The sequence below is a fragment of the Salinicola sp. CR57 genome, from assembly GCF_003206585.1.
Lineage (GTDB): Bacteria > Pseudomonadota > Gammaproteobacteria > Pseudomonadales > Halomonadaceae > Salinicola > Salinicola lusitanus.
Genome location: NZ_PZJL01000003.1, coordinates 1 through 56,102, shown reverse-complemented (window position 1 = coordinate 56,102; position 56,102 = coordinate 1). Strand labels below are relative to the sequence as shown.

Sequence of the window (56,102 nt, the reverse complement as noted above, 5' to 3'; positions counted from 1 at the left end):
TCGTCATCAACGCCTGGCTGATCTCGATGATGCAGGGGATCGCCGAGACCGCTCACCTCGCCGACGCGCTCGGTTTCGCGGCCGACGACCTGTGGCAGGTGCTCGAAGGGGGGCCGCTGGCCACGCCCTACATGAAGCTCAAGCTGGACACGATCGCCAGTGGCGACTTCGATCCACAGATGGCGCTGCAGTGGGGGCTGAAGGATGCAGGGCTCGCGCTGGAAGCGGGAGACGACGAGGCGCTGCCGTCACTGGCCCAGATCCGCAATCTCTGGTTCGACGCGGTCAATGCCGGCCATGGCGAGCAGGATATCGCGGCGATCCACGCGTATCTGGATCGCTATCGTCGCCGATAGCGGTTGTCGAACCTGTCGGGGCCGGGCTGGCCGATGGCCCCGGCGGGAGAGATGTCAGACGCCGAGGCCCGTGGTCTCGTCCACCCCCAGATGCACGTTCATGTTCTGCACGGCGGAGCCCGCGGCGCCCTTGCCGAGGTTGTCGAGCCGCGATACCAGGCAGGCGCGCTCGTCGTTGCCGAACACGAACAGGTCGACACGGTTGGTCTCGTTGGCGCCCTGGACGTCGAAGAAGCCGTTGTCCAGATTGTCGAGAGCCTCGAACGGCCGTACCCGGACGAACGGCTCGTCGGCGTAGTGCGCGCGATAGGCGTCGAGCAGCTCCTCCGCGCCCACGCCCGCGGGCAGCTGCGAGAGCTGTAGCGGTACGCTGACCATCAATCCCTTCAGGTACGGGCCGACGATCGGCGAGAACACCGGCGGCTGCGCCAGCCGGCCATGCTGCTGCATCTCCGGCAGGTGCTTGTGGCCGAGCGCCATGGCATAGGGGCGTGGCGCGTTCAGGCGGCCGTCACCGTCGTTCTGGTAGTCGGCGATCATCGCCTTGCCGCCACCGCTGTAGCCGGTCAGCGAGAAGGCGGAGAGCGGATAGTCCGCCGGCAGCAGCCCGGCGTCCACCAGCGGCCGTACCAGCAGGATGAAGGCGCTGGCGTGACAGCCGACGTTGGCGATGCGCTTGCTGGCGCGAATCCGATCGCGCTGGCCCTCGTCAAGCTCCGGCAGCCCGTAGACCCAGCTCGGGTCGGTACGAAACGCCGTGCTGGCATCGATCAGGCAGGTGTTCGGATTCTCGACCATCGCCGCGGCTTCGCGGGAGGCCGCATCCGGCAGGCATAGAAAGGCGACGTCGGCGGCGTTGAGCAGGCGTGCTCGCTCGGCCGGATCCTTGCGCTTGTCACTGTCGATGCGCAGCAGCTCGATATCGTCGCGGGCCTGGAGATAGTCGAACAGGCGCAGGCCGGTGGTGCCTTCCTGGCCGTCGACGTAGACCTTGAAGGTGCGCTGGGATGAGTCCGGAGATGCCATGGGCGTTGTCCTGCCAGTGATCTTTGACGATTTCGTGATCGCGTTATTGTGGGGGTTCGGGGTCAGCTTGTCATGCCGTTGAGCGGTCGGGCCGCCAGTCGGGACTCGCCCTGGCACTCCTGGGCGCAGCGCTCGATTCGCCGACACGCCTCGCGCAGGCGGTCGGCATCCACGGTCAGGCTCAGCCGCACGAAGCCCGCGGCGGAAGCGCCGAACGCCTCGCCCGCGAGCACCGATACGCCATGCTCGTCGAGCAGGCGGTCGGCGAAGGCGTGGGTGCTGAGCCCGGTCGCGCGAATGTCGATCATCATGAACATCCCGGCGGCGGGTGGCAGCGTGGCGACGGTCTCGCTGTCGCGCAGGGTCTCGACCACCGCATCGCGGCGCTGGCGGTAGGTCTCGCGCATCGCCTCCAGCGCTGCCGGCGGTGCGTCGAAAGCGGCGATGGCCGCGTCCTGGATGAACGGCTGGCAGCCGTAGAGCATGCACAGGGCGAGGTTGACCAGGTGGGTCATCAGGGGCCGCGGGCCGACGACCCAGCCGAGCCGCCAGCCGGTCATGGCGTGGGATTTCGACAGGCTGCTGATCACCACGGTGCGCTCCGCCATGCCTGGCAGGCTGTCGGGGCTGAGGTGCTCGCCGTCGAAGACCAGGTCGGCGTAGACGGCATCGACGATCAGCCACAGGTCGTGATCGCGGCAGAGCGTGGCGATCGATTGCCACAGCGCCGGCGTCAGGCACTGGCCGGTTGGGTTGTGCGGGCTGTTGATCAGGATCGCCTTGGTGCGCGGTGTGATCGCCGCCTCGATGTCGGCCGATCGGGGCTGGAAGCCTTCGTCGGCCGGCAGCGGGACCCACACCGGCACCGCGCCGGTGGACTGTACCACCGCCTCGTAGGTGACGTAGGCCGGTTCGGGGATGATCACCTCGTCGCCCGGATCGAGCAGGCACTGGGCCGTGGCGTAGAGACCGCACTGCGCGCCGGCGAGCACGGCGACGTGGTCCGCGCTCGTCCCGGGCTGGCCGCCATGGCCGCGATGAAAGGCCGCGATGCGCTCGCGCAGGACCGGCTTGCCCTGAACGTCGGCGTAGTGGGTCACGCCGCGCCGCAGACTGTCGACAGCCGCGTCGACGATCGAGGGCGGGGTGTCGAAATCGGGATCGCCCACCGAGAGGACGATCACGTCTTCTCCTCGGGCCTGGCGCGCCTTGGCACGGAAGTGGATGTTCCAGGCGCTGGCGCCCTCGCCGGCGATGCGTCGGGTCAACTGGGCAAAGCGGGGAGACGGGGTGTGTGGGTCGGCTGAACGCATGGTGGTCCCGTGGTGGCGAGTCGCGGAGTGGAAGCAGGCTGATGGTGACAGACTAACGATTCCGCGTTGCCACGAACAGCCACCGAGCGGGGCGTGCCTGCTCGGTGGCCGTGCGTCGCCTTGCCGGCGCCGGTCGGGCCGAGACGTTACTGCAGGCTGGCGTTTACCGCCTCGAGTGCCGGTCGGCCGTCGCGGGTGGTGATACCATCGAGGAACTCGGCAACGCGGTCGGGATGATCCTGCAACCACTCCCGGGCGACCGCCTCGGCCGAGCGCTCCTGGCGGCCATAGCCGTCGATGAATTCGCTCTGCTCGTCGGCAGTCAGGGTGAACTGCCCGAGCAGTGCCATCAGGTTGGGGTTGGCCTCGGCGAACGCCTTGTTGACGATGGTGCGCACCTCGCTCTTGCCGTTGTCGGGGCCATAGACCGACTCCGGGTCGTCGAGAATGTGCATGTCGTAGGCCAGCGCCATCCAGTGCGGGGTCCAGCCGTACCAGAGGATCCAGCGCTTGTCGTTGAAGGCGGTGTCGACCTCCGACAGCATGCCCGGTGTCGAGGATTCGAGAATCTGCCAGTCGCCCAGCCCGTAGAGGTCCCGGTCCTGGGCGTCGTGGATGAACGTGCTGACCGTCGAGCCGGATTCGATCGAGTAGAAACGGCCGCCGAACCGATCGCGATGGGCGTCGAGGTCCTCGGCGCTGTGAACGCCGGCGTCGTAGACGAAACCGGGCACCGCGAAGCCCATCCGCGCGCCGGTGACGTTGGTGCCGAGATCCTCGATCTTGCCGCTGGCCATCGCCTGATCGTGGCTCTCCTGCTGGGCTGGCATCCAGCCGGCCAGGAACACGTCGCTGTCACCGGTCTGCAGCGTCTGATAGCCGACCGTGCTGCTGACCTCCTGGGTCTCTCTGTCGTAGCCGAGCGGTTCGATCAGTTGGCTGAAGACCTCGGTCTTGACTGTGACCCCCGGCCAGGGGGGGACGACGAAATTGACGCTGTCGGCCTCGTCAGGTTGCGGGTTTTGAGCGAAGGCCGCGACCGATGCGGTCATCAGCGAGAGTGGCAGCAGCGTGGCGGCCACGAGTGCGGGGCGTAATGTCATGATGACTCCTCGTTGTTATGTCGATTCCGGGTATCGATTCCGGTGCCGGGCTCCGCTGATTCGTTTCGGACCTCTGGCAGCCCGGCGCCCTCGAACGGCGGACGCCCCAGAACCCGTTCGAGGGCCGGGCGGAAATGCGCGAGCGTCAGCGTGTCGTAGTCTGGGTCGAACGAGGTCTGGTCCCACTCGTCACAGAAGCGGACCGTGCGCGGGTAGGCAGGGTGATCGCGATAGTCGTCACGGGCGTGACGGTCCAGACCGTAGAAGTGGCGGTAATGATAGCCCTGGAACAGCTCGTGATGACGGATCATCCACAGGTTCAGCGGGTCGACGAACGGCTCCAGGATCGCGGCGGCGATCTCGGCGTGGTTGTCCGGGGCCAGGTCGTCGCCGATATCGTGAAGCAAGGCACAGACGATGGTCTCTTCGTCGGCACCGGCACGCTCGGCGCGCGTCGCCGTCTGCAGGCAGTGGGTATAGCGGTCGACGGGGTAGCCGTGAGTGTCGCCCTCGAGACGCAAGAGATGCGCGACCACGCGATCGACCACGCCTTCGCGGTAGTCGCGAAAGTGGACGTCGATCTCGCGCCAGTCATCCGCCTGGCTATGATCGAACCGGGTAAACGTGGCGTTCATGCGGACTCCTGCAGCGAGTGAAGGGAGATACCGGCCTGGCGACGCAACGTCAGTCGTCGGCTGGCGGTGGTGTCGCGATCGACGTAGCCCTGGCGCAGATGGCGAACGCCCTGGCTCAGCCGAAAGGCAGTGCGTCCGTGCAGTAGCCGGTAGTTGTCCATGATCAGCATCTCGCCGGGTGCCAACTTGGGCGTCAGGGTCAGTTCCGGCGCCGTGATCAGCGCGAAGAAGGCGCGCCGGGCGGCGTAGTAGCGCTCCAACTGCTCGGGCGGCAACGGCGGGATGCGCTCGGTGCGATTGTTGTAGCGTACCCGGATCACCTCGCCGCGGGGGTCGAGCTCGATCAGCGGGCCCTCGCTCTCCAGGTGGGCGTCATCGTCGACGTAGCGGAATCGTGTCGAGGTGCGGGTCAGGCAGTCGAAGGCGTCGGGGTCGTCCCGGCGCAGGCGCTTCGCGGCCATGAATCCATCGGTCAGCGTGCTGTCACCGCCGCTATCGGCGTTGCTCAGGCAGTGCAGCCAGATATAGCCGGGTATCGGATCGCGATAGGGGTTGTCGGTATGCGGTTCGAGCCCGCGCTGCGTCATGGTCAGATCAAAGGCATCGGCGATCGACTTGACGTCGGCGATGCCGCCCCAGTTGGTCCGGCGCAGCGGCCCCAGGCGCTCCACCAGCGGCATCATGCCATCGAGCGTCAGCGGTACGCCGCTGACCTTGACGAAACCGTAGCGCTCGAGCCCCTCGAGCATCTCCGACAGGGCGTCGTCGCGCTCCAGCGCCTGGCTGAAATCGGCACTCGGCATGATCGCCAGTGACGCATCCCAGTGCTCATGGATGGCGCCGGCCGGCGGCGCCGGATGCAGGTCTCGCAAGGGGAAACGGGCACGATGTCCGTCGCTGAACGTCAAGTCGACCGCCCCGCCGTCGTACGCTGCGCCGGTCAGCGCCAGGTCCTGCGGCAAGGCAGCCGCCTCGATCAGCCGCTGGCCGGTGCGGGGGTCGAGCGTTTCCGCATCGGGGGAGCGCTCGCGTAGCCACAGCGCGTGGAAGCGCGTTTCCCGATTGCCCTCGACCACCCTCAGCTGGCGAGCGTGGGTGCCGGGAATGATCTCGACGAAAACATCCATGGCGACATCTCTCGGTGGGTCAGTGTCCTGATACCCTAGGAGGTGTCGCACCGAGGCAATTGATATTTTTGGCCGTATCGGCGACGCTTTTCGCCATGTCCGATCATTCGACGCCGGAATGGCTCTATCCCCGCCCCGATCTTCCGCCCGTGCTGTCGCCCGAGGAGGCGGACGTCACGGTCAATCTCTGGTTGCTGCCGAAGTTCTCGATGCTGACGCTCTACTGTCTGCTCGAGCCGCTGCGGGTCGCCAATCGCTTCGGGCGCTCGCTGTTCGCGTGGCGGCTGTTTTCCAACGACGGTAGGCCGGTGACCGCCAGCAACGGCGTGACCGTCGATGTCGATGCGGCACTGGGGCGAACGCCGATCTTCGACAATCTGTTCGTGGTGGCCTCCTACGAGGCCGAAGCGACGGTGGCCTCGTCGCACTGGGCGGCGTTGCGTCAGGTCGCGGCCCATGGCGGTCTGCTCGCGGCGCTGGAGACAGGGGCATTCATTCTGGCTCGGGCCGGGTTGCTCGACGGCTTCGAAGTGGCCCTTCACTGGGAGAGCGCACCAGCCTTCGCGGAAGAGTTCCCCGGTCTCGCCCTGAGCGACGCTCGCTACCGGTTCGATCGCCAGCGTCTGACGGGCGGCGGCGGTGCAGCGAGTCTCGATCTGATGATGGCTTTCATCGAGCGGGAGCACGGGGCCAACCTGGTCGCGGCACTGAGCCGACAGCTGGTGCACTCGCGCCTGGACCCCCGCGTCCAGGAGGATGGCGAGGGGCGGGCCGGCTCGGCGTATCGACCCCGGAGCGTGCGTCGGGCGGAGGCGATCATGGAGGCCAATCTGGCGCAGCCGCTGACGATCCCGGAGATCTGCCAACGGGTTGGTCAGTCCCAGCGCCAGCTCAACCGGCTCTTTCAGCGTTATCGCGGCGAAACGGCGAAGGGCCGCTATCTATCGCTGCGGCTCGATCGGGCCCGGCAGATCCTCGCCGATAGCCGAACCAGCGTGACTCAGGCCGGGTTGGCGGCAGGATTCACCCAGCCCGCGCATTTCTCCCGGGTCTATCGGGCACGGTTCGGCGAGTCGCCGCGAACCACGGCGCAGCGGGGGAGAGGAGTGTCGTGAAGCGTCAAGCCCATGGCGTCTGATGACAACTTGCGGGGCCCGCCGACAACCACAATGGATGACATCGACAGGCACCCACCGGGTGCACTCATGCACCGCCGCGAACGGCCAACGAGTCGCGGCCGGACCAAGAGAGGATTCCATGAATCGCGACGTCATCCTGACCTGTGCCGTGACCGGCGCCGGCGATACCGCCGGCAAGCACCCTGACCTGCCGATCACCCCGCGCCAGATCGCCGACAGCGCGCTGGATGCCGCCCGCGCCGGCGCCAGTATCGTTCACCTTCACGTGCGCGATCCGGAAACCGGCGGAGTCAGCCACTCGACGGATCACTTCCGTGAAGTCGTCGAGCGCATCCGCGAATCCGACGTCGATGCGGTGATCAACATCACAGCCGGCGGCGGTGGTGACCTGTTTCCCGAGATTCGCGACGGCGTGATTCACGGCCTCGAGGGTACCGACCTGCAGACCGCGGCCGAACGTCACCATCCGGTCGGCGAGCTGCTGCCGGAGCTGTGCACGCTGGACTGCGGCAGCCTCAACTTCGGCGATATGGTCTATTTGAACAGCGCCGACTGGCTGCGCGAGCATGCGCGGCTGATCCAGCAGGCCGGGGTCAAGCCGGAGCTCGAGTGCTTCGATCTCGGCCACGTCTGGTTCGCACGTCAGCTGGTCGAAGAGGGGCTGATCGACGGCGACCCGCTGTTCCAGCTCTGCCTGGGGATTCCCTGGGGCGCCGAGGCCGACACCGAGACCATGCTGGCGATGCGCAACAAGCTGCCGGAAAACGCGATCTGGTCGGCGTTCGGCATCGGTCGCCAGCAGTTCCCGATGGCGGCGCAGTCGATGATCATGGGCGGGCACATGCGAGTTGGCCTGGAAGACAATCTCTACCTGAGCAAAGGCGTCTTCGCCACCAACGCCCAACTGGTCGAGCGTGCCGCCACCATCGCCGAGAACCTCGGCGGCAAGGTGCAGACGCCGGCGCAGACTCGCGAGTCGCTGGGACTGCGCAAGCCCTGATTCCGCCTGAACTCTCCCGTTTTGCGTGAACGCGCCCCGGCCATCTCCCGAGTGCGCGTTCGCCGTCAATCCTGTTTCGCATCGTCATGGAGTGCCCTGATGACCGCTTCCGAACTTCCCCGCAACGTTGCCGTGATCGGCACCGGCGTGATCGGCAACGGCTGGATCGCCCGCGCCCTGGCTGCCGGCTGCCGGGTCACCGCTTTCGACCCAGATGCCACGGCCCCCGAGCGCACCCGCGCCTTCGTCGCGCGTGCCTGGCCGGCGCTGGAGCGGCTAGGGCTCGCCGAGAACGCCGATCCCGCGGCGCTGACCTTCGTCGATTCCCTCGAAGCCGCCGTCGAGGGCGCCGAGCTGATCCAGGAGAACGTGCCCGAGCGGCTAGCGCTCAAGCACGACGTGTTGCGCCAGCTCGACGCCCTGGCCGCGCCGGGCGTGGTGATCGGCTCGTCGACCTCCGGGATCAAGCCGAGCGATCTGCAGTCGGCCTGCACCCGCGAGCCCGGCCGCGTGATCGTGGCGCACCCGTTCAATCCGGTCTATCTGCTGCCGCTGGTGGAACTGGTCGGTGGCGAGCACACCGCGCCCAAGGTGATCGAACGTGCCCAGGCGCAGTACGCCGCACTGGGCATGCGTCCGCTGGTGGTGCGTCGCGAGATCGAAGGCCACGTCGCCGACCGGCTGATGGAGGCGCTGTGGCGCGAGGCGCTGCACCTGGTCAACGACGGGGTCGCCACCACCGAGGAGGTCGACGCGGCGGTGGTCTACGGCTGCGGTCTGCGCTGGTCGCTGATGGGGACGTTCTTGACGTTCCATCTGGCCGGCGGTGACGGCGGCATGCGCCACATGCTGCACCAGTTCGGCCCGGCACTGAAACTGCCGTGGACCAAACTGGAAGCGCCGGAGCTGACCGAGGAGCTGATCGACAAGGTCGCCGACGGTTGCGAGCATCAGGCCGCCGGGCGCAGCGTCGCCGAGCTCGAGACACGCCGCGATGCGTTTCTCACCGAGCTGCTCGAGCTGACCCAGAAATACTGGCCGGAGGCCGAAGGGCTCCAGGGTCGGATTTAATGAATGAGACGGATCTGATGAGCGCGAGTCCGGAAGAGCCGCTGTTTCATACCCGTGTCGAGGATGCCTGGGTCGACTATAACGGCCACATGAACGATGCCGAGTACGCCCGGGTGTTCTCGCTGGCGGTGGAGGCGCTGATGGATCGCATCGGTCTCGACGAAGCGGGTCGCGCCGAGCATGGCTATACGATCTACACCCTCGAAACCCACCTCTGCTATCGCCAGCAGGCCCATCGCGGCGAGGGGCTGAGCGTGACACTGACGCTGCTCGACAGCGATGCCAAGCGTCTGCACGTGCTGTTCACGCTCAACAACATGGATGGCGACGTGCTCGCCACCAGCGAGCAGATGCTGATGGGGATCGATGTGGCCAGCGGACGCCCGGCACCGTTCCCCGCGCCGGTAGCCGCCGGGCTGACGACGCTGCCCGCCGCGGGAGAGGCGTGGCCGAGCGCTGCCGGGCGGCGCATCGGCATCAGGCGGGGCTAGCCGGCGTCAGGCTCCTGACGCCACCGAAGAGGCGACTCGCTCCCGGCGCCGGGCACGCTGCAGCATGCGCAGGCGGGAGCGGGCCTCGTCGCGCTCCAGATAGCACCCCTGTAGCCAGCGACGGCCGCCCTGGCTGACGTCGAAGGCGTCGCGAGCATGCAGCAGGCGCCGGTTGTCGAAGATCACCAGGTCACCGGGCGCGTAGCTGAAGCGCAGCGCGAACTCAGGCTCGCGCAGCAACCGCTGCAGTGCCATCAGCGCCGCATAGGCGGGCTCGACGTCGTCGAATGGCGCCATCAGCGGGCCGCGCAGGAAATCCGCGATGCGGACTTCATCGAACTCGCCCCGGGCATCGAGCTTGATCATCGGATCGAACCAGACGTAGTCGCTGGTCCTGGCGGTATTGGCGTAGCACCAGCGCACGCGGGTGAGCGTCGCGAAGTGCTCGGGATGGCGCTCGCGCAGGGCCTCGGCCACGGCGAAGCCGTCCATCATCACCGCCTCGCCGCCGACGGTATCGTTCTCCAGGCAGTGCAACAGCTGCAGGCCCGGCTGGTACTCCCGCGTCGGCAGGTCGACGTGGGGCGGCAGGGCGATCGAGGTGTAGGCGTTGGAGTCCGGGTCCGGCTTGGCGCGAACGTCGAACAGGTGGCCGAAGTTGGTCGGTCGTGGCGGGCCGATGCGGCGTGCGATGAGATCGAGACTGCCCGGTTCGACGGGCAGGTTGCGCAGTCTGACCAACCCTTCGCCGATGACCGCCTCCAGCGCCTGTTCCAGCAGCGGGTCGGTGCTGGAGGCGTCGAGTTCGACGTCCATCCAGCCGCTGGCGTCGAGCGTGGTCGGTTCGCTGCGTTCGGCGCCACGCCAGTGTGTCGTCGCCACCAGCGGGGCTTCGGTGGCGGTCTCGTTATCGTAGTCGTGGGCGCGCAGCCAGCCGGGGTGGAACGACAGGCGGCGTCGCTCGGGCAGAAACTCGAGCGTGACCGCGCCGCTGGTTTCCAGGCGGGCTTCGCCGAGGGTCGGCCACGCCCCCAATCGGGAGAGATCGAGGATACGTTCCCGGGTCGCCGGGTTGACCGTGCTGTCATCGGCGGCGTTCTCGCGCAGCCAGATGCTGTGGTAGCGGCTCCTGCGGCCATCCTGCCAGGTGATCGTCAGTTGCCGGTCGTCGTGGGAGAGACCGGTGATGGCGTGATCGACCGGCCAGGCGTCGAAGTCGGGCGTGGCGGGAAGGGCGTGTGAGCGTGGATCCGAGGCGGCTGACATGAGGGACTCCGAAGGCATCGCTGCTGGGGATCGACTCAGCGTGGCGGATGACCCGGCGCCGGGATTGCGCTTAACCGCCATTTTATTGAGGTTATTGGCCGTGATTGGCAGGGGGCCCTGGAAGCCCGTGGGGGCGCCGCGATGCGCTGGGAGGCGCCCCGTACTGCTGGCGATAGGCGCGGGAGAAGCTCGAGGCCGAGCCGAAGCCGCATGCCAGACCAATACTGAGAATATCGCGATCGGTCTCCTCGAGCAGATGACGCGCGCGATCCAGACGCAGTTCGAGGTAGTAGTCCCGCGGTCGCCGTCCCAGTTCGTCGAGAAACAGGCGTTGGAGCTGGCGCATGGAGAGCCCGATCCGTTCGCTCACCGTGGTCATCGACAGCGGCTGTTCCAGGTGACGTTCCATCAACGCGACGGCGTCGACCAGCGGTCGGCGGTGCGTGCCGAGGCGTTTCGCCAGCGGCAGGCGCTGGTGCTCCTGGCGCGGGCGCAGGCGGGCGTGAATCAACTGCTCGGAAATGTCGTCGGCCAGCGCCTGGCCGTGGCGTCCGGCGATCATGCTCAGGGTCATGTCCATGGCCGCGGCACCGCCGGCGCAGGTGAAGCGGCGGGCGTCGATCTCGAACAGCGACTCGACCGCTTCCAGCGTCGGGAACCGCTCGCGAAACGCCGGCAGGCTCTCCCAGTGCAGCGTCAGGCGGTGACCGTCGAGCAACCCCATTTCCGCCAGCAGCAGCGGGCCGGTATCGATGCCGCCCAGCAGGCAGCCTTCACTGGCCCGGCGGTGCAGCCATTGGGTGAGTCGGCGCGGCAGATCACGTTCGGGTTCGAAACCCGCGCACACCGCCAGCGTCGGCAGGGAGGGGGCATCGGCCAGGCCGCAGTCGACGAGCAGGGTCATGTCGTTGCTGGCGGTCACCGGGCGGCCGTCCTCGCTGATCAGCGACCACCGGTAGAGCTCGCGACCGGCAAGCCGGTTGGCGATGCGCAGCGGCTCTACCGCAGAGAAGAACGCCATCATCGAGAAACGCGGGATGAGCAGAAAACCCACGGGTTCGGGAAACGGTCCCATGTAGTCCAGGCGCATGAAATGTCACTCGGTGATTACAAAATAGAACAATGATTTTGTTCGGGTTTTTTCGATTCCATGAGCTCATGGTGACAAAAAAAACGACATGAAGCACTTTGACCAAGGATCCAATACATGCAGACACCGGTACTGGCTTTCGATGTCTACGGGACGCTGGTGGACACTCAGGGCGTGGTTTCCACGCTTCGCGCCCGGCTCGGCGATGAGGCGCCCCGCTTCGCCGATCGCTGGCGCGACAAACAGCTCGAATTCGCTTTCCGTCGGGGGCTGATGGGCGCCTACGCCGATTTCTCTCAGTGTAAACGGGAAGCGCTGGACCTGGTCGATCAGGAGTGGGGTACCCGCTTCGGCGAGGAGTTCAAGCAGAGCCTGATGGCCGCTTATCGCCGCCTACCCGCTTTCAGCGAAGTTCCCGCCGCGCTCGAGCGCATCCGCAAGCTGGGCGTGCGCTGCGTGGCGTTCTCCAACGGCAGCCGCCAGAGCGTCGAACTGCTGTTCGACAACGCCGGCCTGCTGGCGATGTTCGACGACGTCATCAGCGTCGAGGAGGTGCGACGGTTCAAGCCCGATGCCGTCGTCTACGCGCACTTGCGCCGGCGTACCCATAGCCGCCCCGAAAATACCTGGCTGGTCTCCGCCAATCCTTTCGACATCATCGGCGCGCGCTATGCCGGGCTGCGCGCCGCGTGGGTCCAGCGCAATCCCAAGCTGCCGTTCGAGCCCTGGGGAGATCCTCCCGACATGATGGCTCCCGACATGGAGGCGTTGGCGGACCAGTTCGAGGTGATGCTCAGGCGCGAGGGAAAGCTGCAGCCCTGAGTCTCGCGACTACTGGTTAACGGCATCGACACGAGAAACTGACTACGCTGCGGGTATGTTCCATTCGACGGGTGGTACTCGCGGATTCCCGACGCGTCGTCAGCGCCGCGCTGGTTGGCTCGTCTGCCTGCTGGTGGGCGGGCTGATGGCCATGGCGGCGCTGGTGCAGGCTTCCTCCGCCTCGCGGGCGCTGGTACTCACCCTCGATGACAGCATCAATCCGGCAACCCGGGACTACGTCGAGCGCGGTATTCGCCAGGCCGAGTCGATGGGGGCCGCGCTCCTGGTCGTGGAACTCGATACGCCCGGCGGCCAGGTCGAGTCGATGCGCAGGCTGGCCCAGTCCATACTCGTCTCCGAGGTGCCAGTCGCGATCTACGTCACGCCGAGCGGGGCTCGAGCGGCCAGTGCGGGTACCTATCTGCTATATGCGAGCCCGATAGCAGCGATGGCACCGGGGACTCATCTCGGCTCCGCCACGCCGGTGATGCTGGGAGATACGGCTAGCGAAAATGCCAACGACGAGGCGATGCGCCGCAAAATGGTCGAGGATGCCGTGGCCACCATCCGCGGCTACGCGCAACGCCACGGACGCAACGCGGACTGGGCCGAACAGGCGGTGCGCGAGGCGGCCAACCTCGGTGCGCGGGAGGCGCTGGATCGCAACGTCATCGATCTGGTGGCCACGGATCTCGACGACCTGCTGGCGCAGTTGGACGGCCGGCGGGTGACGCTGGAAAACGGCACGCGCACGCTCTCCACCGAGGGTATCGAGGTCGTTCGGGAACTGCCGGACTGGCGCACCTCGCTGCTGTCGTTCATTGCCAATCCCACCATCGCCTACGGGCTGCTGCTGATTGGCTTCTACGGGCTGGTGTTCGAACTCGCCAGTCCCGGCACGATCGTTCCGGGTGTGGTTGGTGCCATCAGCCTGCTGCTGGGGCTGTTCGCCTTTCAGGTGTTGTCGATCGATCTGGCGGGGCTGGGGCTGGTCCTGCTCGGCCTGGTGATGATCGTCGGCGAAGCCTTCCTGCCCAGCTTCGGGGCGCTCGGCGTGGGCGGTATCGCCGCCTTCGTGATCGGTTCCATCCTGTTGATGGAGGGGGCCAACAGTGCCGTGGCGTGGCCGTTGATCGGCGGCACGGCGCTGGTGGCGGCCGGTTTCCTGCTGTGGGGCGTGATACGCCTGATGGGGGTGCGCCGGCGGATCCCGTTGACCGGTCGCGAGGAGCTGATCGGGGCCGAGGCGGTGGCGCTGGGGGACTTTGCCGCCGGGCGCGGAAAGGTGCTGCTGCATGGCGAGCGCTGGCGGGCCCGCGGGGAGGCCCGAATTCACAAGGGTGACAAGCTGCGGGTGACGGCACTGGACGGATTGACCGTCAGCGTCGAACCGACCGGCGTCGCGTGCCCGCCGACATCGAACTGAAACCGAGGCCCCACGCCCGTCGCCAGGATGGGGCGGAAGGCTATCCTGCAGGAAGGAGACGAGATGATGTTCGCCTATCTGGTACCCGTGGTACTGCTGATTCTGCTGCTGCTGGCGTCGGTCCGGATCCTGCCGGAGTATCGCCGTGGGGTGGTGTTCTTCCTGGGGCGCTTCCAGGACGTCAAGGGGCCGGGGCTGTTCTTCCTGATTCCGGTGGTCCAGAAGATGCAGGTGGTCGACCTGCGCGTGATCACCATGGACGTGCCGGAGCAGGACGTCATCTCGCAGGACAACGTCACCGTGCGCGTCAATGCGGTGCTCTATTTCCGCGTCGTCGATCCGCAGAAGGCGATCATCCAGGTCGAGAACTACGTCAACGCCACCAGCCAGCTGGCGCAGACCACGCTGCGCTCGGTGCTGGGCAAGCACGATCTCGACGAGATGCTCTCCGAACGCGACAAGCTCAACGACGATATCCAGGAGATCATCGATACCCAGACCGAGGCCTGGGGGATCAAGGTCGCCAACGTCGAGATCAAGCATGTCGATCTCGACGAAAGCATGATTCGGGCGATCGCCCGTCAGGCCGAGGCCGAGCGCGAGCGCCGCGCCAAGGTGATCCACGCCGAGGGCGAGCAGCAGGCGGCCGAGAAGCTGGTCGAGGCGGCCGACATCATGTCGCGCAATCCGGCGGCGCTGCAGCTGCGTTACCTCCAGACCATGAGCGACATGAGCAACAAGAACGCCTCCACCATCGTCTTTCCGCTGCCGATGGACATCATGGAAGCGTTCAAGACGATGAGGGGATTCTCCGGCGCGGCCGCCCCGAAGAAGGACGATTGATCGACGCTGGCGGACGCTGTCCGTCGCGGCGCCAGCGTGTATCCTGACGTCATCCTCAGCCGATTGAACCGGAGTCACGCTTGGCTACGTCACGACCTCTTCCGTCACGCCCGCCGTCCGCCCTGGCCATCTTCGATCTCGACGACACCCTGCTCGACGGCGATTGCACCCACCTCTGGCTGGAGTGGATCATCGCGTGTGGCTGGGTCGCCGATGGCGACAGCCTGCTGGCCCAGATGCGTGCCCACGACGAGCAGTACCATGCCGGCACGCTGAACATGACCGATCATCTGCGTTTCACGCTGGCGCCGCTCGTTGGCCGCTCGCGCCAGAGCGTTCGCGAGCAGGTCGAGGCGTTCGTCGAGTCTTCGGTCCGCCCGCGGCTGATGCAGCCCGGGGTGGAACGGCTGCAGCAGCATAGCCGGGATGGCCATGCCATCCTGGTGATCTCCGCCTCGATGCATCACCTGGTCGGACCCATCGCCGACGCCGTCAGGGCCGACGGGGCGCTGGCCACGCTGCCCGAGCTGGATGCCAGCGAGCGTTTCACCGGCGAGCCCACCGGCATCCAGACCTACCAGCGCGGCAAGCTCGACGCCTTCGCCCAGTGGCTCGACGCCCACGACACCGGCTTTGCCGAAGGCTGGGAGACCTGGGGCTACAGCGACTCCTACAACGACCTGCCGCTGCTGGAATTCGTCGATCACCCCCACGCCACCCAGCCGGATACCCGTCTGCGGGAGACCGCCAACGCCCGCGGCTGGCCGATCCTGCAGTGGCGCTAGCCGTGCTTGGGCATCGAGATTCGGTCCCCTCAATCGGCGCGATTGAAAACTCATGGCTACTTACCATTGCGACAGCGGTAACCCGGGTATATCTTGTCAACCAAGGTTTAAATTGATAACCGGGGCGTAATCGCGCCGGTTCGTTGACGAATTCCAGGGTTCCATCGTGTCCGACAGCGTTATCGAGTCCCGCAACGGGAGCGAGGCAGTGCAAGTCGGCGGCCGCCGTCGATCGGCGCTGTCTCGCTTTCTGCCGTTCTTCGGCCCCGCCATGATCGCGGCGGTGGCCTACATCGATCCGGGCAACTTCGCCACCAACATCGAAGCGGGTTCACGCTACGGCTACGTCCTGCTGTGGGTCGTGCTGTGGGCCAACCTGATGGCGATGCTGATCCAGACGCTGTCGGTTCGCCTCGGCCTGGCGACGGGCAAGAATCTGGCGGAGATGATCCGAGAGCGCTATCCGCGGCCGCTGGTGTGGTTCTACTGGGTCCAGGCCGAGCTGGTGGCGATCGCCACCGACCTGGCGGAATTCCTTGGTGCCGCACTGGCCTTCAACCTGCTGTTCGGTATGTCGATGCTCGAGGGGGCACTGCTCACCGGGGCGATCACCTATGCGGCGCTCTACATGCAGCGATTCGGTTTCCGCCTGCTCGAGATCATCATCGGCAGCATGCTGATGGCGGTGGCGGCAGGGTTCGTGATCCAGATCGTCATGGGGCGGCCCGACGCCGCGCCGGCGCTGCAGGGCTTGCTGTTGCCTCAGTTCCCGGATGGCTACGCGGTGTTCCTGGCCGCAGGCATCCTCGGCGCGACCGTGATGCCGCATGTCATCTATCTTCACTCGTCGCTCTCCCAGCGCCGGGTGGCGACCCACAGCGACGAACAGCGCCGCCGCGCGATGCGCTACTACCGCTGGGACGTGATCATCGGCATGGGGGTCGCCGGGATCATCAACCTGTCGATGCTGGCACTGGCGGCGGCGGTCTTCTTCGATAACGGCCGGACCGGCATCGCGTCGATCGAGCAGAGCTATCAATTGCTGGCGCCACTGATGAACCGGGACCTGGCCAGCACCCTGTTCGGTTTCACCTTGCTGATGGCGGGGCTCTCCTCGTCGATCGTCGGCACGATGGCGGGGCAGGTGGTGATGCAGGGGTTCGTCGGCTTCACCATTCCGATGTGGCTGCGGCGCCTGTTGACCATGCTGCCGGCGATCGCGGTGATCATGCTGGGATTCCCGGAGCAGCAGGTGCTCGTCGCCAGCCAGGTCGTGTTGAGCTTCGGGATACCCTTCGCGCTGGTTCCCCTGATCCACTTCACCGCACAGCACCGGGTGATGGGGAATCTGACCAGCCGTGGCTGGGTGACAGCACTGGGATGCGTCATCGCCGCGATCATCATCTTGCTGAATGGTTATGTGTTGGCCTTCGAGTTGCTGTAGGCTCTCAGGGGACGCGCGCGCAAGCGCCCGACAGACTCTCGCCGCCCATCACTTCAGCCCGTCGATGAGAACATCATGCCAGTAACGCCACGTCCACGTTATGCCCGTTTCGAGCGCACGCGCCTCGACCATCAGCAGGAGCTGGTGGAAGACTACGTGGAGGAGATCGCTCAGCTTCATCGCGATCACGGCGAGGCCCGGGCCAGTGACCTGGCCGAGCGTTTCGGTGTCAGTGCCGCTGCCGTTTCCAAGGTGATCGCCAGGCTCAAGCGTGACGGCCTCGCCGAGGCGCGCCCCTATCGCGGCGTCTTCCTCACCGTGAAGGGGAGCGAACTGGCCGAGAAGGTCGAGGCCCGCCACCAACTGGTCCTGTCGACCCTGTTGGCGCTCGGGGTGCCGCCCCACGTGGCCGAGGCCGATTCCGAGGGGATCGAGCACCACTGCAGCGATGCCACTGTCGAAGCGATGCAGCGGTTTCTGGAAGCGCACAACCGCTGAGGCCTCGAAGCCGACAGTGGCGATTCTACTCCGTGGATCGCGGCTGGGAACTGTTCGACGCAAGTGGTAGACTCCTGCGCCTCGAGACGATCGATCATTCAACGACGCGCCTGCCGCGCTCGACAGGGTCCGACTCCATGCAAGCCCTTTTTGCCAACACCATCGCCGGTATGACGCCGCCCTAGCGTTACGCCCCCGTCCCGGCGTGCCCTCGGCACCCCTTTGGCTGTCCCGACCCTCATGGTCGGTTGATGGCATCGTTTCGTTGCTCCTATCCCACTCAAAGATTCGCCGCGAATGCGTGGCGGTCGGCCGACAGCGCCCTGTGTCCGATGTCCCCGATGATGGATGTCGACCACTGAAGGTTCGTCTTTTCGAGACGTGCAGGCGAGGTCCCTGGCCGCCCAACGTGGCTCATGACAGAGAACTACCCATGCTTGAGCTGATCAGAAAACACTGGCTATCCAACGTCCGCGCCGACGTGCTCGCCGGCACCGTGGTTGCCATGGCGCTGATACCGGAGGCGATCGCGTTCTCGATCATCGCCGGCGTCGATCCCAAGATCGGCCTCTACGCCTCGTTCTCGATCGCCGTGGTGATCGCCTTCACCGGGGGCCGGCCGGGGATGATCTCCGCCGCCACCGGCGCCACCGCGCTGCTGATGGTGACCCTGGTTCGCGATCACGGCCTCGAATACCTGCTGGCGGCGACGCTGCTGACCGGGGTGATCCAGATCGTGTTCGGCTACCTGCGCCTGGGCGAGTTGATGCGCTTCGTGTCGCGTTCGGTGGTGACGGGGTTCGTCAACGCGCTGGCCATCCTGATCTTCATGGCCCAGCTGCCGGAGCTGACCAACGTCACCTGGCACGTCTATGCCATGACCGCCGCCGGGCTCGGTATCATCTACCTGTTTCCCTACCTGCCGGTCATCGGCAGAATGCTGCCGTCGCCGCTGGTCTGCATCGTGGTGCTGACGATCGTCTATATGGTCAGCGGCATGGACATCCGTACCGTGGGCGACATGGGCGAGCTGCCCGACTCCCTGCCCGTCTTCCTGTGGCCCGATGTGCCGCTCAATCTCGACACCCTGATGATCATCCTGCCGTATTCACTGGGCATCGCCGTGGTCGGACTGCTGGAGTCGATGATGACCGCGACGATCGTCGACGAGCTGACCGATACCTCCAGTGACAAGAATCGGGAGTGCAAGGGCCAGGGCGTCGCCAACATCTTCTCCGGCCTGCTCGGCGGCATGGCCGGCTGCGCCATGATTGGCCAGTCGGTGATCAACGTGAAGTCCGGCGGGCGCACGCGGTTGTCGACGCTGATCGCCGGCGCTTTCCTGTTGATCCTGGTGGTCTTCCTCGGCGACTGGGTCTCGCAGATCCCCATGGCTGCGCTGGTGGCAGTAATGATCATGGTCTCGATCGGCACGTTCAGCTGGGAGTCGGTGGTCAATCTGCGCCGTCATCCGATGTCGACCAACATCGTCATGCTGGCCACCGTGGCCGTGGTGGTCACGACTCACAACCTGGCGATCGGCGTCCTGGTCGGCGTGCTGCTGGCGTCGCTGTTCTTCGCCAACAAGGTGGGGCAGATCCTCTACATCGGGAGTCGCATGGACGACGACGGCAAGACACGCAACTATGATGTGGTCGGCCAGGTGTTCTTCGCTTCTTCGACCCGCTTCAATGCCGGATTCGATTTCAAGGAGGCGGTCGAGCGCGTGACGATCGATGTCTCCCGTGCCCACTTCTGGGATATCACGGCGGTCGAGGCACTGGACAACGTGGTGATCAAGTTCCGTCGCGAGGGTGCCGAGGTCGAAGTGGTGGGCATGAACCAGGCCAGCGCCACCCTGGTAGATCGTTTCGGAGTACATGACAAGCCGGATGCGGTGGAAAAGCTGATGGGGCATTGACCCCTTGAGCCGAACCGGCCCGCTTTCCCTCATCGACCGAGAAGAGAATGGCTGAAAGGAGCATCCCATGAGTGAACGTCAGGTTCTGGCCTGCATCGACGACTCCCGCCACGCTTTTGCGGTCTGCGCCGCGGCTGCCTGGGCCGCCGAGCGCATCGGCGCGCCGCTCGAGTTGATGCATGTGCTGAGCAGAGCGCCAAGTCCTGGCGTCACCGATGCCAGTGGGCAGATCGGGCTCGGCAGTCGTGAGCATCTGCGCGAGCAGCTCACCGAACTCGACGAGCGGCGCGCCAAGATTGCCCAGCAGCATGGCCGCGAGTTGCTCGAGTCGGCACGGGCCCAGGCCGAGCGCCTGGCGCCGGGGACCACGGTTTCGATCGCGCTGCGACACGGCGAACTGCTCGAGTCGCTGATGGAACGCGAGTCCCAGACACGCCTGGTCGTACTGGGCAAGCGCGGCGAATCCGCCGACGAAGCCCTCGAGCACCTGGGCAGCAATCTCGAACGGGTCGTGCGCACTCTGCACACCCCGATTCTGGTGACCCCGCCGGAGTTCCAGCCGCCCTCGAGGCTATTGCTGGCGTTCGACGGCGGCCGGACGACCCGCAAGGGGGTCGAGATGATCGCCGCCAGCCCGCTGCTCAATGGCCTGGTCTGCCACGTGGTCATGATCGGCGCCGGTACCGACGACCAGCGGGCCCAGCTCGAGTGGGCGCTGGAGCGGCTGCGGCAGGGGCAGGTCGAGGCCCAGGGCGCTATCCTGGCGGGGGACGTGGACGAAGTGCTCGCCGACTACGCGGACCGCCAAGGGGTCGACCTGACGATCATGGGGGCCTACGGCCACTCGCGGATTCGTCATCTACTGGTCGGCAGCACCACCACCGCCATGCTGCGACACGCGCGGACCGCAACGCTTATACTCCGCTGACCGACCACCACGACGCATCACCGCCGCCGTGGTGCATTCATTGCCACTGGCGGCGCTACCCGCCGCCTCGACAGGAGTGATTCCATGACCATCCAGCGCCACGATCCGCAGACCCGCATGAGCCGGGCGGTGATCCACAACGGCGTCGCCTATCTCTGCGGCCAGGTGGCGGGCCCCGAAGCCCGTGAGGGAGATATCACCGCCCAGACGTTGAGCATGCTCTCCCGCGTCGAGGCGCTGCTGGAAGAGATCGGTTCGGATCGGGAGCATCTCCTTTCCGCCACCATCTACCTGGCTGACGGAGACGATTTCGCGGCGATGAATTCAGTCTGGGATGCCTGGGTTCCCGAGGGGCATGCACCAGCGCGTACCTGCATCACGGCACCGATGCCGGCCCAGGCGTTGCGGGTGGAGATCACCCTGACAGCCGCGATCAAGTAGCGCGGCGGTCAGGCGTCGTCGCGGGAGGGCGGCGCCGGCTGGTGTTGCAGAAAGCGCGACAGCCGGTCCGCCTGGCTCTCGCCGACCTGGCACAGCTGCCAGGCGATCTCGGCGTACTGCATCAGCGTGGGCAGCATCAGCTGTAACCGGTGAGTGTCGTTCTGGTGTCGTTCGGCCTCGGCATCGAGCCACTCGAAGAGCCTGGCCAGGCGGGTGTAATTGACGTCGCCGCGGCCACGGTTGCCGCGCAGCGCATCGATCGCCAGGCAGCGCATCACGCTACGCTTGTTGGGGTCGAGGCTCTCCTTGTCGAGCAGCGCCTCGGCGTGCTGCACGAACTGCCCCATCAGCTGCGACAGCTCCGCCGCTTCCAGTTGGCGCCGAACCGCGTCCTGGCTTTCGATCAGCGCCTGCTGCTGGCGAGTCAGCCCTCTGACCAGGACCACCAACTGCACGCAGAGCCAGCCGGCCAGCACCAGGGTCAGCAGATAGATGCCCAGCGGCGCCAACGCCTCGGCCGGCAGTGGCCAGCGGAGTTCGCTGGCCAGCACGCCGCCTGCGGCCAGCGCCAGTAGCACGATGATGATCAGGGCGATGGAAATGCCGGATTTCATGCCGATGTCCAATCAGGGAGAGTCATTGCCGCCATGGCGCTTTATCGGCACGGGATCGCTGTTCCTTGAGCGCACGCTAAAGTAGCGCCCTGGCCGCGCTTAGATCATGCCGCCATTTACCGCGATCACCTGGCGGGTGATGTAGCCGGCGTCCCGCGAGCACAGGAAGCTGACGGTGCCGGCGACCTCTTCGGCCGATCCGGTGCGCTGCATGGGGATCAGCTTGCGAACCTCCTCCTTCGGCAGCGCTTCGGTCATCTCGGTCTCGATCCAGCCCGGTGCAACGCAATTGACCGTGATCCGACGCTTGGCCAGCTCGACGGCGAGCGCCTTGCTGGCGCCGATGATCCCCGCCTTGGCGGCGCTGTAGTTGACCTGGCCGCGGTTGCCCGTCAATCCGGACATCGACGAGAGCGCCACGATACGACCGGGCTGGCGACGCTGGATCATCGGCATGACCAGCGGATGCAGGACATTGTAGAAACCGTCGAGGTTGGTCCGCAGCACGCTATCCCACTCCTCGCCCGCGAGGGCCGGGAAAGGCCGGTCCGCGGTGATGCCAGCGTTGCAGATCACGCCGTAATAGCAGCCGTGTTCGGTGATGTCCGCCTCCAGCACTGCCTGGACCGTCTCCCGCGCCGTCACGTCGAAATGGATCACGCGGGCGCGGCGGCCCTCGGCTTCGATTCCGGCCCGGACCGCCTCGATATCGTCGCCCGGGCGGCGGCAGTGCAGTACCAGGTCGAAGCCGTCGAGGGCCAGGCGTGTGGCGATCGCCTTGCCGATGCCGCGATTGGCGCCGGTGACCAGAATCGTCTCGGGATGTTGATGTTCCATGAAGCCTCGGTAGCAGAACGGCGAATGGGTGAGTCGGGAGTTCAGGCGTCGCCCGGTGTCGGCATCGAATCGGGGCGATAGAGCGTCAGGCTGCCGTGAGCCAGCGGCGGTTCGTCGCTCCCGGCCCGGCGCAACTCGCCGCTGACCTGGGTAACGCCGTTGTCGGCGACGAAGTCGACGGTGATCGTTACCTGAATTCGCTGATCGAAGGCGAAGACGGGGACCCGGGCCCGGTAACGTTTGGCCCCGAGCAGCAGTCCGGGCGCCGGTGTGGCGGTCGAGCCGGAGGCTCGAAAGCCGGCCCAGGCGGCAACGGTCTGGGCCAGCCATTCGACCCCGACCCAGGCGGGGATGCCGTCGGTCTCGGCGAACAGGTCGTCGTGCCGCGTCCACGTCTCGGCGGTGGCGCCATCGTCGCTGGCGGCGATCAGCCGGGTCAGCAGGCACATGCGCCTGGCGTGCGGTATCAAGGGCTCGACGGCGCAGGGCAGGCTAGCCGCAATGGATGGATTCAAGATGGCAATCGCTCTCCGTCTTCGCGTCTCGTCATTCGGTTGGATGGTCCAGCGTCAGTAGCAGGCTGGCATTGTTGCCGCCGAAGGCGAAGCTGTTGCTCAGCGCCCGGCGCGGCCGGCGTTCTGGTGTTGCCCCGGTCGTCACCAGGGGGAGCGGAGGAAGCTCTGGATCGTAGGTGCCGTCGAAACGGTGTGCCGGCAACCGCCCCTGGGCGAGTGCCAGCCAGCAGAAAGCGGCTTCCAGGGCCCCCGCGGCGCCAAGCGTGTGTCCCGTCAATCCCTTGGTCGAACTGCAGGCCGGCGGGGTGGGAAACAGCATCGTCACGGCCGCGGCCTCCATGCTGTCGTTGAGCGCCGTGCCGGTGCCGTGCAGGTTGAGGTAGTCGATCTCGGACGCGTCGAGCCCGGCCATCGCCAGCGCCTGGCGCATCGCTTCCGCTGCGCCACTGCCATCCGGGCGGGGGGCGGAGATGTGGTGAGCGTCGACGCTCTCGCCAACGCCGGCGAGCTGGATACCGCCGCTCTCGGGCGTTACCACGAACAGGGCCGCCGCTTCGCCGAGATTGATTCCGTCGCGATGCCGGGAGAAGGGCTGACAGGGATTGTCGCTGACGGCTTCCAGGCTCAGGAATCCATTGACCGTGAGACGACACAGGCTATCGGCGCCGCCGGCGATCACCGCATCGCACTGGCCACTCTTGAGCAGGCGCCTGGCGCTGGCCAGCGCTCTGGCGCTGGAGCTGCAGGCCGTCGACAGGGTGTAGCAGGGGCCGGTGATACCCAGACGCTCCGCGAGGAAGCGCGCCGGCGCCCCCAGCTCCTGGCGCGCGTAAGCGAAATCCTCCGGCAGCGGGCCCTCTCGGCCGCTCGTCGCCAATGCCCCCTCGGTCTCGCCGATGCCGGACGTACTGCTGCCGATGACCACCCCGATGCGATCTCCCGGCACCGCGGACAACAGGGCTTCCAGTTCGTCGCCAAGGCGAGCCAGGGCGAGCGCCAGTAGCCGGTTATTGCGGCTGCGATGGTCCTTGGGCCAGTGGCTGTCGCCGGGGAGTTCACTGGCGACCTGTCCTAGCGGCAGCGGACGGCCCGGGGTGAAGACGTCGCTGGTGGTCAGGCCGCGCTGGCCCGAGAACAGGGCGCGGCCGATCGTGTCCAGATCGTCGCCCAGCGAGCAGACCACGCCGGGGCGGGACAGGCGGCAAGAAGAAGCACTCATGAATCACCGTTCTCCTGCATCGGGGCGATCGTCAAGCGGTAGTGGCCCTGGCGGTCGTCCAGCATCAGTGTCTCGGCGCGATCGTGCGCCGGCACCGGCGTGATGCGGGCGATCAATCGCCCCCGGTAGGTGATGTCGCGACTCGCCGCGCTGTCGACGACCTGCCAGGCGCTTCCCGCGAAGGCCTCGTGCAAGGCGTCGCGAGGCCACAGGCTCCACTCCAGACGGGATGCCAGCCATTCTGGCGGTATCGGCAGCGAGGGTTCGCCCGGCGCATCGCCCGCCTCGAAGCGGGCGCCGTCGGCGTCGCGAACCAGCGTCGTCAGGCGCTGGCCGTAGGGAGTCACCAGCACCGCACGCAGGTGCTCCGGATCGATCCGGATGAACGCGATCAAGGTCCGGGCTTCGCCCTCATCCGGTTCGAAGGTGAGCTGGCTCTTCAGCGTGTCGGTCGTGGTGGCGGCGGCCAGTGGCGGCGGCGGCGACACCGGCGGACTCAAGCTGCAGGCGGACAGGGCGAACGCCAGGCACAGTGGCAGCAGGGGAAAGATGCGCCTCATCGTTCGGTCTCCGGCGACAGGCCGGGATCCGGCTGACGCGCATTGGCCGTCCCGGTCCCCGGCGCCCTCGATGCCGCCTGGCTCTCGCAGATGGCGGCCAGCGTGTCGATATGCCGGGCCGAGTCGGTGGCGAACGGGTTGCGACGGTCCCAGGCGTAGCCGGCCAGAATGGCACTGATGCGCTCCTTGATGTCGCGGGGCGCGTCGGCGTGGAAGATGATCGTCTGGAGTCGGCCGTCGTACCACGCATCGACGAAGGCGCGAAATGTCTCGACGCCCTCGCGCAGCGGCTGCTCGAACTGGCCCTGCCAGTCGATCGTCTCGCCGGCCAGCTGGCGATCCACCAGCGGTGCCGCCAGACTCGCGGATTTCAGCGCAATGGTGACACCGGAAGAGAACACCGGGTCCAGGAACTCGCCAGCGTTGCCCAGCAGCACATGACCGACGCCGTGCAGCCGGGTGACATCGGCGGAATATCCGCGGAGCTCGCCGACCGGGCGGGTCGGCCGCGCCCCCTCCAGGAGCTGGCGGAAACGGGGTTCGGCGTCGATCAGCGCCTGCCAGCGTGTCTCGGGCGAGTGGCCGTAGGCGTCTATTCTCGCCGTCTGGCCGACCACGCCCACCGAAGCGCGCTGGTCGCGGAAGGGAATCAGCCAGTACCAGATGCCGGCATCGTCGGGATGAACGCCGATGAGGATCTTCTCGCGATCATGGCTCGGCTCCACCGGGCACGCTTCGACATGGGTGAACAGCGCGGTGCGGGGGATCTGGCGGGCGTCGCGCTCGAGCTCCTCGAGCCGGGCCAGCACGCGGCCGTAGCCGCTGGCGTCGACGACGAAGCGGGCGGTCAGGGTGCGGGCATTGCCCGATTCATCGACGACATCGACCTCGGGTCGATCGGGATCGGCGCGGAAGGCGGTGACGGTGATGCCGAATTCGACCTCTGCGCCTTTCGCCCGGGCAGCCTCGATCAGCCGATGATCGAAGTCGGCGCGCTCGACCTGGAAGGTCGAGCCCCAGCCCGGCGTGAATTTCTCGCGGAAGTCGATCGTCGTGCTCTCGCCGCCGCGGGTGAACGCGGCACCGTTCTTGGGCTGATAGCCGGCGGCCTGGACGGCCTCGAGGAGGCCGGCCTCTTCGAGATGGCTCATGCACTGCGGCAGCAGGCTCTCGCCGATGGAAAAGCGCGGAAAATGGCTGCGCTCGACCACCAGGACGCGACGGCCGCGGGCGGCCAGCTGTGCCGCGATCGCGGCACCGGCGGGGCCGGCGCCAATCACGATGACCTCGTGGTCGGCTTCAGACATGTTCGCTCTCCCGTGGTGATGTCGTCGAATGGCCAGTTTCCGGGCGTACCCACGGGACCAGTGCCCAGACGCTGGCCAGGCCGATCAGGCAGGTCAGGCCGAGATAGTGCAGCGCGGGTGTGGCGCTGAAGGCCAGCATGCCGAAAGCCAGCAGGCTGGTGAGCGTCGATAGCGTGATCGCCAGCCACGCAGCCGGCTTGCGAGCATGCTCCACGTTGAAGATACCGGCATCCAGCCCGATTCCCAAGATCAGCAGCAGGCCCAATTGGTTGAAGATATTGAGTGGGACGCCGCCGACGGCGAAGGCGGTCAACACGATGAGCGTGGCGCCGAAGGGCGGTACCACCACACGCCAGGCGTGACGTCGATAACGCCACAGCAGTGCCAGCGTCATCAACGCCATGGCCGTTATCACCCAGATGGCGGTGTGGCGGCGGAGTTCGCCGAGCAGGCCGCCGATGCGACTGACGCGGTCGACGTACTTCACTTCCGGCAACGTGTCGGCGAGGGTCGCCAGGGCCGCGCTGGTGCGGTCATCGCGCTCGCCGGAGATCACCACGGTGGCGGCCACCTCGCCGTCACCCGTCTCGCCCAGCCACAGGCGCTGCTGGAGCGAGCCAATCGGTGTCTCGAGCCATTCGGCCAGGGTCAAGGGTGGCGCCTGGTCCAGGCGTGCTCGCGCCTGGTCGGCGACGTTCGCCGGCAAGCCAGCCCGTTCGACCAGTGCGTCCAGCGGGGGGCCGTAGAGCTTGCGTACCCGGGCCAGGTTGGCCTGCTGCTCGGTCAGCGTCGGGACCGAGCCGGCCAGCGACTGGTACTCGATCCGGAGCCCGTCGGCAATGGCTCGGTCGAGCGCTCCGTCCAATGTTTCAAGCCGGGCCAGCAGCGCCTGGGTATCCGAGGCCTGAACCAGGAAATAGCGGCTGCCGGTGTCGCGGTCGAGCAGCTGTTGGACACGCTGCTCGTCGTGCATCAGCGCCGCCGGCGAGGGATTGAGCAGTTCCAGACTGTCATCGCTGGTCAGGCGCAGGGCGCAGATGGTCACCAGCACCAGCGCGCCGGCCAGGGCGAGCCACGGCGACAGGCGCCGGCGAGGCTGGCATAGCCGCCACCAGCGTGTCGCCAGGCTGGCGGTAAAAGGGCTGGCGTGGAGCGTGAAGCGGGGCAGCCACAGTACCACGGTGAGCCAGGCGCCGATCAGTCCGAAGGCGGCGAACGCTGCCATCTGGCGTAATCCCGGCATCGGGGTCAGGGCCTGGGCCACATAGGCGATGACACTCGAGATCAGGCCAAGGGTCAGGCTCGGCATCAGCCGACGAAGCCGGAATTGCCTGCCGTCGATGACGCGATCACACTGCAGGTGCAGCACATAGTCGACGGCGATGCCGATCAGGCTGGCACCGAACGCCAGGGTCAGCAGGTGCAAACGGCCGAAAATGCCCAGCGTCAACGTCAACGCGAACAGCGAACCGGCCACCAGGGGCAGCATAAGTTGCAGCAACACCCGAGGCGAGCGGAAGACGAAACCGATGATCAGCACCACCCCGAGCAGGGAGGCGGCGCCGATGGTGGACATCTCCCGCTTCGCCTGACGGGCCCCGGCGGCGGCGTGGAATACCAGCCCGGAACGCAGCAGTTGCGCGTCGGGATGCTGCTGTTGAAATCGTTCGAGCGTGGCATGCAGGGCATTCTGCATCGGCAGCTCATAGGGGGAACCTTTCAACTCGCCGATCAGCACGCTCCACTGCCGCCCCTCGGCATCCAGCGTCAGCAGGCCGTCGGCGGCGCCGATCGGGCTGCGTGGAAGGCGTGACAGCCAGGCATCGAGCAGTCCGAAGGGGTCGGCGACGGGCTCGGGTCGCGCCGTCGGCGAGAACAGCCGGCGCAGCGCCGGCTCGATCAGCGCGCTGCCGCCATCGGCGTCGATGGCCTGCTGCCACCGCGGCGTCAGTAGGCGGTAGCGCCACTGCCCCATCCAGCCGTGCGGATCGGCGTCGGCCAGATCGAGCTCGCGCCAGTCGATGCCGGCCAACTGGCCCTCGTCGACCAGCCGCTGCAACGCCTGGCCCAGCGCCTGCGTCGTCTCCACGCGGTCGTCATCGCCGAGCAGCAGCAGGAAGCGATTCTCGAAACCGCGCCCCAGCTCGCGGTCCGCCTGCTCGACCAGCGGCGCCTGCCGGTCGGCCGGGAGCAGGGCGGTGAGATCGGTATCGGCGGGTAGGCCCTGACGCAGCATCCAGCCCAGCCAGATGGCACAGAGCGCCAGCACCGCGAGCCAGAGCCAGCCGAGTCGACGGTAGCTGCTGCCGGTCATGAATCGTTCAGCGGGTGCTGGTCGAATAGCCGGACCTTCAGCCGGTCGCCGTCGGGGGTGCGCATGTCGAGATGATCGATGGTGTCGGAACCCCGCAGCGTGATTTCGGCGATGCGCTCGCGCAGCGCGGGCTCTCTCGGGGTCAAGGCGACCTGCCAGTCATCCTGGTCACCGGACAGCGCCAGCGTGAAGCGGGACTCCAGCGCCTGCCAGTCGCCCTCCAGCAGCTGCAGGAACAGCTGGGCGACCTGCTCGCCTCCGGGAGGCGCGTTCTCGCCGCTGCCATCGGTTATCGCCTGCGGCGTCAGCTCGATCCGCTCCTCGACCGGTTTTTCGAGTTGCCAGACGACGCGCTTGCCACGCTCGAACAGGAACGTGCCCTGGCTGGAGAGCGAACTGTCGAGATCCGCCAGTTCGCGCTGCTGCTCGAAGCTGCCCGCCAGCGAGGGTGTGGCGGCGAGCCGCCGTTGCAGGTCGTCCAGATCGAAAGCCTGGGCGCTCAGCGGCACCAGCAGCAGCAGGGTGATCCACCATCGACGAAACGGCATGGTCGGGTCCTCGGGATATCGCGTGTCTGGAATCGCCCGATCAGGTGACGGGGCGCTCGTCCTCTTGGTCGGGCTCGGCGGCGTGGGCATCCTCGCAGTCGAGCCAGAAGGGGAAGAAGTTGAACCACTGCAGCGGGGTCTTCTCGCACTGCCGCGTCAGCCAGTCGACGTAGCGTTCCATGGCTCCCTCTATCCATGCCGTCCGGTCCCGCCGGCTCAACGCGCTGGTATCGTCGAAGTGGTCGAAGTCGATACGGTAGCTGGTGGCTTCGCGAAAGCAGCCGATGGTGTAGACCGGGCAGCGCAGCAGGCTCGCCAGCCAGAACGGGCCTTCCGGGAAACGCGCCGGATGGCCCAGAAAGGGAAGCGTGCGGGCGCGTCCACTATCGCTGATCGGTACACGATCCGCGGCGATTACCACGAACCCGCCTTCCGCGATTCGACGCCCCAGCTTCATCGCCGTCGATGGCGTGATCTCGCTGACCTCGATGATCTCGGGCGGGTTCTCGCGGTGGGTCGAGCGCGCCAGGACCTCGTCGAACTGCTGCGCGTTGCGTGTGTGCATCAGCAGGGTCGCGCGGAAGTCCTCCTGCATGTCGCTCATGGCGGTGCAGATCTCCATGTTGCCGACATGGGAGACGAGCATGATGCCGCCACGGCCGCTTTTGACCGCCTGGCGAAACCGCTCCCGCGTATCGCCCTCGAAGCTGAGTGCCGGTGGGATGCCGCTCCAGGCGTCGATCTTGTCCATCAGGCTCTGCCCGAAACTGCGGAAGTGGCGCAGACTCAGCCAGGTCAGATGGCTGGGCGCCTGGCCGTGGCGGTGACGCCACAGCCGAGTCAGGTAGGTATGGGAGGCACGCCGATGAAGGCCGTGGGCAATATAGTAGTAGACGATCACCAATAGCAGCATGAACTGGAACGGTAGCCGTCCCAACTTGCGCCGGATCCAGACCATGGCGCGAACCCCGCCGGCGGTGCCGGTCTCGCGAATTCTCGACCAGTGATTGGGATTGCTGCTGATCGGGGTCATGAGAGTCGTTCCTGGCGGCGGCTCAAGAGATCGGGGAGGCGTCTGAGCATGCCGAGCACCAGACGCAGATGCATGCGGGCGAGCAGCACGTTGTCCCGCCACAGCCGGAAGTGGGAGACGCCGTCGAGAGGATAGCGGACCCGGACGGGCAGGTTGGCGACGCGCCCGCCCTGCCAGTGCCAGCGTACCGGAAGCTCGCTGTCGAACTCCATGCGATCGCCGCAGGGGTGCTCGGCAACCAGCCGGTTGACGGCGGCGACGGGGTAGAGCTTGACCCCGCACATGGTGTCGCGAAGCTCGAACGACAGCGTCGCCAGCCAAACCAGCGAATGGGTGATGTAGCGGGAATAGAACCGGTGCCGGGGCACGCTGGCATCGAATCGCGGGTAGCCGAGCCGCAGGACCTCGTCGTCGGCGCGGAGCCCCTCGACGAAGGGCGGCAGGTCGGCCGCTTCGTGCTGGCCATCCGCATCCACCTGCAATACGTGGGTCAGCCCGCGCTCGGCGGCTCGTGCCAGGCCCGCCCGAATCGCCGCGCCCTTGCCCCGGTTGACGGGCAGCCTGACCAGATCCACCGTCGCGGTCTCTGTTAGGGCATCCAGCACCCCGGCACAGTGCGCGTCGCTGCCGTCATCGACCAGGATGACCGGCAGCTGCAGCAGCGCCAGTCGCGCCAGGGTCTGGCCGACCGCCTCGGCGTGATTGTAGACCGGCACCAGGACCGCGATGCGGGCGCTGTTCTCTTGCGACATTCTTCAACTCTCCCGCGCTTGACGATGGATCAGGGCGACCCGTCCCGTCACATGTTTCCCGCGCTGGCTCTCGCATTCGAGGCGCAGGCTCTCGGTCCCATCGCCCTGACGGTGGTCGAGGGTCATTTCGAAGCGGTCGCCGGGCAGTAGCGGCTGGGGGAATCGCAGCCGCTCGAGGCTTTCGAACTCGCCATTCAACGTGAACAGGCGGCGCGCCTGCTGCATCGCCCAGTGCACCAGGGCGATGCCGGGCAGTACCGGCTGGCCGTCGAAGTGGCCGTCTACATAGGCGCAATGCTCCGGGACCTCCAGCGTGATCCGCCAGCCGCTCTCGTGCTGACGTTCACCCAGCCAGCGCGGCGCGCGCCGGTCCTCGAGATCGAGGAACAGGCGCTGCCGGATATCCGCGCTCAACTTGCCCTGACTATTGGTCGGCCAGGGGGCGACGAAACGCCAGTAGCGAGGTAGCACCGGCGTTTCGAAATGGGCGGCGAGTTCCCGGCGCAGCCGCTTCACCGTATCGCGATGCTGGCGATGATCGTGGGGGATATCGTTCGGCGAGAGCTGAACGATGGCAGCGAGGCGAAGATCGCGGCGTTGCAACGTCAGGGTCTGCGCCCGCTCGACGCCGGGGAGCGCGCTCAGGGCCCGGTCCATGGTCGCCAGCGAGATCCGCTTGCCACCGATCTTGACGATCCGGTCGGCGCGCCCCAGCAGTTCGAAGCCCTGTTGCGTCCGCGCGATAAGATCGGCCTGACGTTGCCACTGGTCCGGGGTTTCCAGGTGACGCGAGCGCAGCCATAGACGATGGTCTTCGTCGTGGCTCACCTCGACGCCGGGCAGCGCGGTCCAGTCGGGGGCTTGCTGCTGGACGCGCCAAGCGATGCCGCCGGTCTCGGAACTGCCGTACACCTCGTGAACGGGTTGGCCGAGGCGTTCGTGGACCCGGTCGCTGGCGTCCTTGGAGAGCGGCGCTCCCGAGCTATAGATCGTTGCCAGCGCCGCGCTGACCGGTTCCCAGTCGAGCGCTTCCGGGAGCCGGGAAAGCGCCGGTGGCGCACTGACGAGAATCATCCGCTTGCCGGTCTCCTGGCAGTACTGCAACCAGGTGTAGAGGGTTTCCGGGTAACGACAGGGTCGGGCCGAGAAGGGGCTGTTTTCGCATAGCGGGCGCAGGATCGAGAACAGCAGGCCGTAGATGTGCTGATGACTGACCTGGCTGACGACCAGTCTGCCCGACAGCGGCCAGAGCGAGGCCTGGGTGGCGAGTTCGGCATCCAGCTGGTCGAAACGTTTGTCCAGCCGCTGTGGCTCGCCGCTGGAGCCGGACGTGTAGAGCGAGACGGCGATATCGGGTAGCGGGCGTGAGTGCCACTGGGGCGGGTGGTCAGGGGGGCTTCCCGTCCGCCCGCTCTTGCGACCTGGCTCGGTGGGCCCCAGCGCCACACCCGCCTCGTCCAGCGCCGATAGCGTCTTCGGTTGGTTGTCTGCCGGGAGCACGACGCGATCGCCGCGCTCCCAGATCGCGATCAGGGCGGCACTGAATTCGATCGGGTCCGGCTCGAACAGGCGCCAGCTTTCACTCGTGTTGGGCGTCTCGAGCAGGCGCTGCTGCCATGCCCCGATACGCGCATGCCATTCGGGCGCGGTCAACCAGCGCGATGGCGTGTCCGCTTCCGGTGGGATCCAGGCGATGGCGTCCGTCGTCGCGCGGTCACGCCATGGCCGGTCGGCGAGTCTACGAAACGTCATGGGACGCCTTGTCTTGAGATTTCATGGCTGCTTCCGCTCGTCTTTTGACCCGCTGGCGCAAGCACCACTCCCCCAGGAACATGGCCAGCATCAGGGCGTAGACGATGCCGCCGTTGTACCAGGCCCAGACCTCGAGGTCGGCAAAAATCGCGGTGAACAGGGCAATGGCACCGTTGAGGGAAAAGAAGACGCACCAGGCCTGGGTCACTCGCCGGGTGTAGCGCACGGCGTGAGGCGGCAGATCGGGTTCCTGCCGACGAGCGAACCGTTCGATCAGCGTCGGCGGATGACGCAGGCCGTGGGAAAAGACCAGCAGCAGAGCCACGTTGACCACCACCGGCCATAGTCGCAGGCCGAGTTCTGCGCTGCCGGTCGCCATCAGCAGGACAACCAGCGGCAACAGACCCCATCCCCAGCGCCGTTGCGTCGGCGGCAGTCGCCACCAGGCCGCGGCGGCCAGCACCACCAGCAGTGGCCAGGCACCGTAGTGCGGCAACAGCCAGTGCACCACCAAAGGCCAGACAAGGCCGATGATACCTACTGCCAGCCAGAGCAGCCGGCTGCGACCGTGGGTGGGAGTCGAGGTGATCACGAGGGCGCCGCCGCCGTCATTTCTGGCGACGCGATTCGACCAGGGCCGCCAAACTCTTCAGATTGGCGAAATGCTGGCGGGAGGATTCCGCCTCGGATTCCAGCGTGATGCCGTAACGCTTCTGTAGCGCGAGGCCCAGTTCCAGGGCGTCGATGGAGTCGAGGCCCAGACCTTCGACGAACAGCGGTTCGTTGGGATCGATGTCTTCCGGTGTGACGTCCTCGAGCTCCAGGGTCTCGATGATCATCTCCTTGAGTTCTTGTTCCAGCGCCGTCGTGGTCATCGGTCTTGATCGTCCTTGTGACTCGTTCGTTATCGATTACTGGCGCCCGGCCGTGATGTCGGGCGCGTTGCCGGTAGCTTGCCGGCCGGTTGCGGCGGTCATCCCGTCGCCAAAACTGGTTGTTGCGGGGGGCGGATCATGACCGAACCGGCTCGAGTTGCCAACCGCGTCGGCTGATGGGGCAAGCGACTCGTTGGCGACTCCCCATCAGCCAGTCGATGATGTCCAGGGGCTGCAAGGTCGAGTCGCCCGTCGGGGTCATCGTCTCGACCAGGCGTTGGGCGCCTCCAGTCGGCTGGCTGTCGACCCGAAGGGCGACGGCAGCGGAGAGCGCCGTGGGGGTGTACGCGGCGAATCGCTGGGGAACGGGCTGGTCACTGAAGACGAGCAGCAGGCTCGATTGGTCGTCGGCTAGGTAGCCGCGGGCTTCCGCGATCAGCGCTGCCCACTCGCTGCCGCTGGCGGCTATCGCCTGCTGGCTGCACCGGTTGCCACTGGCGATGGAGTAGACGCCGGCCGTGGCGTTGTGAACCGACAGGCCAAAGCGTGCCGGCGAGAGAGGTTCGCCTTCATTGAGGCCGTACAGCATTTCCAGCGTGCGCTCGCCATCGCCATGGCGCGAGGCGTGCAGCACGACGCGGTTCGTTTCGGGATCCAGCGTGGCGAGCATGTCGCAGACAGCTCGCCCGATCAGGTTGAGGCGACGACGTAGCATCGAGGGAACGGCCTTGCCGACGGGTTTGTCTTGGGTGTCGAGTCGAGACTCCCCTGCGGCTTCGCGGTGAGGCGTCCAGGCTCGCCAATCCTGTAGGTAAAGATCCGTCATGACGTTCTTTTAACGGTCCGTATCGTAACAATTCTACGCATCATAACGGAAAACCGAGCCAGCGCAGTGCAAGCTTTGTGGATTCCAAAGGGGGTGCCGTCTCGGTGGGAGCGTCTAAGCGCCGAACCGAAGTCCGGCGCACCCTCGGGAGGACGATCCCTCAGGCTCGACAAGCCTACCGCCGTGCCCCGACGAAAGACTTGATGCAGGTTAAGTCTCGGCGTGTGCGAGAAGTAAAAAGCGCGCGGAATCCGGTATATCCGATCAAGCAGGAAGACGGTAGTCGTTTACTGAAGCTTTACAGCGAAATCGAGAAGGCCTGCTTCTGCCGCGCCCACGTCAGAGTTGATGAACCCGTGTCGAGGGATAAGCGGGATTCCCAGCAGGAGGCGAGAAGTGCCGAGGCGGAGGGAGTGACCGTGGCCGATCTGCACACGGCGCGCTACCGCATGGTGTTTCACGACGTGGGCGCGGTTCTCTGGATCCTGCGGAAGTGCGTCCGGTGGGTGCCGGATCTCTCCGTGAGCCGGTACAGGCCACTCTTGCGCCGACTGGAATCGGATATGCGCCAAGGCAGACCTTCGTGGCGCACTTCAAGCGCCACCTGATCGAAGCGCGTCGTCGAGCCGGGAGAGACTACCGGCTACACGGATCGTCCAGCGGCACCTCGCGAGGCCGGAAGCGGCGGGAGATGGCGTCGATGGCGATGTTGAGCACGGCGGTGACCAGCAGCAGGAAAAAGGCCTGATCGAACATCAGGTACTGAAAGGCGGAGTCGATGTAGAAACCCAGGGTCGCGACACCCAGCATGCCGAGCAGGGCGGTCTCCCGCATGATGACCTCCGCGCGGTAGCAGACCAGTGCCAGCAAATTGGGGTAGAGACGGGGCAGCAGTTCGTAGGCGTAACGCCCGGATGCCGGCAGGTTGGGCATGCCCAGGGTCAGACCGTCGGCGTGACGCGCGACCAGGAACGCGATCAGGGCACCGTTGTGCAGGGCGAGTGCCAGCCATGCCGGCAGCATCGATGGTCCCAGCATCAACAGGAGGATAAAGGCCAGCATCAGTTCCGGCGTCGAACGCATGACGACCAGCAGCATCCGACCGCCGAATCCCAGCCAGGGGCGACCGAAGTGGCGACTAGCCAGCGGCCACAGCACCAGCGCCAGTAGCAGGCTGCCGACAGTGCCCATGAGCGCCAGCAGCAGCGTGTTGCCGATCGCTGGCAGCAGTTCCGGTAGTCCAGCCAGCCAGGCGCCCAGCCCGGGCAGGTCTCCCTCAAGCAACGGTGACGGCCATAGGTCGTGGCTGACGAAACGCCACAGCAGCTCGCCATCGACATCCGGCCACGGGCCGAGGAAGAACAAGGCGCCGGCCAGTAGCGGCGCCAGCAGGCGGCGATGTCCCCACCAGTGCAAGGTGGCGACGAGCGCATAGAAGATCCAGAGCAGCGCGCCGGCTTCGCCGAACCGTCCCTCGCGAAAGGCGCTCTCCAGGTAGAACCCGAGCGTCGGCAGGCCGACGAAACCGAGCAGCACGCTGGCACGCATGGCGCACTCGAAGCGGTAGCGGGTGTAGCTGGCGAGTCGCTCCCAGACCAGAGGCAGTTCGGCGTAGAGGAAGCGTGACAACCGGTCGACCCCGCTGGGCAGGGCGTCACCCGGCGCCCTGGGCGTGAGTTCCAGAATCTCCGCGTAGACCTTGGCGAAGATACCGGCATAAGGAATGGCCAGCGCGGCCAGGGCGGTGACCGCAGACAGGCCGAAGACCTGCAGGAACAGCAGTGCCCAGAACAGCTCGTGAATGGCGCGAACGAACGCGCAGAAACTCCGCACCAGTCTCGAGCGATGAAACAGCAGCGCCAGCGGAAAGCCGAGTATCGCGCCGATGAACGTGCCCCACAGCGCGACACTCACGGTCAGGGCGATGGCGTGCAGCGGACTCTCCAGCGCCGTGAAGTCGGGCCAGGCGAAACCCACGGCCATCCGCCACAGCTCGCCCCACGGATCGACCGCAATGATTCGCAGATCGGCGAGGGGCAGCAGTAGTAGACACAGGAGTATCAGCGCCAGCGAACGGCGCGCCAGCGTCAGGCCGGGACTGCGTCCCCGCAGCAGGCCGGGGGCTGGACTCATGTCGATGCGGCGACTCCAGCCTCGAAGTGCGATGGCCCGGCATCCGGGTAGAGGGCGTCGAGGCTCGCCAGTGTCAGCTCGCGGGTGGGGGCGTCCAGCACCACCTGACCGTCTCGCAGCCCAATCACGCGATCGAAGTGGTCGAGCGCCAGCCGGTGCTGATGCAGCGCGATGATGCAGGTTGCATGGCGCGCCTGGATGCACTCCAGCAGCCGCCGCGCCTGGTGGGGATCGACGCTGGCCAGCGGCTCGTCGCCGAGAAAGACGCTGCGCTGCTGGTACAAGGCCCTGGCGATCGCCACCCGCTGGCGCTGGCCGCCGGAAAGCTGCTCCACCGGACGACGAAGCAGGCCCTCCAGGCCCAGTTCACCAACCAGGTGCTCGATCTCCTTCCAGGCGTCGCGCCGGGGCTTCAGAAGATTGATCAGGTTGGTCAGCGCCCGGTGTCGCTCCAGGCGCCCCATATAGACGTTGTGATAGACCGAAAGCAGCGGCACCAGGCCGTGACCCTGCGGGCACCAGGCGGCAGCGTGGTCCAGCCGGCGCCGGATCTCGGCCAGCAGCGTGGACTTGCCGGCACCGCTCTGGCCCAGCAGGGCCACGCGCTCGCCGGCTTCGAAGGTCAACGACAGGTCGGGTAGCACGACTTGCGTCCCGTGCCCCAGGTCGACCCTGTCCAGCGCCAGTAACGACATCGTTGTCAGCGCAGCAGGCCGATGGATTTCCCTACCGCCTCGATCGGGGCGTAGTCGTCGTTGCTGGCCGGGATGAAGCCCGAGCGCGGGAAGCTCTCCAGCAGGGCGGGGTCGGTCATGTCGAGCAGTGCCTGCTGCACCTTCTGGGTGAATCCCTCGCCGTATCGCTCGTCGGCATCGCCACGCAGGGTCCACTGGTAGTCCGGATAGGTCGGTGATTCCCAGATCACTTCGACCTTGTCGGTGTCGACGCGGCCATCCTCGACGGCGGCTTCCCACACGGTGAAGTTCACCGCGCCGATGTCGTAGGTGCCGGACTCGACCAGCGCGATGGTACGGGTGTGGTCGCCGGAGAAACCGACGCGGGAGAAGAGCTGGTCGGGGGCTTCATCGAAGCGCTGGCGGATGAAGTGCTCCGGCATCAAGCGGCCCGATGTCGATGTCTTGGCGCCGAAGGTGAACGAGTGTCCGGCGACCGAGTCGGGAAGCTCGTCCTGATTCGGCTCGATACCGGTTGCGGTATTGGCGATGAAATAGCTGCGGAACTCCGCATCCTCCGCCCCCTGGGCGATGGCTTTCGAGCCTGGTACCAGTTGCCGGGCCTGCACGCCCGACAGTCCCCCGAACCACGCCAGCTGGACCTGGTCGTTGCGGAAGGCGGTGACCGCGGCGCCGTAGGAGGTGACGGGGACGTACTCGACATCGACCCCGAGCTTGTCCGAGAGATAGTCGGCGACCTTGGAGAAGCGCTCGACCAGGCGCGACTGGTCCTCGTCCGGAATGGCGGTGAAGCGGAAGGTATCGGCGGCATTGGCGGCCGAGCAGACCATCGTCAGTACCAGGGCGAACATCCAGCGCATGAGCAGCGACCTCGGGTGAGTGAGAAGACACTCATGATAACCGCAATGTGGCACCGGGATTAAACCGGCGTGGTCGTAGGAAATGACCGATCTGCCGAGGTCACAACAGCGGCTGGCGTCATCCCTCCTTCGGCGGGAACTTGGTCGGACGCAGGCTTTCCTTGATGGTCCTGAGGTGTGGCAGGAAGGACTCGCCTCGGCGCAGCGTCACGCCCGTCGCCAGTACGTCGATCAGCGCCATGTGGATCATGCGCGAACTCATCGGCATGTAGACTTCGGTGTCCTCCGGCAGGTCGACCGGGAGGATGTCGGTGCAGACGCTGGCCAGCGGCGACCCGTCGCGAGTGATGCCGATCACCAGGGCACCGCTTTCGCGGGCGACCTGAGCCACCTCGACCAGGTCGCGGGTCCTGCCGGTGTAGGAGATGACGACGATGACGTCCCCGGTATGCGACGCCGCGGCGATCATCCGCTGCATCAGCACGTCGTTGTAGGCGCCGACCGGCAGATTGAAGCGGAAGAACTTGTTCTGGGCGTCGAAGGCCGCCGGCGCCGATGCGCCCAGTGCGAAGAAATGGATCTGACGCGCCTGGGAGAGATGGTCGACGACGCGCTCGATGCGCTTGGGGTCGACGCCGCGACGGATCTCGTCCAGCGCCGCGATGGTCGCACCGATGATCTTGTCGGTATAGGCGGCGGCGTCGTCGTCACTTTCGACGCTGCGGCTGACGTAGGGGGTGCCGCCTGCCAGGCTTTGCGCCAACTGGATCTTGAAGTCCGGGTAGCCCTTGGTCTCGAAATTGCGACAGAAGCGGTTGACCGTGGGTTCGCTCACCGTGGCAGCCTGTGCCAGAGTGGCTATGCTCATGCCAATCGCCGCATTGGGGTCCTGGAGGATGACGTCGGCAACCTTGCGTTCCGAGCGATTCAGGTCGTCGACCCGCGAACGAATGCGGGCGATGAGATCGTGCATTGCCATGGTTGCGGGGCATCTCCTAACGGCGGAATGATGATTGATTCGTCATACAGGCCCTGCATCCTAGCCTCTGGCGACACCAGCGCCAAGCGGCGAGCGTCGAGGCCGCAGGCGCTCACTTGAGGCTAGGCACGATATAATGGTCTGGTGAGGTAATTTAGTTACGAAGTTGCATGTCAAAAGCCATTCGCATGGCGTATTTTATTCGTAAATTAACGACTCTGGTGGAGGGAGGCAATGACTCGAGAGGCAACGCCCAACGTGGATTTGGCTCTGTTCGGTGCGCTCGGCGACCTGGCGCTGCGCAAGCTTTACCCGGCGCTCTATCACCTGGATCGCGATGGCCTGCTGGGGGCCGACACCCGGATTCTGGGGTTGGCACGCCGTGAGCACGACGCCGACAGTTTCCGCAGCGTGGTGCTGGGAATGCTCAAGAAGCGGGTCAAGGCCAAGGAGCTCGAGCAGACCTGCCTGGACCGGTTCCTGGCTCGGCTCGACTACACCCAGCTCGATTTCGACACCGTCGACGGCTACGAGAAGATTCGGGACTGGCACGCCGAGAGCCCGGACTCCCAGTGCCCGCTGACCATCTATCTGGCGGTCCCCGCCAGCATCTACGGGGCGATCTGTGCCAATCTCCAGGAGAGCGGCAGCCTCGACGGTGAGTCACGGGTCGTGGTCGAGAAGCCGATCGGCTACGATCTCGACTCCTCCCACGAGATCAACGATGCCATCGGCGCAGTCTTCCCCGAGTCGCGCATCTACCGCATGGACCACTACCTGGGCAAGGAGACGGTCCAGAACCTGATCGCACTGCGTTTCGCCAACCCGATGTTCGGCAACCAGTGGAACCAGAGCCAGATCTCCCATGTCGAGATCACCGTGGCCGAACAGGTCGGTATCGAGGGTCGCTGGGGCTATTTCGACAAGGCTGGCCAACTGCGCGACATGGTCCAGAACCATCTCCTGCAATTGCTGACCATGCTCGCCATGGACCCCCCGGCCAATCTCGATGCGGATGCCATCCGTGACGAGAAGGTCAAGGTACTCAAGGCGCTCAAGCCGCTGGAGGGAGAGGATCTCAACCGGCACGTGGTCCGTGGGCAGTATGTCGCCGGTACCATGGAAGGCGAGAGCGTCCCTGGGTATCTCGAGGAGGAGGACGCCAACACCTCCAGCACCACGGAAACCTTCGTCGCCATGCGCCTGGAGGTCGCCAACTGGCGCTGGGCCGGCGTGCCGTTCTATCTGCGAACCGGCAAGCGCATGCCGGAAAAGCTGTCGCAGATCGTCATCCACTTCCGCCAGCAGCCGCACTACATCTTCGATCCGGATCAGCGCAACCTCGCCGCCAACAAGCTAGTGATCCGTCTCCAGCCGGAAGAAGGCATCGCGCTGCAGGTGTTGACCAAGGATGGCGGTCTCGACAAGGGCATGCGGCTGCGTCCCGGCCCGCTGCACCTGGACTTCAACCACGCCTTTCCCAAGGAGCGGATTCCGGATGCCTACGAGCGTCTGCTGCTCGAGGTGATGAAAGGGCAGCAGTACCTGTTCGTCCGTCGCGACGAGGTCGAGTACGCCTGGAAGTGGGTCGATCAGTTGATCGCCGGCTGGGAGAAGCGGGATATTCCGCCGCGTCGCTATCCGGCCGGATCCTGGGGGCCTGTGGCTTCCATCGCGATGATCACGCAGGATGGTCGTTCCTGGTATGAAGATTACTGAGAACGCCCGCGAGCAGATCGGCGCGCAGCTGGCCGCCGCCGCCGCCCAGGCATTGACCGAGGACCTGGCCAGCCAGCCTCGCGCGCTGCTGGTGGTCTCCGGCGGTTCGACCCCGCTGCCGTTCCTTCGACGGCTGGCCGAACAGCCGGTGGCGTGGTCGCGGGTCGATGTCACCCTCGCCGACGAGCGCTGGGTGCCCGACGATCACGCCGACAGCAACGCGCGGCTGGTCCGGGAGACCCTGCTGACCGGGCGGGCCGCGGCGGCGACCTTTCACTCGCTGACCACCACCGATCCCACGCCGGAGCAGGGCGCGGCGACGGTCGCCGCCCGTCTGGCGACGCTACCGTGGCCGGCCAGTCTGGTCGTGCTCGGGATGGGCAACGATGGTCATACCGCCTCGCTGTTTCCGGACAGCGGCGAGCTCTCGCTGGCATTGAGCACGGACGACAGCGTCGTGGCGGTGCGGGCGCCCAGCGTCCCGCAGCCGCGCATCACCCTGAGCGCGGCCCGGCTTCACGATGCACGCCGCCACGCGCTGCATCTGGTCGGCGACGCCAAGAAAGCGGTGCTGGCCCAGGCGCTCAGTGGAGACGATGTCCGCGAACTGCCGATCCGTGCCTTCCTGACCTGCCCCCTTACCCTCTACTGGGCGCCCTGACGCGCCACTCCCGCCTGCTTGAGGGCCGGGTACTCATCAAAGGAGCCATTCCAATATGCGATCCGAATCACAGCTGCCGATTTCCCAGACCGATCGCCTCGATGCGATCTGCCGTTCCACGGCGATCATACCGGTGCTGGTCATCGAGCGTCTCGAACACGCCGTACCGCTGGCGCAGGCGCTGGTCGACGGCGGGCTCGACGTGCTCGAGATCACCTTGCGCACCGACTGTGCGGTCGACGCCATCAAGCGCATTCAGCAGCAGTTGCCCGACGTGACAGTGGGGGCCGGTACGGTACTGAGCATCGATCAATATCGCATCTGCGAGGAGCTCGGTGTCGATTTCGTCGTCACGCCCGGCACGACGCCAGCCCTGTTCGAGCACGGCACTGCCAGTAGCGTACCGCTGTTGCCCGGTGTGGCCACGGTTTCCGAGGTCGTCACGGGTTGGGAGTACGGCTATCGCCGCTTCAAGTTCTTCCCGGCGGAAGCCAACGGTGGCGCCAAGGCGCTCAAATCCTTTGGCGGCCCGTTGCCCGAGGCGCTGTTCTGTCCGACCGGCGGGGTGACGGTGGACAACGCCGGCGACTATCTCGCGCTGCCCAACGTGATGTGCATCGGCGGTTCCTGGATGGCGCCGAAATCGCTCGTCGATCAGGAGGACTGGGCTGGCATCACGCGCCTGACCCGGGAAGCGACGCAGCGCTATCGGCGCTGAGGCACGAGACGGGGCGAAAATCGTCGGTTCGGCCGCGCCTCGACAGCCAGTTGACCTCGTGCCGCTCGAGTGGCTAGCGGCTTTTGAGGAATACCCCGCGTCCCCTGACTGTTCCACACTGTGCCGTCAGGGGATCCCGCGTCCAAGACTGGAGAGAAGGCATGAGTGAACGTCCTCGAGTGGCGGTGGTGACCGGCACGAGCAGTGGTATCGGCCGTGCGGTAGTGGAGAATCTTGCGAACCAGGGCATTCGCGTGGTGGCCGTCGACGCCAATCCGGCAGGCAAGGCCGTGGCGGAAGCCGTGGGCGCCACCTTCCTCGAAGCGGATCTCACCGAGGGTGAGCAGTACGCCCGGGTGATCGATACGACGGTGGAACGTTTCGGCAGCGTCGATATCCTGGTCAACAACGCCGGCATCCAACATGTCGCCGATATCGAGCATTTTCCGCCGGACAAGTGGCGCAAGATCATCGACCTGATGTTGACCGCGCCATTTCTGCTGACTCAGGCCGCATGGCCGCATATGCGCGAAAAGGCGTGGGGGCGGATCATCAATATCGCCTCCATCCATGCCAACGTGGCATCCCCGGGGAAATCGGCCTACGTCAGCGCCAAGCATGGCCTCATCGGCCTGACACGAACTGCCGCGCTGGAAGGTGGCGAGCACGGCATCACCGCCAATGCGATCTGCCCGGCCTACGTGCGCACGCCGCTGGTGGAGCGCCAGATCGCAGACCAGGCGACGCTGAATGGGATGGACGAATCGGAAGTGATCGAGAAGATCATGCTGAGCGGGGCCGCCATCAAGCGACTCATCGAGCCGGAGGAGGTCGCTGGCGTCGTGGCCTACCTCGCCTCGGACCAGGCCTCTGCCGTCACCGGCGCGGACTGGGCCATCGACCTGGGGTGGACGGCGCGCTGAAAGAAAGTCGCCGCAAGCGGCCAGGCGCCCCATGGGCACCCGGCCGCGCGTCGGATGGGCGTTCAGTTCCGTTCGATGGCCGTGGCCACCCCCTGGCCGCCACCAATGCAGAGCGTCGCCAAGCCGCGCTTGGCATCGCGGCGCTGCATCTCGTGCAGTAGCGTCACCAGGATTCGAGCGCCGGAAGCGCCGATGGGATGGCCCAGTGCGATGGCGCCACCATTGACGTTGACCTTGTCCTGGCTCCACCCCAGATCCTTGGCCACGGCCAGCGTCTGGGCGGCGAACGCCTCGTTGGCCTCGATCAGGTCCAGATCGTCGATCGTCCAGCCGGCTCGCCGCAGGCAGCGTCGAGTCGCCGGGACCGGGCCGATACCCATGGTCGCCGGGTCGACGGCGGCGTTGGCGTAGGCGCGAATGGTGGCAAGAACCGGAAGCCCGAGCTTGGCGGCACGCTCGGCACTCATGATCAGCAGAGCAGCGGCGCCATCGTTGAGCGACGACGCATTGCCGGCAGTGACGCTGCCGCTCTTGGAGAAGGCTGGCTTGAGCTTGCCCAGCGACTCGACGGTGACACCGTCTCGCGGCTGCTCGTCGCGTTCGATTACGATGGGATCGCCGCGCCGCTGAGGCACGCTGACCGGGGTGATCTCCGCATCGAAGCGGCCGGATTCCCGCGCCGCCGAGGCACGCCGCTGGGATTCCGCTGCGTAGGCGTCCTGATCGTGGCGGGAGATGTCCCACTGCTCGGCCACGTTCTCAGCGGTGATGCCCATGTGATAGTCGTTGAAGGCGTCCCACAGGCCGTCATGAATCATGCTGTCGAGCAGCTCGGCGTGGCCCATGCGCAGTCCGGTACGTGCCTTGGGCAGCACGTAGGGCGCCAGGCTCATGCTCTCCATGCCGCCGGCCACAATGGTTTCTGCATCGCCGCAGCGGATCGCCTGGACGGCCAGATGCACGGCCTTGAGGCCTGAGCCGCAAACCTTGTCGACCGTCATCGCCGGCACGTTGTCCGGCAGGCCGGCTTCGATGGACGCCTGGCGCGCGGTGTTCTGGCCCAGACCCGCGCGCAGCACATGACCCATGATCACTTCATCGACGCCTGCCAGGTCGATACCCTCGAGGACGCGACGGATGGCGGTCGCGCCCAGGGTCACCGCGGGGACGCTGGCAAGCCCCCCCTGAAAGGTGCCGATCGGCGTGCGCGTGGCCGCGACGATGACCACGTCGCGCAGGGCGGTTGCGTTGACATCAGGCATGGGTGGCCTCCCGCTGGTCGATCAGCTCGCAGCCGGTGGCTTCGCGAATCTCCTCGAGCGTGACATCGGGCGCCAGCTCGACCAGTGCCAGCCCCTCGTCGGTGACGTCCATCACGCCGAGATCGGTGATAATGCGATCGACCACCCCGACCCCGGTCAGTGGCAGATTGCACGCCTTCAGGATCTTGTGCTCGCCCTTGGCGGTATGGCTCATCAATACCACCACGCGCTGCACGCCGGCGACCAGATCCATGGCGCCACCCATGCCCTTGACCATCTTGCCGGGAATCATCCAGTTGGCGAGGTCTCCCTGCTCGGAGACCTGCATGGCACCCAGAATCGCCAGGTTGATCTTGCCACCGCGGATCATCGCGAACGACTCGGCGTTGTCGAAGTAGCTCGAGCCGGGCAGGGCGGTGACCGTCTGCTTGCCGGCGTTGATCAGGTCGGGGTCAAGGGTTTCCTCGGTGGGGAAGGGGCCGATGCCGAGCAGACCGTTCTCCGACTGCAGCCAGACTTCCATGCCGTCGGGGATGTAGTTCGCCACCAGTGTCGGCTGGCCGATGCCCAGGTTGACGTAGAAGCCGTCCCGAAGCTCGCCGGCGGCGCGTTGCGCCATCTGTTCCTTGTTCCAGGGCATCTCAGTTTCCCTCCCTGAGCGTGCGTTTCTCGATGCGTTTTTCCGGTGTCGGGTTATGCACGATGCGGTGCACGAAAATGCCCGGCAGGTGGATATCGTCAGGGGCGAGGGCGCCGGTCTCGACGATCTCCTCCACCTCGGCGACACAGATCCTGCCGGCCATGGCGGCCAACGGATTGAAGTTGCGCGCGGTCTTGTTGAAGCGCAGGTTGCCAGCCTTGTCGGCGACCTGGGCCTTGACCAGCGCCACGTCGACCGGCAAGCCGCGCTCCATGACGTAGTGCTCGCCGTCGAACTCGCGAACTTCCTTGCCTTCGGCGATCTTGGTGCCGTAGCCGGTCTTGGTGAAGAAGGCAGCGATGCCGGCGCCACCTGCGCGCAGCCGCTCGGCCAGGGTGCCCTGGGGGCAGAACTCCAGTTCGAGTTCGCCGGAGAGATACTGGCGTTCGAACTCCTTGTTCTCGCCCACGTAGGAGGAGAGCATCTTGCTGATCTGACGCGACTCGAGCAGCAACCCGAGGCCGAAGCCGTCGACGCCGGCGTTGTTGCTGGCCACCGTCAGGTTCTTCTTGCCGGTGTCGCGCAGGGCCGCGATCAGCGATTCGGGGATGCCGCACAGGCCGAAGCCTCCGACGGCCAGGGTCATGCCATCCTCGATCAGGCCGTCGAGGGCGGCCTGGGCGCTGTCGAAGCATTTTCCGCCGCGCGTCCCGGCGGGGCGCGTCTGGGTACTGGCGTGCTGGGTCATGGCGAGCCTCGGTTGTTATGTCCTGGATAGACTATGACCGCTCGCCGCGCTGTTATTAAATTTATTTTCGCCGATAATTGTCGAGTTTTTCTCATCAATGAGGCGTTTTGATGACCATCAAACAACTCCGTGCCTTTCTTGCCGTGGCGCAGACACTGAGTTTCGCGCAGGCCTGCGAGCGTCTGCACGTGACTCAGTCGGCGCTGAGTCTGGCGGTGAAGTCGCTGGAGTCGCAGCTCGGCGGGGCGCTGTTCTCGCGCACCACTCGCCAGGTGCGGCTCACCCCCGAGGGCGAGGCGCTGCTGCCGTTGGCGCGCCGGCTGCTGGCCGAGTGGGATGACGCCGAGGATGCCATGAGGCGGCGTTTTCATCTGCAGCAGGGGCATCTGGAGATTGCCGCCATGCCATCGTTTGCCTCCAACTGCCTGCCACCCTTGATCGCAGATTTTCGCCAGCGCTACCCGCGCATCAGCGTCACCATTCACGATGTGATCAACGAGCAGGTGGTGGAGATGGTGCTGGCCCAGCGCGTGGAGTTCGGGATCGCCTTCGAGCCGCCACGACAGCCGGCACTGTCATTCACCCCGCTCCATCACGATCGCTTCGTGGCGGCGGTGCCGCCGACATCGCCGCTCGCCGGGCAGGCGTCGACGACCTGGGCGGCGCTGCTGGCCTACCCGTTCATCACCCTCCAGCGGCCATCCCAGGTGCGGGTGATGCTGGAGCGGCAGCTATCGCGGCACGGCATGACACTGCCGGTGGAGTTGGAGAGCCATCAATTGGCCACGGTGGGCCAACTGGTCGGCAAGGGCTTGGGTGTGAGCGCGGTGCCGGCGCTGTGTCGCGTCCAGATGGAGGCGCTGGGCGTGCACTGTCTGGCGCTTTCCGGGCCGGTGGTCGAGCGGCCGGTCGGCGTCGTCACCCGCGCCGACCAGCAGCTCTCCTCAACCGCGAGTGCCTTTCACGCCCTGATGGAGGATTCAGCTCGGGAGATCGTGGAGGTCTGAGGCGCTCGGCAGCGAGACGAACGCGCCGGGTCGCGTCGCCGCGAAGGCGCCGCAGCGACAGGCAAAGGTCAGGGCGTCGTTCAGCTTGGCGTCGTCGGCCAGCCAGTCGCCGAGGGTCTCGCAAGCCACCCCGGCTCGGGACAGGGACGCCAGCAGCCCACCGATGAAGGCGTCGCCGGCGGCGGTGGTGTCGACCGCCTGGACGCTGGGAGGCACCGCCTGAAGCTGACGGTCCGCCAGATGGGCGGTCACCGGCCCCGGGCCGTCGGTGATCACGATCAGTCGGGCACCCTTGGCCAGTCTGGCACTGATCCACTCCTCGGCACTGCGATCGCCGCGAAGCGCATCCAGCTCTTCGGTGGAGAGTTTGATCAGATGGGCCCGTTCGAGCAACTGCTCGACCAGAGCGATATCGACATTGCCCTGGGGCCACAGCATCGCGCGCAGATTGACATCGACGCTGATCAGGCAGCCGCCACGGCGGGCGATGCTGGCGAGGTCGAGGGTGGTGCGGGCGATGGCGGCATCGGTCAGGCTGTTGCTGCACAGGTGGACCAGGGCAGGTTCGGTGAAGATGCCCGGCGGCAGGTGTTCCCGGCGATAAAGCAGGTCCGCGGCGGGAGGGCGGTAGAAATCGAACTGGCGCTCTCCCTGGCGATCGCGGGAGACGAAAGCCAAGGCGGTGCGGGCTTCACGGGTTCGGACCACATGCTGGGTGTCGACCCCGTAGCGGGTCAGTTCGTCGACCAGGAAGTCGCCGAAACGGTCGTCACCGATCATGCCCAGGAAGAGGCTGGGAATGCCCTGGCGGGCACAGGCCACGGCGGCATTGGCCGGCGCACCGCCGGCATAGGGCGTGAAGGTCTCGGGGCCGCTGTCGTCGCCGAGACGGCTGGACAACATGTCGACGAGGGCTTCGCCGAACGCGATGATGGGGGTCATGGGTTACCGACTCTCTTGTCTAACGGGAATCTAGGATGCGGGCGTTGCACACATCGAACGTCATCACGGCACTCGGTGACTGCGTGCTTCCTCGAGCAGCGCGAACCATGTCGGGCGATCGAGTTCGAGATTACCGCTCAGCAGCAAATTGTCGATACGCCTTTCATTCAACGTTCCGGTCACCGGCACCGGTTTGCCGGGCAGCCGCCGCAGCCAGGCGAGCGCCAGTCCCGCCGTGGTCGAATTGAGCTGCTCCGCGAGGCGCGAGAGCGCGGTACCGAGAACGTCCTCGAAGACCGAGCCGCCGCCCAGCGGTGACCAGGCCATGGGCGCCAGCCCGTCGGCCAGAATGGCGTCGTAGAAGCCGTCGAACAGGGCATCCGGATGCGCCAGCGAAAGCTCGAGCTGGTGAGCACCGAGCCGGTTGTGCATGGCGGCCTGCAGGCGACGCCACTGCTCTGGCAGGAAGTTGGAGACACCCACGGCACCGACCTTGCCGGCCGCGATGGCGTCGTCCAGGGCTCGGGCCGTGGCCTCGGTGTCCATCAGCGGATCCGGCCGGTGGAGCAGGAAGTGATCGAGCCGCTCGACACCGAGGCGCGAGAGTGAGCCATCGATGACCTGGGTGAGATGGCGTTCGGAGGTATCGTAATGCTTGACGCCGAACGGCGAGGTATCGCGATGCGGCAGGATGATATTGCCCTTGGTCACCACCCGAACCCGGGATTTCAACGAGGGCCGCCGGGCCAGCGCCTCGCCGAAGCGCTGCTCGCCTAGGTGGTTGCCATAGCTGTCGGCATGATCGAACCAATGCAGGCCCTGGTCCACCCGGGCTTCCAGCCAGTCCGCGAACTTCTCGACATCGTCGAATTCGGGTCGTTCGTGGAGACGCATCATGCCCAGGATGAAGGGCGAGTCGAAAACCAGATCGTCACTCACGCCGGGGTCGCCTCCCGCGCGATCGTGGTGGAGAGCAGATGCTGACCGTCCGGCACCAGCCAGACCGGGTCGACCCGCGTACAGGCGGCCTCGACGCACAGAAACCGCATTCCGGCTGTGGCCGGGGTGTCGCCGGGCAGGTCGTCGCCGGGATGCCAGACCACGGTGGAATCGCTGCCCTGCTTGGTGATCGCGAGCCGGCGCTGCCCGTCATCGAGGATCACCGGACGGTTCGATTGATAGATGCGGTCGAGCGAACCGCGAATACCGAGTTCGCCCTGCTGGTGGTGCTCGGCGAAGTGTTCGAGCTTGTCCAGATAGCGTGCGCCGGCCAGTCCTTCGACACGGCACCGGTGGGTGTCGGCGACGGCGAAGTACGTATGCAGCGCGCCCGTCAGCTTGACCGGGGTGGTGCCGGTGTGGCGCGTCATCAGCTCGACGCTCAGGCGCTGGTCGTTGGCATGCACCACGGCACTGGGAACGAGCTGGTCGTGCAGTCGCTCCTCGGGGGAGAGATGGATCTCGACGCCGCTACCGGAGACGCTGTCGTCGACGGCATCGACCCGCCACGCCGCCGTGCGGGCAGGGCCATGCATGGGCCCCTTGCCATCGGGCGACTCGTCGGCGAACCACGGCCAGCACAGCGGAATCCCGCCGCGGATGGCGCCGGGCATTGGTTGCGGCGTCGGCGTGACCCACAGCCAGCCATCGTCCGTGCCGGGTGCCGGTGGGGCGCCTGCGGCTTCAGGGCCGAAAGGTAGAAAGTGGAGCACCTGGGCGCCCTGCAGCGAGATCGCCAGTTCGCCCCAGTCGGCATTGATCAGCAACAGGCGCCGGCCTTGCCACTCGGCTTCCCGCTGACCGTCGGTCGCGTCGACCAATTGCCGCAGCGTATCGGGAATCATGTCACCTCCTCGTTGTGCAGGGCTTCCGCCGCCCCCAGCAGCCCGGTCCAGGGCGCGGTCACTACCCAAGTGGGAATGCCGGCATTGTAGGCGCTCAGGCGGCCCTTGTCGGCAAAGGCGCGGCGGAAGTCGCTGCGCGGCAGCCATTCGACGAGGCGCGGCGTGATGCCGCCGCAGAGGTAAACACCGCCCAATGCACCGAGGGTGAGGGCGGCATCGCCGGCGCAGGCGCCGAGGATCTTGATGAAGCGCAGCAGCGCCTCGCGGGCGACGCGGTCGCCGGCCCGCGCCGCGCCGGTCACTTCCGCCGGGGTATTGTAGCTGGCGGTGACGTTGAGCAGGGCAGCGTGGGCCAGATAGAGATCGAGCAGGCCTTGGCCGCAAAGCAGGCGTTCGATCGAGACGCGTCCGTAGCGGGCGCGGAAGTAGTCGAGCAACTGCCGCTCACGCTGATCGGTGGGGGCGAAGGTGGCGTGGCCGCCCTCCGTGGTGAGCGGAATCCAGTGGCGCTGGCTGGGGATCAGCCCGGCCACACCGAGTCCGGTTCCGGGACCGATGACCAGGCGGGGGCGGCGGGCCTCGGCCTCGCCGTCACCGATCTTGACCAGATCCTTGGCGTCGATGTGGGGAATGCCCAGTGCCTGGGCGGTGAAATCATTGATGACCTTGAAGTTCGACAACCCCAGTTCGTGAGCGACCGCCTTCTTGGAGAAGGCCCAGTCGTTGTTGGTCATCTTGACCCAGTCCTCGTGGACCGGGCAGGCGAAGGCCAGGCACGCCTCGCGGGGCGCTTCGGCACCGACCTGCTCGAGATAGGCCCGTATGGCTTCGACCAGTCCGGCGTAGCGTGCGCAGGGCAGCGTCTCGATCGATTGAAGCTCGACGCTGCCGGGCATGACCAGCGCAAAGCGCGCGTTGGTCCCGCCAATGTCGCCGATCAGGGCGGGTGTCGTCATGTGTGCCCTCCGGGCAAGTCGGCGGCGTCGAAGCCGCCAAAGGTTGCCGCGCCTTCCTCGGCACCGCCGACCAACTGGCGGAAACCGGCGAACAGTTCGCGGCCCATTCCCTGATGATAGTGGTCCAGGTCGCAGGACGCCGGTTCGCGTTGCGCCCAGGTTTCGGCATCGACCAGCGCTTCCAGCACGCCATTGTCGGGGTCGAGCCGCACCCGGTCGCCGTCGCGCAGATAGGCGATGGGGCCGGCGTCGACCGCCTCCGGGGTGATATGGATCGCCGCAGGTACCTTACCAGAGGCACCTGACATTCGCCCATCGGTGACCAGCGCGACCTTGTGCCCTCGATCCTGGAGCACGCCCAGAAAAGGGGTCAACTGATGCAGTTCCGGCATACCGTTGGCGCGGGGGCCCTGAAAACGCACCACGACGATGACGTCGCGATCCAGCTCGCCGCTTTCGAACGCCGCCTTGACCTGGCTCTGGTCGTCGAAGAGTCGTACCGGCGCCTCGACCCGGCGAAACTCGGGCTTGACCGCGGAAACCTTGATCACGCCGCGCCCCAGATTGCCGTCGAGCACGGCCAGCCCGCCGGTGGCGGAGAACGGGCGCGTTATCGGCCGCAGCACCTCTTCGTCGAGGCTCTGCTGCGTGCCTTCGCGCCAGACCAGCCGGTCCCCTTCCAGGAACGGCTCCTGGGTGTAGGCGGTCATGTCGGTGCCGAAGGCGGTGCGCACGTCGGCATGCATCAGCCCCGCCGAGAGCAGCTGTCTTACCAGGAAGCTGACGCCGCCAGCGGCGTGGAAGTGGTTCACGTCGGCCTGGCCGTTGGGGTAGATCCGGGTCAGCCCGGGTACGACCGTCGATAGCTCGGCAAAGTCGTCCCAGGTGATGGTCAGGCCCACGGAGGCGGCCATGGCCACCAGGTGCAGGGTATGGTTGGTCGATCCGCCCGAGGTGAGAAGTCCGACCATGGCGTTGACGATGGCATGGGCGTCGATCTGCTTGTAGAACGGGTGGTAGTCGCCGCCCTGGTCACTATTGCGGATCACCTGCTCGGTGCTGAAACGAGTGATGGCGTCGCGCAGTGGTGTGCCGGGGTTGACGAACGAGGTGCCCGGCATGTGCAGCCCCATCATCTCGAGCATGAGCTGGTTGGAGTTGGCGGTGCCGTAGAAGGTGCAGGTGCCGGCGCTATGGTAGGAGTCGGACTCCGCCTCCAGCAGCGCGTCGCGGCCCACCTTGCCCTCGGCGTAGAGCTGGCGGATGCGTGACTTCTCCGCATTGGGCAGCCCGCTCGGCATCGGGCCGGCCGGCACGAACACCGCGGGCAGATGACCAAAGCGCGCGGCACCGATGAACAGCCCCGGCACGATCTTGTCACACACACCGAGATAGAGTGCGCCATCGAACATGTTGTGCGACATCGCCACCGCCGTCGACATGGCGATCACATCGCGGGAGAACAGCGACAGCTCCATGCCGGGCTGACCCTGGGTGACGCCGTCGCACATGGCCGGCACGCCACCGGCGAACTGCGCTGTGCTGCCCATGCCGCGGGCGGCGTCCTTGATCAGTTCGGGAAAGTGCTCGAGCGGCTGGTGAGCGGACAGCATGTCGTTGTAGGAAGAGACGATGCCGATATTGGCGCTGTTCATCAGCTTCAGGCTGTTCTTGTCGCCAGCGTTACAGGCGGCGAAGCCGTGAGCCAGGTTGCCGCAGGAGAGTTCCGCGCGGTGGACGCCACGGCGATGCTGTTGCTGCATCCGCTCTTCATAGAGACGGCGGCGGTCGGCGGAGCGCTCTTCAATGCGCCTCGTTACACGGTCCAGGGTAGGGTCGAGCGTCATGGGATGCCTCATCGAGCTGTCAGGTTTATTTGGTAAACTTACCAAAAAATACCCCGTATGTTCGCGAATGCGCCTTTGGTATTAGCCTTTTGGGGTAATATTTTTTCATGCGACGATGTTCTAGACTACGTACTAGGCTATTCACAACTGCGCGGCGATCTAATCCTTTCGTTCGACTGATGCCGCGCCCGGGTAGTGCGCAGGCGCGTCACCTGGCCGACTCAACGTTTCGATTACGCCAGCTTCAGCGTTTCAGTCACGCCATCAAGAGGAGAGCACCATGACATTGCGTGTCGCCATCAACGGATTTGGCCGCATTGGCCGTAACGTACTCCGAGCCATGTACGAGAACGGTTATCGGGATCGGATCGAAGTCGTCGCCATCAACGATCTCGGCGATCCGGCGCTCAACGCTCATCTGCTACGCCATGACAGTGTTCACGGCCGCTTCGGGTTCGATGTCTCCCACGACAGCGATACCCTCAGCGTAGACGGGGATAGCATTCGCATCCTTTCCGAGCGCGATCCGTCCCAGCTTCCGTGGAAGTCGTTGAACGTCGACCTGGTGATGGAGTGCACCGGGCTGTTCACCAGTCGCGACGCCGCTGCCAAGCACATCGAGGCGGGCGCGGGGCGGGTGCTGATTTCCGCGCCCAGCGGCGATGCCGATGCGACGATCGTGTTCGGCGTCAACGAGGGGACGCTGAAGGCCGAGCATCGGGTGGTCTCCAACGCTTCGTGCACCACCAACTGCCTGGCGCCGGTGGCACAGGCGCTACAGGATACCGTCGGTATCGAGAATGGCCTGATGACCACGGTCCACGCCTATACCAATGACCAGAATCTTTCCGACGTCTATCACAAGGATCCGTACCGCGCTCGTAGCGCCACGCAGTCGATGATCCCGACCAAGACGGGAGCGGCGGCCGCCGTCGGGCTGGTCCTGCCGGAATTGAACGGCAAGCTCGACGGCCTCGCGGTGCGTGTGCCGGTAATCAACGTGTCGCTGGTCGACCTGACTTTCACCGCCGGACGTGACACCACCAAGGAAGAGATCAACGAGATCGTTGCCAAGGCGGCGGCCAGCTCGCCGGTACTGGCGGTCAACTCGCAGCCGCTGGTCTCCATCGACTTCAACCACGATCCCAACTCGTCCACTTTCGATGCCAATCACACGCGCGTGAATGGTCGTCTGGTCAAGGTCATGGCCTGGTATGACAACGAGTGGGGTTTCTCCAATCGCATGTTGGATACGGCGCTGGCGATGCAGGCGGCAAGCTGACACATGTGGCGGGTGTAGTGGGGAGGTCGGGTTCCCGGGCGATCGAACCCGTGTAGTTCCGGGAATGTAGTAGCTCGGCCTTGGCCACGATGACGACGAGGGGCGGCAGAATTCTGCCGCCCCTCGTCTTTTGGCATGGCATATCTTTCGGCACCGGCGGGCTCGGCCGGTCGCTTATGGACGAAGTGCTATCTATTTCGTACTCAAGTCGTTCGATTCAGCGTCGATAGAAGGCTGTATGCTGCGCATCATGTTGATGATCTTGGACTTACTCGCCCTTCGCTTCTAGTGTGAGTCTGAAGATATCCACCTTTTCACCCAGCACCGAGGTTGGCGGCGTCATGCAGGACACCATCATCAACGCACATCGCCTGATTGGCGAAACGATACAAGAGCCCGGAGAGCCGCGCCGCGGAAGAATCGTTGGCGTCGACCAGTCGCGCGCCGTGCCGGTGATTTTCGTGATCTGGCAGGAACAGTCAGGAATTCAACGTTTCGAATTGACCCGCGATGAGCTGAGCCAGCTTGCGAGTGCCTGCCTGCGTCGCCAATCGGGTCGGCCGAGCAAGACCGAGGCCGATCCCCGCGATGACAGGGGGTGGACATCCGATGAGAGCGCCACCTTCGACTCTCACGCTTCCTCTCGACGTCGCGTTGGTTCCCGCTAGCGCTATCGCGTATACCACCCAGCCGCACGGAAATGTCTCTGCGGCTCAATGAGGCCGGAGTGCATGGATCCAGTGGATGCCTTCGTGCATGACGATGGAAGTCCGGGCGCGGAAACGCAGAATTGGCTACAGATGTTGCCAGGCACGGTCTATGTCACTGACTCGGCCTGGTGGTTGGGTGAGGTACGCTTTGTCGGCGATTCCATCGCCACATTGAGTCATCGGCCGGTGGAATACCATCGTTCGCGGCCGGAACTGTGGCTGGCGCAAATTCCGGAGCCCGAGCGATTGGCGGTGCTGGAACAGCTTCAGCAGGCGCTGACATTGGGAAGTCCGGCAATACGCCTTTCCTACGTCATCGAGCGGTCGGATGGCTCTCGCTGCACGATCGACGACAGCATCAACATCCAGCGTGACGCGAGTGGCGTGGCCGTCACTCTTGTCGGCCTGCTGCAGCCACGAGTCGGTGCCGAAGCTGGGCACGATGGCTTATTGCTGCCGTCTCTCCTCGATCACTGCGGTGACGTGCTCATGGCGCTCGACGAGGACCTCGATTGCCACCATGCCGCTGGTGACACGCAAGGGGCGCTTGGCGTGGCCAGCGAGTCGTTGCTGTCGTCGTCGTTATTCGCGTTGATGGCGCCCGAGGATGGCTCTCGAATCCGCCGCTTGCTGGTCGAGATGGCCGCCAGCGCGAGTTCCTCGCTCGTGGAGTTGCGGCTGAGGCATAGGGATGGTGACTACCGCTGGTTCGAGATTCACTTTTCGCCTTACCCACTGCCGCTGAACCCGGCATCCGAGCCCTCGGCCATGCCGGGTTGGGTTGCCGTTGCCAGGAATATTACCCAGCGACGGCAACAGTCGTTGCAGTGGGATGCCTACACGGCGACCGACGAGCTCACCTCTGCGCTCAATCGGGAGCCGTTCATGGGGTTGTTGCGACACGCGCTCTCCAACGGGGAGGTCGGGGCCCGGTTCTCGCTGATCGTGTTCGATGTCGATCGCTTCGAGGATATCAATCAGGCGTGGGGGAGAGAGGGCGGGGATCTCGTCCTCAGTTGCATCGGCGAGATGTGTCGGGCGATGTTGAGAGAACGATTCAGCTTCGGCCGGCTCGGGGAGGACACCTTTGCGCTGTTGATGAGCGGCAAGTCCCTGCAGGAGACGGCCACCATCGCGGAGAGGTTGCGGGGCCGTTTCGCCTCGACCCGGGTGGAGTTCCATGGCCATTGGCTGTCGTTCTCGGTTAGTCTTGGTGTCGCCGAGCGACGCGATGGCGAGTCTGCGGAAATCATGTTGGCGCGCGCCGAAGCGGGCATGCGCGATGCCAAGGAGCGCGGCCGGGATCGCGTCCAGCAGGCGCCGTGAGAGGAGCCGGCCACGCCAGGCGCCAAGCCAGTCATAAGAAGGAGAGAAGAGGATGGGACGACTACTGCTGGCCTCGCTGCTCAGCCTGATGTGCGTGTCGGCCTGGGCCGATGAGGTCGAAGGCCCCCATGTCCAGGGAGAGACCTTCGAGTACACCACGGGCGGGCAGACGTACCAAGGCTACCTCGCCTATAACGCCAGCGACGACGAACCTCGCCCCGGTGTCCTGCTGGTCCACGAATGGTGGGGGCTGAACGACTACATCAAGCACAAGGCCGACCAACTGGCGGCGCTCGGATTCGTCGCGCTGGCCGTCGACATGTACGGCGACGGCAAGGTGGCCGAGCATCCTCAGGATGCCAAGGCATTCTCCAGTCAGGTGATGCAGGACTGGCCCTCCGCCAGGGCGCGTCTGGAAGCGGCAATGTCGGCGCTGCGTCAGCATCCGGCGGTGCGAGAGGATCGCATGGCAGCGATCGGCTACTGCTTCGGTGGCGGCGTGGTGATGAACATGGCGTTGGCCGGCATGCCGCTGGACGCGGCGATCAGCTTTCATGGCAGTCCGGCACAGGTCGTCACCAACCCGCAACCATTCGACGGGCTGGTACGCATCTACAACGGCCAGGACGACCCGCTGGTAGATCCGGAAGCGCTCGACAGCATGGCCGATGCGCTGAAGAAGGATGGAGCCGACGTCCGCGTGGTCCAGTATCCCGGCGCCAAGCATGCGTTCACCAATCCGGATGCCGACGAGCTGGCGAAGGAGTATGACCTGCCGTTGGGTTACAACGCGGCTGCGGATGCCGCCTCCTGGCAGGCTGCCCTGCTGACGCTGGACGAGGCATTGAACCAGTGATCGGGCTACGTCCTTAGCCCCGAGTCACCAATCCGAAGCCGAAGGAACTGTCAAAAGCCAGGAACACAGACCTTGCCCATGAGCGACGCGAGGGTCTGATCCTGGCTTCCAGCTTCC

The 56,102-nt window shown here is 65.9% G+C and carries 55 protein-coding genes (1 of these 55 running past the window's edge); 22 read left to right on the top strand and 33 right to left on the bottom strand.

The window, feature by feature from the left end; translation table 11 throughout:
• On the top strand, window positions 1–356 hold the 3' portion of the coding sequence (locus tag DOM56_RS04450; protein WP_110707703.1) for an NAD(P)-dependent oxidoreductase. 532 nt of this gene lie to the left of the window's left edge; only the last 356 of its 888 coding nucleotides appear in the window; its start codon lies beyond the left edge, outside the window; the stop codon is at window positions 354–356.
• Window positions 357–410: 54 nt separating this feature from the next.
• On the opposite strand, the gene argC is transcribed toward DOM56_RS04450, so the two are convergent.
• The 5 genes from argC to DOM56_RS04425 form a co-directional block, all read right to left on the bottom strand.
• A complete protein-coding gene (argC, locus tag DOM56_RS04445) occupies window positions 411–1,382 on the bottom strand; it encodes an N-acetyl-gamma-glutamyl-phosphate reductase (protein ID WP_110707702.1) in 972 nt (323 codons plus the stop codon).
• Window positions 1,383–1,444: 62 nt separating this feature from the next.
• Entirely contained in the window at window positions 1,445–2,695 is a 1,251-nt protein-coding gene (locus DOM56_RS04440; RefSeq protein ID WP_110707701.1) for an aminotransferase class I/II-fold pyridoxal phosphate-dependent enzyme, read from the bottom strand.
• Window positions 2,696–2,841: 146 nt separating this feature from the next.
• Window positions 2,842–3,798 (bottom strand): ABC transporter substrate-binding protein, encoded by a 957-nt coding sequence (locus tag DOM56_RS04435; protein WP_232822174.1) that lies wholly within the window; start codon window positions 3,796–3,798, stop codon window positions 2,842–2,844.
• Window positions 3,795–4,433 carry an HD domain-containing protein gene (locus DOM56_RS04430; RefSeq protein WP_110707700.1) on the bottom strand — a complete coding sequence of 213 codons (639 nt, stop codon included), beginning with the start codon at window positions 4,431–4,433 and terminating at the stop codon, window positions 3,795–3,797. The genes DOM56_RS04435 and DOM56_RS04430 overlap by 4 nt, the downstream gene beginning before the upstream one ends.
• Window positions 4,430–5,560, bottom strand: coding sequence for a TauD/TfdA family dioxygenase (locus DOM56_RS04425; RefSeq protein ID WP_110707699.1), 1,131 nt, complete (start codon window positions 5,558–5,560; stop codon window positions 4,430–4,432). The genes DOM56_RS04430 and DOM56_RS04425 overlap by 4 nt, the downstream gene beginning before the upstream one ends.
• A gap of 95 nt (window positions 5,561–5,655) precedes the next feature.
• Here DOM56_RS04425 and DOM56_RS04420 point away from each other — a divergent pair, with 95 nt between their 5' ends.
• From DOM56_RS04420 to DOM56_RS04405, 4 genes are all read left to right on the top strand, one after another.
• Complete coding sequence (locus tag DOM56_RS04420; RefSeq protein WP_110707749.1) at window positions 5,656–6,675, top strand: GlxA family transcriptional regulator; 1,020 nt, start codon at window positions 5,656–5,658, stop codon at window positions 6,673–6,675.
• A 142-nt stretch (window positions 6,676–6,817) separates the two neighbouring features.
• Complete coding sequence (locus DOM56_RS04415) at window positions 6,818–7,699, top strand: 3-keto-5-aminohexanoate cleavage protein (protein ID WP_110707698.1); 882 nt, start codon at window positions 6,818–6,820, stop codon at window positions 7,697–7,699.
• A gap of 99 nt (window positions 7,700–7,798) precedes the next feature.
• Window positions 7,799–8,770, top strand: coding sequence for an L-carnitine dehydrogenase (locus DOM56_RS04410; protein ID WP_110707697.1), 972 nt, complete (start codon window positions 7,799–7,801; stop codon window positions 8,768–8,770).
• Window positions 8,771–8,787: 17 nt separating this feature from the next.
• Window positions 8,788–9,261: a thioesterase family protein gene (locus DOM56_RS04405; protein ID WP_110707748.1), complete on the top strand. Its 474-nt coding sequence runs from the start codon at window positions 8,788–8,790 to the stop codon at window positions 9,259–9,261.
• A 6-nt stretch (window positions 9,262–9,267) separates the two neighbouring features.
• On the opposite strand, the gene DOM56_RS04400 is transcribed toward DOM56_RS04405, so the two are convergent.
• Both DOM56_RS04400 and DOM56_RS04395 read right to left on the bottom strand, forming a co-directional pair.
• Window positions 9,268–10,527: a TauD/TfdA family dioxygenase gene (locus tag DOM56_RS04400; protein WP_110707696.1), complete on the bottom strand. Its 1,260-nt coding sequence runs from the start codon at window positions 10,525–10,527 to the stop codon at window positions 9,268–9,270.
• Window positions 10,528–10,618: 91 nt separating this feature from the next.
• Complete coding sequence (locus tag DOM56_RS04395; protein ID WP_110707695.1) at window positions 10,619–11,617, bottom strand: GlxA family transcriptional regulator; 999 nt, start codon at window positions 11,615–11,617, stop codon at window positions 10,619–10,621.
• Window positions 11,618–11,734: 117 nt separating this feature from the next.
• On the opposite strand from DOM56_RS04395, the gene DOM56_RS04390 reads away from it, so the two are divergent.
• The 9 genes from DOM56_RS04390 to DOM56_RS04350 all read left to right on the top strand — a co-directional run bounded on the left by DOM56_RS04390 (window position 11,735) and on the right by DOM56_RS04350 (window position 20,725).
• The gene (locus tag DOM56_RS04390) at window positions 11,735–12,439 is read left to right on the top strand and encodes a haloacid dehalogenase type II (protein ID WP_110707694.1); all 705 of its coding nucleotides are present in this window, start codon (window positions 11,735–11,737) and stop codon (window positions 12,437–12,439) included.
• A gap of 55 nt (window positions 12,440–12,494) precedes the next feature.
• Window positions 12,495–13,865: a nodulation protein NfeD gene (locus DOM56_RS04385; RefSeq protein ID WP_110707693.1), complete on the top strand. Its 1,371-nt coding sequence runs from the start codon at window positions 12,495–12,497 to the stop codon at window positions 13,863–13,865.
• A 63-nt stretch (window positions 13,866–13,928) separates the two neighbouring features.
• Window positions 13,929–14,708, top strand: a complete 780-nt coding sequence (locus DOM56_RS04380; protein WP_110707692.1) for a slipin family protein — start codon at window positions 13,929–13,931, stop codon at window positions 14,706–14,708.
• A gap of 80 nt (window positions 14,709–14,788) precedes the next feature.
• Window positions 14,789–15,493, top strand: a complete 705-nt coding sequence (locus DOM56_RS04375; protein WP_157958162.1) for an HAD-IB family hydrolase — start codon at window positions 14,789–14,791, stop codon at window positions 15,491–15,493.
• A 166-nt stretch (window positions 15,494–15,659) separates the two neighbouring features.
• Window positions 15,660–16,937, top strand: coding sequence for an Nramp family divalent metal transporter (locus tag DOM56_RS04370; protein ID WP_232822173.1), 1,278 nt, complete (start codon window positions 15,660–15,662; stop codon window positions 16,935–16,937).
• Window positions 16,938–17,012: 75 nt separating this feature from the next.
• A complete protein-coding gene (gene mntR / locus DOM56_RS04365) occupies window positions 17,013–17,435 on the top strand; it encodes a manganese-binding transcriptional regulator MntR (protein ID WP_110707690.1) in 423 nt (140 codons plus the stop codon).
• Window positions 17,436–17,868: 433 nt separating this feature from the next.
• A complete protein-coding gene (locus DOM56_RS04360; protein WP_110707689.1) occupies window positions 17,869–19,356 on the top strand; it encodes a SulP family inorganic anion transporter in 1,488 nt (495 codons plus the stop codon).
• A gap of 67 nt (window positions 19,357–19,423) precedes the next feature.
• Window positions 19,424–20,284: a universal stress protein gene (locus tag DOM56_RS04355; protein WP_110707688.1), complete on the top strand. Its 861-nt coding sequence runs from the start codon at window positions 19,424–19,426 to the stop codon at window positions 20,282–20,284.
• Between the two features lie 84 nt (window positions 20,285–20,368).
• The gene (locus DOM56_RS04350) at window positions 20,369–20,725 is read left to right on the top strand and encodes a RidA family protein (protein WP_110707687.1); all 357 of its coding nucleotides are present in this window, start codon (window positions 20,369–20,371) and stop codon (window positions 20,723–20,725) included.
• A gap of 8 nt (window positions 20,726–20,733) precedes the next feature.
• Here DOM56_RS04350 and DOM56_RS04345 read toward each other — a convergent pair whose 3' ends face one another.
• From DOM56_RS04345 to hexR, 18 genes are all read right to left on the bottom strand, one after another.
• Window positions 20,734–21,339, bottom strand: a complete 606-nt coding sequence (locus DOM56_RS04345; protein WP_157958161.1) for a hypothetical protein — start codon at window positions 21,337–21,339, stop codon at window positions 20,734–20,736.
• 99 nt (window positions 21,340–21,438) lie between these two features.
• A complete protein-coding gene (gene fabG / locus DOM56_RS04340; protein ID WP_110707686.1) occupies window positions 21,439–22,176 on the bottom strand; it encodes a 3-oxoacyl-ACP reductase FabG in 738 nt (245 codons plus the stop codon).
• A gap of 41 nt (window positions 22,177–22,217) precedes the next feature.
• The gene (locus tag DOM56_RS04335; protein WP_157958160.1) at window positions 22,218–22,691 is read right to left on the bottom strand and encodes a hypothetical protein; all 474 of its coding nucleotides are present in this window, start codon (window positions 22,689–22,691) and stop codon (window positions 22,218–22,220) included.
• A 31-nt stretch (window positions 22,692–22,722) separates the two neighbouring features.
• Window positions 22,723–23,910, bottom strand: coding sequence for a beta-ketoacyl-ACP synthase (locus DOM56_RS04330; RefSeq protein ID WP_110707684.1), 1,188 nt, complete (start codon window positions 23,908–23,910; stop codon window positions 22,723–22,725).
• The gene (locus DOM56_RS04325; protein ID WP_110707683.1) at window positions 23,907–24,470 is read right to left on the bottom strand and encodes a DUF3261 domain-containing protein; all 564 of its coding nucleotides are present in this window, start codon (window positions 24,468–24,470) and stop codon (window positions 23,907–23,909) included. The genes DOM56_RS04330 and DOM56_RS04325 overlap by 4 nt, the downstream gene beginning before the upstream one ends.
• Window positions 24,467–25,777, bottom strand: a complete 1,311-nt coding sequence (locus DOM56_RS04320; RefSeq protein WP_110707682.1) for an NAD(P)/FAD-dependent oxidoreductase — start codon at window positions 25,775–25,777, stop codon at window positions 24,467–24,469. The genes DOM56_RS04325 and DOM56_RS04320 overlap by 4 nt, the downstream gene beginning before the upstream one ends.
• On the bottom strand, window positions 25,770–28,091 hold the full coding sequence (locus DOM56_RS04315; protein WP_110707681.1) for a hypothetical protein: 2,322 nt from the start codon (window positions 28,089–28,091) through the stop codon (window positions 25,770–25,772). The genes DOM56_RS04320 and DOM56_RS04315 overlap by 8 nt, the downstream gene beginning before the upstream one ends.
• Window positions 28,088–28,639, bottom strand: a complete 552-nt coding sequence (locus DOM56_RS04310) for an outer membrane lipoprotein carrier protein LolA (RefSeq protein WP_157958159.1) — start codon at window positions 28,637–28,639, stop codon at window positions 28,088–28,090. Before DOM56_RS04310 ends, DOM56_RS04315 begins: the two co-directional genes overlap by 4 nt.
• 40 nt (window positions 28,640–28,679) lie before the next feature.
• On the bottom strand, window positions 28,680–29,672 hold the full coding sequence (locus DOM56_RS04305) for a glycosyl transferase (protein WP_110707679.1): 993 nt from the start codon (window positions 29,670–29,672) through the stop codon (window positions 28,680–28,682).
• Window positions 29,669–30,424: a glycosyltransferase family 2 protein gene (locus tag DOM56_RS04300; protein ID WP_110707678.1), complete on the bottom strand. Its 756-nt coding sequence runs from the start codon at window positions 30,422–30,424 to the stop codon at window positions 29,669–29,671. The genes DOM56_RS04305 and DOM56_RS04300 overlap by 4 nt, the downstream gene beginning before the upstream one ends.
• 3 nt (window positions 30,425–30,427) lie before the next feature.
• Window positions 30,428–32,176, bottom strand: a complete 1,749-nt coding sequence (locus DOM56_RS04295; protein ID WP_110707677.1) for an AMP-binding protein — start codon at window positions 32,174–32,176, stop codon at window positions 30,428–30,430.
• The gene (locus tag DOM56_RS04290; protein WP_232822172.1) at window positions 32,163–32,768 is read right to left on the bottom strand and encodes a hypothetical protein; all 606 of its coding nucleotides are present in this window, start codon (window positions 32,766–32,768) and stop codon (window positions 32,163–32,165) included. Before DOM56_RS04290 ends, DOM56_RS04295 begins: the two co-directional genes overlap by 14 nt.
• Before the next feature lie 16 nt (window positions 32,769–32,784).
• Window positions 32,785–33,051, bottom strand: a complete 267-nt coding sequence (locus tag DOM56_RS04285; protein ID WP_110707676.1) for a phosphopantetheine-binding protein — start codon at window positions 33,049–33,051, stop codon at window positions 32,785–32,787.
• A 136-nt stretch (window positions 33,052–33,187) separates the two neighbouring features.
• Entirely contained in the window at window positions 33,188–33,877 is a 690-nt protein-coding gene (locus DOM56_RS04280; RefSeq protein ID WP_110707675.1) for a beta-ketoacyl synthase chain length factor, read from the bottom strand.
• A gap of 636 nt (window positions 33,878–34,513) precedes the next feature.
• Complete coding sequence (locus DOM56_RS04270; protein WP_110707673.1) at window positions 34,514–36,010, bottom strand: ABC transporter permease; 1,497 nt, start codon at window positions 36,008–36,010, stop codon at window positions 34,514–34,516.
• Window positions 36,007–36,705: an ATP-binding cassette domain-containing protein gene (locus tag DOM56_RS04265; RefSeq protein WP_110707672.1), complete on the bottom strand. Its 699-nt coding sequence runs from the start codon at window positions 36,703–36,705 to the stop codon at window positions 36,007–36,009. The genes DOM56_RS04270 and DOM56_RS04265 overlap by 4 nt, the downstream gene beginning before the upstream one ends.
• Window positions 36,706–36,710: 5 nt before the next feature.
• Complete coding sequence (locus DOM56_RS04260) at window positions 36,711–37,565, bottom strand: putative selenate ABC transporter substrate-binding protein (RefSeq protein ID WP_110707671.1); 855 nt, start codon at window positions 37,563–37,565, stop codon at window positions 36,711–36,713.
• A gap of 118 nt (window positions 37,566–37,683) precedes the next feature.
• A complete protein-coding gene (gene hexR / locus DOM56_RS04255; RefSeq protein WP_110707670.1) occupies window positions 37,684–38,544 on the bottom strand; it encodes a transcriptional regulator HexR in 861 nt (286 codons plus the stop codon).
• A 234-nt stretch (window positions 38,545–38,778) separates the two neighbouring features.
• On the opposite strand from hexR, the gene zwf reads away from it, so the two are divergent.
• From zwf to DOM56_RS04235, 4 genes are all read left to right on the top strand, one after another.
• Window positions 38,779–40,263 (top strand): glucose-6-phosphate dehydrogenase, encoded by a 1,485-nt coding sequence (zwf, locus tag DOM56_RS04250; RefSeq protein WP_110707669.1) that lies wholly within the window; start codon window positions 38,779–38,781, stop codon window positions 40,261–40,263.
• Window positions 40,250–40,924, top strand: a complete 675-nt coding sequence (gene pgl / locus DOM56_RS04245; RefSeq protein ID WP_110707668.1) for a 6-phosphogluconolactonase — start codon at window positions 40,250–40,252, stop codon at window positions 40,922–40,924. Before zwf ends, pgl begins: the two co-directional genes overlap by 14 nt.
• Window positions 40,925–40,979: 55 nt before the next feature.
• Window positions 40,980–41,642, top strand: coding sequence for a bifunctional 4-hydroxy-2-oxoglutarate aldolase/2-dehydro-3-deoxy-phosphogluconate aldolase (locus tag DOM56_RS04240; protein ID WP_110707667.1), 663 nt, complete (start codon window positions 40,980–40,982; stop codon window positions 41,640–41,642).
• Between the two features lie 161 nt (window positions 41,643–41,803).
• Window positions 41,804–42,565: a 3-hydroxybutyrate dehydrogenase gene (locus tag DOM56_RS04235; protein WP_110707666.1), complete on the top strand. Its 762-nt coding sequence runs from the start codon at window positions 41,804–41,806 to the stop codon at window positions 42,563–42,565.
• A gap of 62 nt (window positions 42,566–42,627) precedes the next feature.
• On the opposite strand, the gene DOM56_RS04230 is transcribed toward DOM56_RS04235, so the two are convergent.
• Genes DOM56_RS04230 through DOM56_RS04220 form a run of 3 tightly spaced genes read right to left on the bottom strand, consistent with a single transcriptional unit; the run spans window position 42,628 to window position 45,215 of the window.
• Window positions 42,628–43,803: an acetyl-CoA C-acetyltransferase gene (locus DOM56_RS04230; RefSeq protein ID WP_110707745.1), complete on the bottom strand. Its 1,176-nt coding sequence runs from the start codon at window positions 43,801–43,803 to the stop codon at window positions 42,628–42,630.
• A 16-nt stretch (window positions 43,804–43,819) separates the two neighbouring features.
• The gene (locus DOM56_RS04225) at window positions 43,820–44,467 is read right to left on the bottom strand and encodes a CoA transferase subunit B (protein WP_110707665.1); all 648 of its coding nucleotides are present in this window, start codon (window positions 44,465–44,467) and stop codon (window positions 43,820–43,822) included.
• A 1-nt stretch (window position 44,468) separates the two neighbouring features.
• A complete protein-coding gene (locus DOM56_RS04220) occupies window positions 44,469–45,215 on the bottom strand; it encodes a CoA transferase subunit A (protein WP_110707664.1) in 747 nt (248 codons plus the stop codon).
• Window positions 45,216–45,325: 110 nt separating this feature from the next.
• Here DOM56_RS04220 and DOM56_RS04215 point away from each other — a divergent pair, with 110 nt between their 5' ends.
• Window positions 45,326–46,222, top strand: a complete 897-nt coding sequence (locus DOM56_RS04215) for a LysR family transcriptional regulator (RefSeq protein ID WP_110707663.1) — start codon at window positions 45,326–45,328, stop codon at window positions 46,220–46,222.
• On the opposite strand, the gene DOM56_RS04210 is transcribed toward DOM56_RS04215, so the two are convergent.
• The 5 genes from DOM56_RS04210 to edd all read right to left on the bottom strand — a co-directional run bounded on the left by DOM56_RS04210 (window position 46,196) and on the right by edd (window position 51,811).
• Window positions 46,196–47,164 carry a carbohydrate kinase gene (locus tag DOM56_RS04210; RefSeq protein WP_110707662.1) on the bottom strand — a complete coding sequence of 323 codons (969 nt, stop codon included), beginning with the start codon at window positions 47,162–47,164 and terminating at the stop codon, window positions 46,196–46,198. The two genes, DOM56_RS04215 and DOM56_RS04210, sit on opposite strands and share 27 nt — an antisense overlap.
• Window positions 47,165–47,227: 63 nt before the next feature.
• On the bottom strand, window positions 47,228–48,103 hold the full coding sequence (locus tag DOM56_RS04205) for an aldo/keto reductase (protein WP_232822171.1): 876 nt from the start codon (window positions 48,101–48,103) through the stop codon (window positions 47,228–47,230).
• Window positions 48,100–49,008 carry a D-hexose-6-phosphate mutarotase gene (locus tag DOM56_RS04200; protein ID WP_110707661.1) on the bottom strand — a complete coding sequence of 303 codons (909 nt, stop codon included), beginning with the start codon at window positions 49,006–49,008 and terminating at the stop codon, window positions 48,100–48,102. Before DOM56_RS04200 ends, DOM56_RS04205 begins: the two co-directional genes overlap by 4 nt.
• Window positions 49,005–49,964: a glucokinase gene (gene glk, locus DOM56_RS04195; protein ID WP_110707660.1), complete on the bottom strand. Its 960-nt coding sequence runs from the start codon at window positions 49,962–49,964 to the stop codon at window positions 49,005–49,007. Before glk ends, DOM56_RS04200 begins: the two co-directional genes overlap by 4 nt.
• Window positions 49,961–51,811, bottom strand: a complete 1,851-nt coding sequence (gene edd / locus DOM56_RS04190) for a phosphogluconate dehydratase (RefSeq protein WP_110707659.1) — start codon at window positions 51,809–51,811, stop codon at window positions 49,961–49,963. Before edd ends, glk begins: the two co-directional genes overlap by 4 nt.
• Before the next feature lie 280 nt (window positions 51,812–52,091).
• Here edd and gap point away from each other — a divergent pair, with 280 nt between their 5' ends.
• The 3 genes from gap (at window position 52,092) to DOM56_RS04170 (ending at window position 55,985) form a co-directional block, all read left to right on the top strand.
• Window positions 52,092–53,093, top strand: coding sequence for a type I glyceraldehyde-3-phosphate dehydrogenase (gene gap / locus DOM56_RS04185; RefSeq protein WP_110707658.1), 1,002 nt, complete (start codon window positions 52,092–52,094; stop codon window positions 53,091–53,093).
• Window positions 53,094–53,824: 731 nt separating this feature from the next.
• Window positions 53,825–55,129 (top strand): sensor domain-containing diguanylate cyclase, encoded by a 1,305-nt coding sequence (locus DOM56_RS04175; RefSeq protein ID WP_198655677.1) that lies wholly within the window; start codon window positions 53,825–53,827, stop codon window positions 55,127–55,129.
• 52 nt (window positions 55,130–55,181) lie between these two features.
• A complete protein-coding gene (locus DOM56_RS04170) occupies window positions 55,182–55,985 on the top strand; it encodes a dienelactone hydrolase family protein (RefSeq protein ID WP_110707655.1) in 804 nt (267 codons plus the stop codon).
• The last annotated feature ends 117 nt before the right edge of the window (window positions 55,986–56,102 follow it).

Coding starts and splice junctions, on each gene's coding strand:
- argC (WP_110707702.1), bottom strand. CDS start 1,382: ATGGCATCTCCGGACTCATCCCAGCGCACCTTCAAGGTCTACGTCGAC.
- DOM56_RS04440 (WP_110707701.1), bottom strand. CDS start 2,695: ATGCGTTCAGCCGACCCACACACCCCGTCTCCCCGCTTTGCCCAGTTG.
- DOM56_RS04435 (WP_232822174.1), bottom strand. CDS start 3,798: ATGACATTACGCCCCGCACTCGTGGCCGCCACGCTGCTGCCACTCTCG.
- DOM56_RS04430 (WP_110707700.1), bottom strand. CDS start 4,433: ATGAACGCCACGTTTACCCGGTTCGATCATAGCCAGGCGGATGACTGG.
- DOM56_RS04425 (WP_110707699.1), bottom strand. CDS start 5,560: ATGGATGTTTTCGTCGAGATCATTCCCGGCACCCACGCTCGCCAGCTG.
- DOM56_RS04420 (WP_110707749.1), top strand. CDS start 5,656: ATGTCCGATCATTCGACGCCGGAATGGCTCTATCCCCGCCCCGATCTT.
- DOM56_RS04415 (WP_110707698.1), top strand. CDS start 6,818: ATGAATCGCGACGTCATCCTGACCTGTGCCGTGACCGGCGCCGGCGAT.
- DOM56_RS04410 (WP_110707697.1), top strand. CDS start 7,799: ATGACCGCTTCCGAACTTCCCCGCAACGTTGCCGTGATCGGCACCGGC.
- DOM56_RS04405 (WP_110707748.1), top strand. CDS start 8,788: ATGAGCGCGAGTCCGGAAGAGCCGCTGTTTCATACCCGTGTCGAGGAT.
- DOM56_RS04400 (WP_110707696.1), bottom strand. CDS start 10,527: ATGTCAGCCGCCTCGGATCCACGCTCACACGCCCTTCCCGCCACGCCC.
- DOM56_RS04395 (WP_110707695.1), bottom strand. CDS start 11,617: ATGCGCCTGGACTACATGGGACCGTTTCCCGAACCCGTGGGTTTTCTG.
- DOM56_RS04390 (WP_110707694.1), top strand. CDS start 11,735: ATGCAGACACCGGTACTGGCTTTCGATGTCTACGGGACGCTGGTGGAC.
- DOM56_RS04385 (WP_110707693.1), top strand. CDS start 12,495: ATGTTCCATTCGACGGGTGGTACTCGCGGATTCCCGACGCGTCGTCAG.
- DOM56_RS04380 (WP_110707692.1), top strand. CDS start 13,929: ATGATGTTCGCCTATCTGGTACCCGTGGTACTGCTGATTCTGCTGCTG.
- mntR (WP_110707690.1), top strand. CDS start 17,013: ATGCCAGTAACGCCACGTCCACGTTATGCCCGTTTCGAGCGCACGCGC.
- DOM56_RS04360 (WP_110707689.1), top strand. CDS start 17,869: ATGCTTGAGCTGATCAGAAAACACTGGCTATCCAACGTCCGCGCCGAC.
- DOM56_RS04355 (WP_110707688.1), top strand. CDS start 19,424: ATGAGTGAACGTCAGGTTCTGGCCTGCATCGACGACTCCCGCCACGCT.
- DOM56_RS04350 (WP_110707687.1), top strand. CDS start 20,369: ATGACCATCCAGCGCCACGATCCGCAGACCCGCATGAGCCGGGCGGTG.
- DOM56_RS04345 (WP_157958161.1), bottom strand. CDS start 21,339: ATGAAATCCGGCATTTCCATCGCCCTGATCATCATCGTGCTACTGGCG.
- fabG (WP_110707686.1), bottom strand. CDS start 22,176: ATGGAACATCAACATCCCGAGACGATTCTGGTCACCGGCGCCAATCGC.
- DOM56_RS04330 (WP_110707684.1), bottom strand. CDS start 23,910: ATGAGTGCTTCTTCTTGCCGCCTGTCCCGCCCCGGCGTGGTCTGCTCG.
- DOM56_RS04325 (WP_110707683.1), bottom strand. CDS start 24,470: ATGAGGCGCATCTTTCCCCTGCTGCCACTGTGCCTGGCGTTCGCCCTG.
- DOM56_RS04320 (WP_110707682.1), bottom strand. CDS start 25,777: ATGTCTGAAGCCGACCACGAGGTCATCGTGATTGGCGCCGGCCCCGCC.
- DOM56_RS04315 (WP_110707681.1), bottom strand. CDS start 28,091: ATGACCGGCAGCAGCTACCGTCGACTCGGCTGGCTCTGGCTCGCGGTG.
- DOM56_RS04310 (WP_157958159.1), bottom strand. CDS start 28,639: ATGCCGTTTCGTCGATGGTGGATCACCCTGCTGCTGCTGGTGCCGCTG.
- DOM56_RS04305 (WP_110707679.1), bottom strand. CDS start 29,672: ATGACCCCGATCAGCAGCAATCCCAATCACTGGTCGAGAATTCGCGAG.
- DOM56_RS04300 (WP_110707678.1), bottom strand. CDS start 30,424: ATGTCGCAAGAGAACAGCGCCCGCATCGCGGTCCTGGTGCCGGTCTAC.
- DOM56_RS04295 (WP_110707677.1), bottom strand. CDS start 32,176: ATGACGTTTCGTAGACTCGCCGACCGGCCATGGCGTGACCGCGCGACG.
- DOM56_RS04285 (WP_110707676.1), bottom strand. CDS start 33,051: ATGACCACGACGGCGCTGGAACAAGAACTCAAGGAGATGATCATCGAG.
- DOM56_RS04280 (WP_110707675.1), bottom strand. CDS start 33,877: ATGACGGATCTTTACCTACAGGATTGGCGAGCCTGGACGCCTCACCGC.
- DOM56_RS04270 (WP_110707673.1), bottom strand. CDS start 36,010: ATGAGTCCAGCCCCCGGCCTGCTGCGGGGACGCAGTCCCGGCCTGACG.
- DOM56_RS04265 (WP_110707672.1), bottom strand. CDS start 36,705: ATGTCGTTACTGGCGCTGGACAGGGTCGACCTGGGGCACGGGACGCAA.
- DOM56_RS04260 (WP_110707671.1), bottom strand. CDS start 37,565: ATGCGCTGGATGTTCGCCCTGGTACTGACGATGGTCTGCTCGGCCGCC.
- hexR (WP_110707670.1), bottom strand. CDS start 38,544: ATGGCAATGCACGATCTCATCGCCCGCATTCGTTCGCGGGTCGACGAC.
- zwf (WP_110707669.1), top strand. CDS start 38,779: ATGACTCGAGAGGCAACGCCCAACGTGGATTTGGCTCTGTTCGGTGCG.
- pgl (WP_110707668.1), top strand. CDS start 40,250: ATGAAGATTACTGAGAACGCCCGCGAGCAGATCGGCGCGCAGCTGGCC.
- DOM56_RS04240 (WP_110707667.1), top strand. CDS start 40,980: ATGCGATCCGAATCACAGCTGCCGATTTCCCAGACCGATCGCCTCGAT.
- DOM56_RS04235 (WP_110707666.1), top strand. CDS start 41,804: ATGAGTGAACGTCCTCGAGTGGCGGTGGTGACCGGCACGAGCAGTGGT.
- DOM56_RS04225 (WP_110707665.1), bottom strand. CDS start 44,467: ATGCCCTGGAACAAGGAACAGATGGCGCAACGCGCCGCCGGCGAGCTT.
- DOM56_RS04220 (WP_110707664.1), bottom strand. CDS start 45,215: ATGACCCAGCACGCCAGTACCCAGACGCGCCCCGCCGGGACGCGCGGC.
- DOM56_RS04215 (WP_110707663.1), top strand. CDS start 45,326: ATGACCATCAAACAACTCCGTGCCTTTCTTGCCGTGGCGCAGACACTG.
- DOM56_RS04210 (WP_110707662.1), bottom strand. CDS start 47,164: ATGACCCCCATCATCGCGTTCGGCGAAGCCCTCGTCGACATGTTGTCC.
- DOM56_RS04200 (WP_110707661.1), bottom strand. CDS start 49,008: ATGATTCCCGATACGCTGCGGCAATTGGTCGACGCGACCGACGGTCAG.
- glk (WP_110707660.1), bottom strand. CDS start 49,964: ATGACGACACCCGCCCTGATCGGCGACATTGGCGGGACCAACGCGCGC.
- edd (WP_110707659.1), bottom strand. CDS start 51,811: ATGACGCTCGACCCTACCCTGGACCGTGTAACGAGGCGCATTGAAGAG.
- gap (WP_110707658.1), top strand. CDS start 52,092: ATGACATTGCGTGTCGCCATCAACGGATTTGGCCGCATTGGCCGTAAC.
- DOM56_RS04175 (WP_198655677.1), top strand. CDS start 53,825: ATGGATCCAGTGGATGCCTTCGTGCATGACGATGGAAGTCCGGGCGCG.
- DOM56_RS04170 (WP_110707655.1), top strand. CDS start 55,182: ATGGGACGACTACTGCTGGCCTCGCTGCTCAGCCTGATGTGCGTGTCG.